The sequence below is a fragment of the Chitinophaga skermanii genome (assembly GCF_003259335.1).
Taxonomy (GTDB): Bacteria; Bacteroidota; Bacteroidia; order Chitinophagales; family Chitinophagaceae; genus Chitinophaga; species Chitinophaga skermanii.
In genome coordinates this window covers 229,073-274,428 of sequence record NZ_QLLL01000008.1, presented here as the reverse complement: position 1 = coordinate 274,428, position 45,356 = coordinate 229,073, and the positions used below count along the sequence as shown (strand labels likewise).

General features: G+C 39.4%; 50 protein-coding genes and 1 tRNA gene (1 of these 51 cut by a window edge). 25 read left to right on the top strand and 26 right to left on the bottom strand.

Annotated elements, in window-relative coordinates; genetic code table 11:
- The 10 genes from LX64_RS20805 to LX64_RS20765 all read left to right on the top strand — a co-directional run.
- Positions 1-3,912, top strand: a 3,912-nt coding sequence (locus tag LX64_RS20805; RefSeq protein ID WP_211324860.1) for a DUF6443 domain-containing protein, incomplete at its 5' end; no start/stop codon positions are given.
- Positions 3,913-3,916: 4 nt separating this feature from the next.
- Positions 3,917-4,384 carry a hypothetical protein gene (locus LX64_RS20800; protein WP_111599622.1) on the top strand — a complete coding sequence of 156 codons (468 nt, stop codon included), beginning with the start codon at positions 3,917-3,919 and terminating at the stop codon, positions 4,382-4,384.
- A 176-nt stretch (positions 4,385-4,560) separates the two neighbouring features.
- Complete coding sequence (locus LX64_RS20795) at positions 4,561-5,133, top strand: DUF4329 domain-containing protein (RefSeq protein WP_111599621.1); 573 nt, start codon at positions 4,561-4,563, stop codon at positions 5,131-5,133.
- Positions 5,134-5,166: 33 nt separating this feature from the next.
- Positions 5,167-5,496, top strand: coding sequence for an NTF2 fold immunity protein (locus LX64_RS20790; protein ID WP_111599620.1), 330 nt, complete (start codon positions 5,167-5,169; stop codon positions 5,494-5,496).
- 19 nt (positions 5,497-5,515) lie between these two features.
- Positions 5,516-5,878 carry a hypothetical protein gene (locus LX64_RS20785; protein ID WP_111599619.1) on the top strand — a complete coding sequence of 121 codons (363 nt, stop codon included), beginning with the start codon at positions 5,516-5,518 and terminating at the stop codon, positions 5,876-5,878.
- A complete protein-coding gene (locus LX64_RS20780) occupies positions 5,875-6,318 on the top strand; it encodes a hypothetical protein (RefSeq protein ID WP_111599618.1) in 444 nt (147 codons plus the stop codon). Before LX64_RS20785 ends, LX64_RS20780 begins: the two co-directional genes overlap by 4 nt.
- A 99-nt stretch (positions 6,319-6,417) precedes the next feature.
- Complete coding sequence (locus LX64_RS20775; RefSeq protein WP_111599617.1) at positions 6,418-6,843, top strand: DUF4265 domain-containing protein; 426 nt, start codon at positions 6,418-6,420, stop codon at positions 6,841-6,843.
- Positions 6,844-7,043: 200 nt separating this feature from the next.
- Positions 7,044-7,259 carry a hypothetical protein gene (locus LX64_RS25875; RefSeq protein ID WP_148707410.1) on the top strand — a complete coding sequence of 72 codons (216 nt, stop codon included), beginning with the start codon at positions 7,044-7,046 and terminating at the stop codon, positions 7,257-7,259.
- Between the two features lie 313 nt (positions 7,260-7,572).
- A complete protein-coding gene (locus LX64_RS20770) occupies positions 7,573-8,055 on the top strand; it encodes a hypothetical protein (RefSeq protein WP_148707409.1) in 483 nt (160 codons plus the stop codon).
- Positions 8,056-8,487: 432 nt separating this feature from the next.
- Positions 8,488-9,651, top strand: a complete 1,164-nt coding sequence (locus LX64_RS20765) for a hypothetical protein (protein WP_111599615.1) — start codon at positions 8,488-8,490, stop codon at positions 9,649-9,651.
- Between the two features lie 28 nt (positions 9,652-9,679).
- On the opposite strand, the gene LX64_RS20760 is transcribed toward LX64_RS20765, so the two are convergent.
- The 4 genes from LX64_RS20760 to LX64_RS20745 form a co-directional block, all read right to left on the bottom strand.
- Positions 9,680-10,312 (bottom strand): DUF4412 domain-containing protein, encoded by a 633-nt coding sequence (locus LX64_RS20760; protein ID WP_111599614.1) that lies wholly within the window; start codon positions 10,310-10,312, stop codon positions 9,680-9,682.
- Between the two features lie 37 nt (positions 10,313-10,349).
- On the bottom strand, positions 10,350-10,820 hold the full coding sequence (locus LX64_RS20755; RefSeq protein ID WP_111599613.1) for a hypothetical protein: 471 nt from the start codon (positions 10,818-10,820) through the stop codon (positions 10,350-10,352).
- Between the two features lie 161 nt (positions 10,821-10,981).
- A complete protein-coding gene (locus tag LX64_RS20750) occupies positions 10,982-11,422 on the bottom strand; it encodes a hypothetical protein (RefSeq protein WP_111599612.1) in 441 nt (146 codons plus the stop codon).
- 36 nt (positions 11,423-11,458) lie between these two features.
- Positions 11,459-12,061, bottom strand: coding sequence for an RNA polymerase sigma-70 factor (locus LX64_RS20745; protein WP_158538699.1), 603 nt, complete (start codon positions 12,059-12,061; stop codon positions 11,459-11,461).
- A gap of 162 nt (positions 12,062-12,223) precedes the next feature.
- On the opposite strand from LX64_RS20745, the gene LX64_RS20740 reads away from it, so the two are divergent.
- From LX64_RS20740 to LX64_RS20705, 8 genes are all read left to right on the top strand, one after another.
- The gene (locus LX64_RS20740; protein WP_111599610.1) at positions 12,224-13,186 is read left to right on the top strand and encodes a FecR family protein; all 963 of its coding nucleotides are present in this window, start codon (positions 12,224-12,226) and stop codon (positions 13,184-13,186) included.
- A 131-nt stretch (positions 13,187-13,317) separates the two neighbouring features.
- On the top strand, positions 13,318-16,692 hold the full coding sequence (locus tag LX64_RS20735) for a SusC/RagA family TonB-linked outer membrane protein (RefSeq protein ID WP_111599609.1): 3,375 nt from the start codon (positions 13,318-13,320) through the stop codon (positions 16,690-16,692).
- A 17-nt stretch (positions 16,693-16,709) separates the two neighbouring features.
- On the top strand, positions 16,710-18,152 hold the full coding sequence (locus tag LX64_RS20730) for a RagB/SusD family nutrient uptake outer membrane protein (protein ID WP_111599608.1): 1,443 nt from the start codon (positions 16,710-16,712) through the stop codon (positions 18,150-18,152).
- A 152-nt stretch (positions 18,153-18,304) separates the two neighbouring features.
- Positions 18,305-19,063 carry a hypothetical protein gene (locus LX64_RS20725; RefSeq protein ID WP_111599607.1) on the top strand — a complete coding sequence of 253 codons (759 nt, stop codon included), beginning with the start codon at positions 18,305-18,307 and terminating at the stop codon, positions 19,061-19,063.
- Between the two features lie 158 nt (positions 19,064-19,221).
- Positions 19,222-20,676, top strand: coding sequence for a TlpA family protein disulfide reductase (locus LX64_RS20720; protein ID WP_148707408.1), 1,455 nt, complete (start codon positions 19,222-19,224; stop codon positions 20,674-20,676).
- A 183-nt stretch (positions 20,677-20,859) separates the two neighbouring features.
- Complete coding sequence (locus tag LX64_RS20715; RefSeq protein ID WP_111599605.1) at positions 20,860-21,831, top strand: c-type cytochrome; 972 nt, start codon at positions 20,860-20,862, stop codon at positions 21,829-21,831.
- A 134-nt stretch (positions 21,832-21,965) separates the two neighbouring features.
- On the top strand, positions 21,966-22,838 hold the full coding sequence (locus tag LX64_RS20710; RefSeq protein WP_111599604.1) for a helix-turn-helix domain-containing protein: 873 nt from the start codon (positions 21,966-21,968) through the stop codon (positions 22,836-22,838).
- A 55-nt stretch (positions 22,839-22,893) separates the two neighbouring features.
- Positions 22,894-23,571 carry an ankyrin repeat domain-containing protein gene (locus LX64_RS20705; protein ID WP_245952759.1) on the top strand — a complete coding sequence of 226 codons (678 nt, stop codon included), beginning with the start codon at positions 22,894-22,896 and terminating at the stop codon, positions 23,569-23,571.
- A 43-nt stretch (positions 23,572-23,614) separates the two neighbouring features.
- Here LX64_RS20705 and LX64_RS20700 read toward each other — a convergent pair whose 3' ends face one another.
- Positions 23,615-24,274, bottom strand: coding sequence for a response regulator transcription factor (locus tag LX64_RS20700; protein WP_111599639.1), 660 nt, complete (start codon positions 24,272-24,274; stop codon positions 23,615-23,617).
- Between the two features lie 291 nt (positions 24,275-24,565).
- Here LX64_RS20700 and LX64_RS20695 point away from each other — a divergent pair.
- The 3 genes from LX64_RS20695 to LX64_RS20685 all read left to right on the top strand — a co-directional run bounded on the left by LX64_RS20695 (position 24,566) and on the right by LX64_RS20685 (position 26,522).
- Positions 24,566-24,650, top strand: a tRNA-Ser gene (locus LX64_RS20695).
- 104 nt (positions 24,651-24,754) lie between these two features.
- A complete protein-coding gene (locus LX64_RS20690) occupies positions 24,755-26,185 on the top strand; it encodes a tyrosine-type recombinase/integrase (RefSeq protein ID WP_111599603.1) in 1,431 nt (476 codons plus the stop codon).
- 136 nt (positions 26,186-26,321) lie between these two features.
- Positions 26,322-26,522 carry a hypothetical protein gene (locus LX64_RS20685; protein ID WP_111599602.1) on the top strand — a complete coding sequence of 67 codons (201 nt, stop codon included), beginning with the start codon at positions 26,322-26,324 and terminating at the stop codon, positions 26,520-26,522.
- A 15-nt stretch (positions 26,523-26,537) separates the two neighbouring features.
- Here the strand turns inward: LX64_RS20685 and LX64_RS20680 are convergent, their stop codons facing one another.
- From LX64_RS20680 to LX64_RS20635, 9 genes are all read right to left on the bottom strand, one after another.
- Complete coding sequence (locus tag LX64_RS20680) at positions 26,538-26,984, bottom strand: TIGR02594 family protein (protein ID WP_111599638.1); 447 nt, start codon at positions 26,982-26,984, stop codon at positions 26,538-26,540.
- 506 nt (positions 26,985-27,490) lie between these two features.
- The gene (locus tag LX64_RS20670; RefSeq protein ID WP_148707407.1) at positions 27,491-27,700 is read right to left on the bottom strand and encodes a hypothetical protein; all 210 of its coding nucleotides are present in this window, start codon (positions 27,698-27,700) and stop codon (positions 27,491-27,493) included.
- Positions 27,701-27,710: 10 nt separating this feature from the next.
- On the bottom strand, positions 27,711-27,935 hold the full coding sequence (locus LX64_RS20665; protein WP_111599599.1) for a hypothetical protein: 225 nt from the start codon (positions 27,933-27,935) through the stop codon (positions 27,711-27,713).
- Positions 27,936-27,989: 54 nt separating this feature from the next.
- Positions 27,990-28,478: a hypothetical protein gene (locus LX64_RS20660; protein WP_111599598.1), complete on the bottom strand. Its 489-nt coding sequence runs from the start codon at positions 28,476-28,478 to the stop codon at positions 27,990-27,992.
- 3 nt (positions 28,479-28,481) lie between these two features.
- A complete protein-coding gene (locus tag LX64_RS20655; RefSeq protein ID WP_148707406.1) occupies positions 28,482-29,492 on the bottom strand; it encodes a hypothetical protein in 1,011 nt (336 codons plus the stop codon).
- On the bottom strand, positions 29,471-29,905 hold the full coding sequence (locus LX64_RS20650) for a hypothetical protein (protein ID WP_111599596.1): 435 nt from the start codon (positions 29,903-29,905) through the stop codon (positions 29,471-29,473). Before LX64_RS20650 ends, LX64_RS20655 begins: the two co-directional genes overlap by 22 nt.
- Positions 29,898-30,545 carry a phage tail protein I gene (locus LX64_RS20645; protein ID WP_111599595.1) on the bottom strand — a complete coding sequence of 216 codons (648 nt, stop codon included), beginning with the start codon at positions 30,543-30,545 and terminating at the stop codon, positions 29,898-29,900. The genes LX64_RS20650 and LX64_RS20645 overlap by 8 nt, the downstream gene beginning before the upstream one ends.
- A complete protein-coding gene (locus LX64_RS20640; RefSeq protein ID WP_111599594.1) occupies positions 30,542-31,642 on the bottom strand; it encodes a baseplate assembly protein in 1,101 nt (366 codons plus the stop codon). Before LX64_RS20640 ends, LX64_RS20645 begins: the two co-directional genes overlap by 4 nt.
- Positions 31,635-32,564, bottom strand: coding sequence for a GPW/gp25 family protein (locus LX64_RS20635; protein ID WP_111599593.1), 930 nt, complete (start codon positions 32,562-32,564; stop codon positions 31,635-31,637). The genes LX64_RS20640 and LX64_RS20635 overlap by 8 nt, the downstream gene beginning before the upstream one ends.
- Before the next feature lie 176 nt (positions 32,565-32,740).
- On the opposite strand from LX64_RS20635, the gene LX64_RS20630 reads away from it, so the two are divergent.
- The 3 genes from LX64_RS20630 (at position 32,741) to LX64_RS20620 (ending at position 35,141) form a co-directional block, all read left to right on the top strand.
- A complete protein-coding gene (locus tag LX64_RS20630) occupies positions 32,741-33,658 on the top strand; it encodes a hypothetical protein (protein WP_111599592.1) in 918 nt (305 codons plus the stop codon).
- A 69-nt stretch (positions 33,659-33,727) separates the two neighbouring features.
- On the top strand, positions 33,728-34,840 hold the full coding sequence (locus tag LX64_RS20625; RefSeq protein ID WP_111599591.1) for a PIN domain-containing protein: 1,113 nt from the start codon (positions 33,728-33,730) through the stop codon (positions 34,838-34,840).
- A 64-nt stretch (positions 34,841-34,904) separates the two neighbouring features.
- Positions 34,905-35,141, top strand: a complete 237-nt coding sequence (locus LX64_RS20620) for an outer membrane protein assembly factor BamA (RefSeq protein WP_111599590.1) — start codon at positions 34,905-34,907, stop codon at positions 35,139-35,141.
- Positions 35,142-35,389: 248 nt separating this feature from the next.
- Here the strand turns inward: LX64_RS20620 and LX64_RS20615 are convergent, their stop codons facing one another.
- The 6 genes from LX64_RS20615 to LX64_RS20585 all read right to left on the bottom strand — a co-directional run bounded on the left by LX64_RS20615 (position 35,390) and on the right by LX64_RS20585 (position 41,687).
- Positions 35,390-35,875 carry a hypothetical protein gene (locus tag LX64_RS20615; protein WP_111599589.1) on the bottom strand — a complete coding sequence of 162 codons (486 nt, stop codon included), beginning with the start codon at positions 35,873-35,875 and terminating at the stop codon, positions 35,390-35,392.
- Between the two features lie 3 nt (positions 35,876-35,878).
- On the bottom strand, positions 35,879-37,084 hold the full coding sequence (locus tag LX64_RS20610; RefSeq protein WP_111599588.1) for a hypothetical protein: 1,206 nt from the start codon (positions 37,082-37,084) through the stop codon (positions 35,879-35,881).
- A gap of 222 nt (positions 37,085-37,306) precedes the next feature.
- Positions 37,307-37,858 (bottom strand): phage baseplate assembly protein V, encoded by a 552-nt coding sequence (locus LX64_RS20605; protein ID WP_111599587.1) that lies wholly within the window; start codon positions 37,856-37,858, stop codon positions 37,307-37,309.
- Position 37,859: 1 nt separating this feature from the next.
- Positions 37,860-38,834, bottom strand: a complete 975-nt coding sequence (locus LX64_RS20600; protein WP_111599586.1) for a phage late control D family protein — start codon at positions 38,832-38,834, stop codon at positions 37,860-37,862.
- A gap of 223 nt (positions 38,835-39,057) precedes the next feature.
- On the bottom strand, positions 39,058-39,900 hold the full coding sequence (locus LX64_RS20590; RefSeq protein ID WP_111599584.1) for a phage tail protein: 843 nt from the start codon (positions 39,898-39,900) through the stop codon (positions 39,058-39,060).
- On the bottom strand, positions 39,897-41,687 hold the full coding sequence (locus LX64_RS20585) for a phage tail tape measure protein (RefSeq protein WP_245952761.1): 1,791 nt from the start codon (positions 41,685-41,687) through the stop codon (positions 39,897-39,899). Before LX64_RS20585 ends, LX64_RS20590 begins: the two co-directional genes overlap by 4 nt.
- Here LX64_RS20585 and LX64_RS26090 point away from each other — a divergent pair.
- Positions 41,677-41,940, top strand: coding sequence for a hypothetical protein (locus LX64_RS26090; protein WP_158538697.1), 264 nt, complete (start codon positions 41,677-41,679; stop codon positions 41,938-41,940). The two genes, LX64_RS20585 and LX64_RS26090, sit on opposite strands and share 11 nt — an antisense overlap.
- 123 nt (positions 41,941-42,063) lie before the next feature.
- Here the strand turns inward: LX64_RS26090 and LX64_RS20580 are convergent, their stop codons facing one another.
- The 6 genes in view from LX64_RS20580 to LX64_RS20555 are tightly spaced (at most 56 nt apart) and all read right to left on the bottom strand, a layout consistent with a single transcriptional unit that may run on beyond the window.
- Entirely contained in the window at positions 42,064-42,363 is a 300-nt protein-coding gene (locus LX64_RS20580; RefSeq protein WP_111599582.1) for a hypothetical protein, read from the bottom strand.
- 23 nt (positions 42,364-42,386) lie between these two features.
- Positions 42,387-42,908, bottom strand: a complete 522-nt coding sequence (locus tag LX64_RS20575; protein ID WP_111599581.1) for a phage major tail tube protein — start codon at positions 42,906-42,908, stop codon at positions 42,387-42,389.
- 56 nt (positions 42,909-42,964) lie between these two features.
- The gene (locus LX64_RS20570) at positions 42,965-44,392 is read right to left on the bottom strand and encodes a phage tail sheath family protein (protein ID WP_111599580.1); all 1,428 of its coding nucleotides are present in this window, start codon (positions 44,390-44,392) and stop codon (positions 42,965-42,967) included.
- Positions 44,393-44,414: 22 nt separating this feature from the next.
- Entirely contained in the window at positions 44,415-44,867 is a 453-nt protein-coding gene (locus tag LX64_RS20565) for a Gp37 family protein (RefSeq protein ID WP_111599579.1), read from the bottom strand.
- Positions 44,864-45,199, bottom strand: coding sequence for a head-tail joining protein (locus LX64_RS20560; protein WP_111599578.1), 336 nt, complete (start codon positions 45,197-45,199; stop codon positions 44,864-44,866). The genes LX64_RS20565 and LX64_RS20560 overlap by 4 nt, the downstream gene beginning before the upstream one ends.
- A protein-coding gene (locus LX64_RS20555; protein WP_111599577.1) for a DUF2190 family protein crosses the window boundary here: on the bottom strand, positions 45,199-45,356 show its 3' end. It continues 166 nt past the right edge of the window; 158 of the gene's 324 nt are visible here — the last part of the coding sequence; its start codon lies off the right edge, out of view; the stop codon is at positions 45,199-45,201. Before LX64_RS20555 ends, LX64_RS20560 begins: the two co-directional genes overlap by 1 nt.

The following is a 45,356-nucleotide window of genomic DNA, read 5'->3' as shown; positions in this document are numbered from 1 at the left end:
CAAGGCGATATTGTTACGTTAAGTGTATACGACCAATACGGCCGTTCACCGCAACAATTTTTGCCTTATGTAGATTCGTTGGGCAATGGTTTGCCCAAGTTGAACGCTTCGACTAAGCAACCTGCTTTCTACAATCGTATTTTCTCTAACACGGAAGGCTTCTATTATAATAACACAGAACTCGAAGCTTCAACCCTCGACCGCCCATTAAAACAAATGGCCGCTGGTAAAAGCTGGGCGGGTAATAACAAAGGGGTAACTACTGAATACAGGTTTAACACCTTATCCGATAGTGTGCGTATTTGGAATATTAATTCCACCCAGTTAGCCACCCCAACAACAACAGGCATTTACCCTGCCGGTATGCTCAGTGTTGTTGAAACACGCGATGAAAACGACAACCGCGTAGTGGAATACAAAGACAAAGCAGGTACAGTGATCTTAAAGAAAGTACAAAGCATTGGCAATGGCGCCACTGCCCACGATGGTTGGTTATGTACTTACTATGTTTACGACGAATTGAACACCTTGCGTTTTGTACTACAACCCAAAGCCGTAGTTATCACGAGAAATAACAACTGGGTAATCCCAGCAGGCGTAAAAGATGAATTATGCTTCCAATACAGCTACGATGTACAAAACAGGATGATCTTGAAAAAAGTACCGGGTGCCGATGCCGTATATATGGTATACAACAAGCGCGATCAAATCGTACTTACCCAAGATGGTAACCAACGCTTATCAAGAACATGGCTAGCAAGCAAATACGATAGCTTAAACCGCGTTACACAAACAGGCACTTACATTGCAGCCAGCGTACAAACGCAAGCTCAAATGCAAACCAGCGTAGATGCCAACCAAGATTTCCCAGCGGTAGCTAATATTACGGCACTTACAAAAACCTTCTACGACGATTACTCGCAAGTAACCGTACCGGGGTATACCAGTGCAGATGTTGCCAAACTAACATCGTACACGAATAGCTACCCGGTTACCGTAACCAAAACAAATTCAACTATTGGTCTTACAACGGCAGCGCAAACAAGGGTATTAAACAGTACGCAATGGCTTACAACCGTAAGTTATTACGACGATCAATACCGCGTGATCCAAGCCATTGCCGATAACTACAGCGGCGGCAAAGACACCGTTACAAGCCTCTATGATTTTAGCGGTAAAATGCTGTCGTCCTATGCTCGACATGCTAATGCAACTGCCCGCTTACATGGCAAGCAAAAAGTATTGGTAAGCAACGAGTACAACCACGGCGGCGCGCTCCTTAACACCAAGATGCAATTAAATGACGACGGTGTCAATAAAACAGTTAGCACAGCTCTATACAACGAACTAGGTCAATTGATCACCAAAACACTCGGCAGCAACCTCGAAACACTCGAGTATACCTATAATATCCGTGGCTGGGTAGACGGCATCAATAAGAACTACGTTAATAACACCGCCACCCACTTCTTCGGGATGGAACTCAACTACGACCGTGGCTTTAACCAGCTACAGTTAAACGGTAACATCACCGGCACCAAGTGGCGTTCTGCTAACAACGGCATTGCCCGCTCATATGGTTTCGGTTACGATAGAACCAACCGCTTAACCTATGCCGATTTCAAACAAGATGCCAGCGGTGTGGGTACCAACTACGTCGACAATAGCACCATCCAGTTCGATGTACCAAAAATCAGCTACGATGAAAACGGTAACATCCTAACGATGAAACAATTCGGCCTTGTAGGAACCACTTCCTCCCTCGTCGATAACCTCGTATACACATACGCCGCTAACAGCAACAAACTATTAGCCGTTAAAGACTCCGTAGCACCCAACCCTACAGCCAAGCTCGGCGATTTCCTCGACAACAATCCAACCGGCAACGATTACGCCTACGATGTAAACGGCAGCATGAACAAGGATAACAACAAGGCCATTGACAGCATCCGCTACAATATCCTTAACCTCCCCGAGTTCATCCACATTAAAGGCAAAGGCAACATTTTGTATGTATACGATGCAGCGGGTACGAAACACCAGAAAATCGTCATCGATTCCACCGCGGGTGTAAAACGAGATACCACGACCTACATCGGCGGCTATATTTACAAGAACGACACCTTGCAGTTTGCCAGCCAATCCGAAGGCCGCATTCGCCCCGTTGTAAAAGCTGGCCAACCTGTTAGTTACGTGTATGATTACTTCGTGAAAGATCACCTCGGCAATACCCGCATGGTACTTACCGAGCAAACGGACCTCTCTTCATACGTAGCCACCATGGAAACGGAGAATGCCCCCGTAGAAACCCAACTCTTCAGTAACATAGAGGAAACAGGCGCTGCTGTACCGAGCGGGTTTAATGGTACGCAAAGAACCATGTCGACGGAGAATACAAACAAACGTGTTGCCCGTCTAAATGGTAACGACCCTAATTCGAAAGTAGGCCCCTCTTTAGTAATTAAAGTAATGGCCGGCGATACCGTTTCACTCGGTGCCCAAGCTTACTACAAAGAAGTAGCAGGAGAAACAAAATCCAATCCCAACGTTATCAACGATTTATTACCATCCTTGATCAACGCCTTGGGTGGTGCCACCACAGAAGTAGGCAAAGGTATCGCTGCCAACGCAGCAGGCCCCATCAACGCCGAGTTCTTTGCCAATGGTTACCAACGCCTCAAAGAACGAGACACAGATCCTTTACAAAATAACCGCCCGAAAGCCTATTTGAATTACACATTATTCGATGAAAACTTTATATTAGTAGAAGAAAACAGCGGTGTAAAACAAGTAGCTGCCACACCCGGTGAAGTACAAAACATAGGTGCTTCTAAGATGGTGGTACAAAAAAGCGGTTTCTTGTACCTGTACCCCACCAATGAAAGTTCTACAGATGTGTTCTTTGATAACGTTACCTTACTTGTTGCCAGTGGGCCTATTTTAGAGGAAACGCACTATTACCCGTTTGGATTGACGATGGCGGGGATTAGTTCCAATGCGTTGATGGGGACTAACTATGCGGAAAACCGCTTGAAATACAACGGAAAGGAACTTCAATCAAAAGAGTTCGGGGATGGTTCGGGGCTTGAGTTGTATGACTATGGAGCGAGAATGCAAGATCCGCAAATCGGGCGATGGTGGGTAATAGATCCATTAGCGGATAAAATGCGGAGATGGTCACCGTATACTTATGCCTTTGATAATCCGATAAGATTTATAGACGCGGATGGAATGATACCTGGTGATTATTACAACCTTGAAAATAAGAAAATAGGTTCGGATGGTATTAATGATAAAAAAATATATGCAGTCAGGACTATAAAAGATGAAGCTGCAATTTCAGTGAGTATGAGGGAAAACGGCAAAGTGAATAAAGAAGGATTAACATCAGCTGTTGAGTTACCTGGTGCGACTGTACGAGCTGCTATGCAGCAATCGCTTGCGGATGCAGGATCACCTTCTTTTCACGAAGAAGGCGGTTTTTTTGGAAAGAGAGAAGATGGGTCAGATTTTGTGGTAAGGGCAAAGGCTGGAGAAAATGCTGATCCATCAAAAGACCCATATGCTTCAATAAACACCATGCTGGCGGCAAATAAAAATGATTTGAACAATATTGGGCTTGAATTATCAGGAGAATGGCATACGCATCCTGATGGAGTTGTAGTAAACAAAGAAATAGTTGGTAATACAGAAATTACAAAGACATCTTCCTTTGGGAATCCTCCGTCGAATTTAATGCATAATGGAGAGAATATTGGAGATGTGCCGAATGCAAGAGCTAATGTAGAAGGATTTACAGGTAATCGTTATGTTTTGGCTCAAGGGAATAAGACGGTTTATATATACAATGGTGGTGGTACAGTAGCAACCTTTACATTTGATCAATTTTTTAGTATTGGCATAAAGAAATAGAATTATGGAAAAGTTATGGGGATTAATATTTTTTTTAGTTGTTACCCCTTGTTGGGCATTTGGGCAAAAAGCGGATAATACAGAGACGCTTGATAGTACAAATTTGTATTATCAAGCGTTTAGTAATTATTGTGCTCAACTTTCATCTGAAAATGTACAAACACTGTTATTGGAAGAAAATAATATAACTACAGAAAGTATTCCACGGCGAATAGGGGCTCATAATATAGAGGTGCTTGACGTTTTTGGCGTACAAAATAAGTTGAAAGAAAAGAAATCAATAATACTCTTCAGGATAGTTCCACTACGGATTAAAAATGGTAAATTTTTTATAAATATCATTCCGTTTAATGTAGTAAGCACATCGTCAGGAATTAATTATATTAATAGTGGAGGAAGTATAGTTGAGTTTTTCTATGATTGTTCAAGTAAGAAATTTAATATTTTAGGAGTTAAAACCAATGGTATATAATAATGGTAACCGCAGAGCAAGTCTCTGCGGCTTACTTTTATGAGTTAAAGGCTTTTTTAGCTTTGGTATTTTGAATAATATTATCAATAAGGAAATACACCTTCTCTTTAGTATCCTCATCCAGCTTCTCAATGTCCTGGATGCGCTGCAATGTTTTTTTATCAAAGTGAGCGTTAATGCCTTCACCCACCAGGCCTGGAGATTTGTTTAAAACGGTTCATGATGCTGCCAAGTACTTTGGTAGAACGTACAATCTTACTTCCATAGCAAAAAATAAGGAATTATCTTCCTATATATATTCAGTAAAGAAAAAAGGTGAAACTCTTTACTCATATACAAAAGCCAAGGAAGTAGATGGAAATAATGTCAAGAACACGCCATGGTATTACCAAACCCCACGGGGTGCATCACTAGAGGGAGATGCCCATACACATGGTGCGTACGATCCCAATTATTTAAATAATCAATTTTCTCCCGATGATATGATTGGCACAGACAATTCTGATTTTAAGGTAGCTTTCGTAGTTACCCCCAATGGTACTTTGCTTAAGTACACACCTGCTGAATCTAGAGAACATGATGAAGGAAGAATTGAGGTGGTAAATACAGATATGCCAAGTGATCCGAAAGACCCAACTAGCAAAAAAACAGTGCCGCAAGAGCCACCAGATGCTTCGACAGATAGTTCCAAAACTCCTCATCCGACACAAAGCAAACCTCCGGAAGGAATAAGAAGGAAATTGGATTAGGATAAAATTATCATTACTTAAAAAAATATTAATATGAAAATTCTTCTCTCTTCACTATTACTTGTAGGCATGATTGTATTTATAATGCATCCTGCAAAGAGTCTTCAAGGTAATACTCAAATAATTGGACCCAATGATGTTATTCCAAATTCGATTACAGCGGAGAAAATCGCGGAAACACTTTTTGTTACAAGATTTGGTAAAAAAGTTATCGAAAAGCAAAAACCATTCAAAGTTACTATGAAGGATTCAACAGTATGCATTGTTGAAGGAACTTTGCCAAAGGGTTATCGAGGAGGAACTGCATATATTGAATTACGGAAGCGGGATTGTTTGGTACTAAAATTATGGCATTCGAAATGATATAGGAGTAACTTATACAATGGCATTTCTCTTTAACACATTAAAAGGAGCATTAAAGGCAAAAGTTTACGGGATACTTGAAACTGATACCTGTCCGGTTTGTAATCATGATAACTTAAACAATGAGTATAATATTTATGTGGAAGACGATGTTATAAGATCAGTTTCCATAATGAAAGATATAGGAGATTACTTTGCTGATGAGGGGAATTTTAAAATACTTGAATATATTAAATATGTTTTTACTGCTGTTCTTAATGAAATTGTAAAGGTTAGAAGCAAGATAAATCTTGAAAATGATGCAAATAGTCGTGCTAAAAATAAGATAGGTAACATGGCATATACTGAAGGTAAAAAAAATAATTTTAAAGTAAATTCATGAAGACAAAAATAATCTCAACTGCGATAGTAGGCGCATTATTTCTTTTCTGTAATACGTCACATGCACAGGACATAAGTTTTGATAGCAAGGGTTTTAAAGAAAAAAATCTAAAAACATATATTGAAGCTAATATTGAAATATATGTTGACTCTATTAATAATGCATTTTATAAAAGTGAAATTCCAGCTTTTTTATTAGATACACAATTAGATTATAAATTTAGAAGTTTATGGATTTCGCCTCATTTAGCACTATCTATTAGAAAACAAATTATAAATAGAGTGAGTAATTGCCACCCATTAAGGCTCATATTAGAAAGCAAAGAACCGCTTTATAAAAAGCAACCTTTAAGGGAAGATGTCACATTACCTTATGGAAATAAATCAATATATGATTTTGTAAAGGAAAGACTTTACCAACTTGATTGTTTGAGCAAGTAATTAATATAGCTAATTTCAATACCACATGATCCGAACTAGAAAAGGTAGTTATATAGCTACCTTTTCTAGTTTAATTTGTAAAGGCACCAAAATCCTCGTATGAATGAAGAATTAGATAAAATCCTATTCACCTATAAAGGATTCGATGATAATTATTATATTGAAAGTGTATGGGCTGAAAAACATGGAAACTACTATAGAATAGTCAACATTCCCTTTTTTGCCACCAGTATTGCATATGGAGATATAGTTAGTGTTGAAAATGACAATGGTGAATTACATTACCTAGATATAATTGCGGCATCTGGACATAGCACAATAAATATAAGTTTCTTTATCGAAGAAGAAATTGACAATACTACTAAAAAGCTTACCGAATTAGGGTGTGATTGGGAAGGAAGTCATATCAAAACTTATATTTCAGTAGATATACCCCAAACAGTTAATTATAAAAACGTAAAAGATTTTTTAAATACTGGCGCTACAAAAGGATATTTTGATTTCCGAGAAGCTTGTATTGGATGATAGATAATTAGATTGTATGAAAAAAGAAATAATCGAACTAACAAAAAACATCACTGGAAATTCTCCGCAACCTGTTGATGTAATTACTGATGTTGTAAGTAAAATCGGCCTCAAAATGGACAGATTACTTAGCATACATTACAATTTATAATGGAGGTGAAGGAGAGATTGGAGAAGAAGGATATATTAGATTGTGGGGAATGGAAGAATTATTTGAAGCTAATGATGATTATATGGTCTCTACGTTTGCTCCAAGTTTATTCCTTATTGGAAGCAATGGAGGCGATACTGCGTATGGCTTATATAAAAATAGTGGTGAATTTATAGAAGTGCCATTTATTGGATTATCAAATGACACATTCACAGTGATAAGTAAAGATTTTTATAATTTCTTAGTTCATATATCTAGAGAATAATGATGTAGGATTAAACAGTAATTCTTTTTCTTTATCATCTTTTACTTATCATAACACTTTAAAATATAAAACAGTAATGGGAAGCAATCAGCATCAACAATTAGTCCAAATCCATTACGATCATATTGTTGCATACACAGTATCATAACTAATACAGGGACAAAATGGCCCTATTTTGGAGGAAACGCATTACTATCCATTTGGGTTGACGATGGCGGGGATAAGTTCAAATGCCTTGAAGGGAAGTAAGCTTGGTGAAAGAGTGGCGTACAATTTAGCTGTATTTTTTCTTAATAAATAAAAAATCAATACATTGTCAAAATTATTATTCCTATTATTACTCCCTATTATAACTCTTCCAAGTTGTGCAATAAAGAGATCCGCAGTTAAAAACTATTCATTTCTAATTGAATGTCCCAATAATACTTCTTATTACATAATTAATTTAGACAATGAAGGAATGGGTGTAGTTAGATTTTGTCATGAGAAGTCAGACACTATAAATTATCTAGTAAATAAGAATGATAAAATGGAAGAAATAGCTTCATTTAGTCTTCAAATAAAAGATAAAAATCTTATAGATAGTCTACTTACACACATTTCCCCATTTCAAATATCAGAAAGACATTTATCTCATGATTTGTTCTATTATATTTTAAAAATAGATGGAATAACTATAAGAGAAGGAAACTCTTCAGATAAAGAATTAAATAATGTATTTAGAATAATAAGCACCAATATTCCCAGGGAAATTGAAAACAAAGATTATTGCGGTGTATTTACCAACAAATCCTAATATTATCATTAAGGTACTACAAGCTAAATTCTAATTTCATGATTTAAAGTAGATAGCTTTAATCAAACTCAATTAGTAACTCTTATAAGGGATGATGGCGAAGATTTCCTTGTAGAATTTAGCAAAAAGTACAGTATAAATATTAATAACTTTTATTTTACGAAATTCTTATATTCTGAATCATCGACGGCACCATGTGATTTTAATGTAAATCCCATGTGATTCCATGTGATTTCGATGTAATTCAAAGCTCCCTCCTCCCAATCCTGTCATCCCCCGTACTACATACACTTAAAACGTACCCATCGATAAGATGAACCCGGTATAAATAACAACATAAAATATACATGTAAATGCCACAAAACTGCGCTACTAGGTACCATATTTGAGTAGTATATAGTACTGTTTATTAACCAAATAAAAATCGCATCCATGAGTAACGCTATGTATCTCAACCCAAAACAACTGCACAAAGTGGCAGTATACCCTACGGCCAATGGCTTCATTACCCTTACGAAACAAAGAAAACCCACTAATTGGAATAATGAATGCTATGAAAAAATTCGTTCGCATAGAACCGAGTTTGGCAGGGCTGCACAAACAGCATCGGCTATTCGTTTAACTTTTAAAGAGATGATAGAGCTGGCACCCGATCCTAGTATGTACAAAAGGCTGTCATCCACACTATTAGCCATCATCAAAAAAGATACCCAGCACATTCGCGGCGAACGCACCGTGGAAGCGGGCGATATCATGGGCTTGGCCGATTTCCAATTCAACCAAGCTGCTAACTTCTACCGGGTATGTAGATCAAAACCTACCATTCATATGGATAGGGAAAACGGTACTGCACAGGTTAACATGGAAGCCTTCAACCCTCAACACGAATTACGCCTTCCCAACCACACTACGCACTTTACATTCGTAGCTGCTGTACATGCTATTAACTTCGATACCATGGAGGCGCATACTACCTACGTTAAGTCGGCTGTATTACCCGTAGATCAACCCCTTACAGAAGCTTTACAACTTCACTTGGATTTCACGCCCAATGATCCACGACATTTGTTTGTATCTATTGGATTCGAATTCATTGAAATCCTAAACGACCAAGCATACAACATAGTTGCAGGATATAAAAACCCAATGTGCATTGCCCGCGTATACCCAAAACAAGCTGTGAACAATGTAAGCAAAATACCTGCGGAGGAAACAACCCCGGAGGCAGACTTATGCGTGCAAACCGCCCCTGGCATACCCACCATATTGGAAATAGAAAACACAAGTACGCAACACACTTACATGGACATACAAAACACTGCAACAACAGCTAGTTCATCCTACCCCATCAACAATATGGCCGCTTTCCTAAAGTACATGGAAACAAAGGAGGAAGTAAAAACACCCATGGAAGTACACAGCACAACACAACTTGAAACAGGCAAACTACCTAGTACAATTACTTTCAAAGCACAGCCTAAAAAAGGCAACGCATTCAATAAAAACATCCGTATCAAATCTGCGATACACAGTAAACAAATAACACGCAGGGTAAACACAAACGCAAGCGAAAGGAATATGCGCAGTTCGGAGTAAATAAAAGAGAAAGTGATGGATGTAATACCTACGGCATCACGCTCTGCAACATCGTACGCGCAGGTATTTGGAAGAACGTTTCTTGTAAACTCAAAGGCATTACTTGCGTGGCCGTAGTTTCTACTTTATAATCGTTTACCTCCTGTACTATCTTCAGGGGCACAGCACCAGATTGCTCGCAATAAGCTGCCCAGTTGTTGCTGGTATGACCGGCAAATTTCGACGCATCGAGCTTTAGTTGTGCGCTGTAGTAATACGTGGTAGCACCATGGCGTGTACGGAAAGTAAGGGCATCACAATTATAACCTAGTATAGTGGCAGCGCCGGGAATACGGGTTACCTGCTCGATGGTGTCTGTCATGCGCGAGGCATCTACGTAGAAAAGGGTATCAGGCTTGGAAGTGAGGAAATACAAACGGTTTTCTTGTCCACGGTAAAGTTGCATGCGGCGAGAAATCCCGTTGTAACTGTATTTATAATTGCCGTCTTTGATGTAGAACTGTTGCAAAGTACCGTACAATGTGCCGAATTGTGCATCCGTTACGCCGTCTACTTTGCTGGTGTACTTACTCACGTAAGCAATTTTACCTTCAAAGTATTGCGCTTGGCTGCGCGTTGCACACACCAATACGAAAACAAATAGGAAAAGTATTCTTTGCATAGGCCATCGTTCTACCCTTGCAACCTACAAAAAATATTTAGGTTTTCCCCAGCTTGTTGATATAATACTGCTTATAAAAATAAACATGCAAGTACACGGTGGTCTTAAATGTTTTCCGAACACCATCGGTATAATTGAAAGCCGCGTTCCAGCGGGGCATTTGCCGGATGAGACGCTTTACCTCGTTAATAAAAGGCTTGTTCTCTTTATTCTCGAGCATCGGGATTTGAAAACGCTGGATAGTACCCAACTTGCCAATCTTTAAGGCTACAGGTATAAACTTCTGGTTACGCAAACTCTTCTTACCCGTTTTGAAATCTAAGTTGGAAAGAATAAAGGCATACAAATCGTCGGGACATTGCCCAAACGTAGGCCATGTAATCGACGAGTCCATCGCCACTGTAATCCACGTGGGTTGATCAGTAGTATCAATTACAACTTGCGCTTTACTTTCTTGTACTATACACAATAACAGTAAGCTTGCTAACACGATGAACAATGCTTTCATGGTAATAAGGATGATCGTTGTTACAACAACCGGTTTTCAATAGGTATTGGTATGGTTTCTCGCTTCGTTTGCTTCTACATCAATCCATTAAAGGTAGTTATATTATAATATAATTCCATATTTCTGGGCATAGAATTTTAGATCATCTTATGAAAAACAACTTACTCCGTACTTTCTTTCGTGTATTGTTGAGGGTTGAAGGTGAGGGTACCAATCTTGCCATCCTTCCCAGGATCGAAGAGCATACTTACTTCGTAGAGGATAATGTTGGTATTACTTTTATCTTGGTATTGACATACCACCAACACGCGCATATCTTCACCAATAGGGGTTACATTGAAGAACAAACCCGCGCCTGTTTTCTTCGCCGCCTTCATTTCTTTAGCAGCTTGTTGTACACGGCTTTTTAACCCCGCTTGGCGATCGAGTGTATCGGCATTCACCAAGCGCAAAGCTTTCCGTACTTTTTGATCTTCGAGCAAATACACGAACTTACCGGCCGTAGATACTTTCGCTTGCATGTCTTCCATTTGTGCAGAAGCCTTGTGAAAACTACCGGCTACCATGCCTAGGAGGACTATATATTTGAAGATCAATTTCATATAATGAAGGTAAAACGAATGCGTGGTAAGTAAATGTTAATTATTGTATAGCATGAAGATGAATGCCACCATGCCTAGTTCTTGGCTGCTTAATTCCTTCCTTAATATAGCCAAGGCTTTACTGATATGTTTCTCTACCGTGTTCACCGAAATACCCAATCGCTCGGCGATCGACTTATTCGGCAAGGCCTCGAAACGACTCAATTCAAACACTTCCCTACATTTCACCGGCATCTGTTCTAACACTTGGCGAAATTTCATTTCCAAGGTTTTCCCATCAATCCCTAGTTGTAAGTAGTTGTGTTGCGCTTGCGTAGCCGCAATGTTGGCGTGGTGTTGTTCGTGGATGAGGTGATTGCGGAATTCGTTCAAGATCCTATTCCGCAAGCTGGCAAATAAGTAAGCTTTCACATGCTGGTCGGCCGCCAATTGGTGCCGCTTCTCGTAAAAATTAACAAATACTTCTTGTACCACGTCGTCGGCTGCTGCTTTCGATTGTAAACGTTTGAACGCGGTACGGTACATCATATCCACGTAACGTTGATACAACGTTTCGAAAGCCAGCGGGTTGTTATGCTTCATTTCAGCCAATAACAGGTCGTCGGCTAAGGCAGCGTATATTTTGGTTGATTGCAACATTCTTATTAGCTCGCGTATTACTTGTTCACCGTGGTGTAAATTATAATAATCCGGCGACATTCAAAATACAGCCTTCCAAATAACCCTTCAGAAAAATATTTTCAAAAGGAATGGCGGTAGGGGTTTGTTAGTGTGTCTTATATCAAAGCACATCCCACGTCAATGAATAAAGAAACAATCGCGGCCCTATTATTAAAATACCAAAACGGCGAATGCTCCGAGGAAGAAAAGCAGCTCGTAGAGCAGTTCTACCAAGGTTTCGACGCCGAGGAAGACACCCTTCCTACGCAAGAAGCGATGCAACCGCATTATCATACATTGTACACCAATATCATGGCCAAGGTGCAAACCACCCATCCTACACCAAAACGCCTATTCACCATCCAGCGCCTTGCTATGGCGGCAGCTATTTTGGCCCTGTGCGTGGTAAGTGTATGGCTATTGATGCCCACCAAACGTACACCTACCCTCGCCCAGAACCAGCCCGCGAAAGAGCAAGGTAAACGCTTTATTAAGCTGGCAGATGGTAGCTCGGTATTACTCAAAGCAGGCAGCCAATTGCAATACCCGCATACATTCAACGGCGCAACCCGCGATGTATACCTTACCGGCGAAGCGTATTTCAACATTGCACCCCATGCTACGCAGCCTTTTGTAGTGCACACGGGCGATGTAACAACTACCGTACTGGGTACCGCCTTTAATGTAAAAGCGATGGAAGGGGAAGCCCAAGTAACCGTAACGGTACAAACAGGCAAGGTGAAGGTAGATGCCAGCGGGAAAGCGTTAGGTGTGCTTACATCGAACGAGCAATTATTGGTGTCGCAAAAAGACGAGAAAGTAGAACGGAATACTGCGGTAAACATGGCACCTGTAATGAACTGGGCGCAAGAAGATATATCCTTTAATAATGCCACCTATGCAGAAGCAGCGAGCGTGTTAAGTGAGAAATACGGGGTGCAGATCATTTTTGAAAGGAAAGAAACACAGCATTGCAGGTTTACGACTTCTTTCTTGAACCAAAGCTCCTTGGAAGATATTCTAACGGTTTTGTGTGCCTTCAACCAATCGACTTACCAAATTCAAAATAGCATCGTCACCATTTACGGCGGCCAGTGCAATTAACGCTTTAAAATAGTTATCAATTCATGCCACCATAAACTAGATAATACCTAAAAAAAGTAACCCGGGCTGCCACCCAGGTTACTGAAACGGTCTTAAATACTTTGTTTGACAATTAAAACCACTTGCAATTTATGCAAAAAACTAGTCTTTTGCCAGTTGCGAACGCGCCTTTCTATGCCCGGTGTCGTCGCTTGCTGGAAAACAACCAAACCACCCTTCGCTTTATTATGAAAGTCAATGTTATTCTTGCTATCATCATCGCGCTCAGCGGGCAGCTATTGCTGGCGAGCACCATGAAAGGGCAAGGCAAAACCAACCTGGCTATTACATTCGGCGCACAAGAAGAGTCGCTCAAATCTGCCCTCAGTAGAATGGAGCGCTTAGCTAATATTCGATTTATCTACCGCCAGGAACAAGTGGCAAACTATAAAAACATTAGTATCCCCAAAGCATCGCGCAGCCTCGGCGAACAGCTCGAGTTGGTGTTCGAAAACACGCCTTTGCGCTACCGCGTGGTGAACGATCATTTCATTATATACAACGCGCAAACCGAAGCCACTGATCATCTCCCTGTTCCAACCGAACAGCGTACAGCGGCCGATAATGGCGCCATTCATGGTAAAGTAGTCGACAGTAAAGGCGATGTTATCATTGGTGCTACTATTCACATTGCAGGAACCAGCTTCGGTACTTCCTCCAATGCCAACGGCGAATTCAGTATCAAAAACTTGAAAGCCGGCGAATATACCATCGTGGTATCGTTCATTGGTTTCGAGAAAGTAACGAAACAAGTAAAGGTAGACAACAACGATGTACAACTATCTATTGTGCTGCCAGAAGCGGTAAACCCGTTAAACGAAGTGGTAGTAGTAGCGTACGACAACCAGAAGCGTTCTAGCTTTACAGGTTCTGCCGCTACGGTGAAAACCGCTGCCTTTGCCCGCTCGCCCCGCGCTACTTTACAAGAGAACTTACAAGGTAACGTAGCGGGTGTAATTGCTTCTAACGGTTCGGGACAGCCAGGTGCTACACCGAATATTAGGATTCGTGGTATTGGCTCTATCAACGCAGGTAGCGCCCCGCTCTACGTAGTAGATGGTGTGCCTTTAGCTGCTACAAGCGTAAGTAGTTTAAACTCACAAGATATCGAAAGCTTTACCGTGTTGAAAGATGCTTCTGCCGCTTCCCTCTACGGTTCAAGAGCTGCCAACGGTGTTATTCTAATTACAACCAAGAAAGGCAACGCAGGCAAAACAGTGTTCAATGCCTCTTCTCAATTCGGCTTTAATAAAGTAACCCTTACCGATAAACACTACCCTTTAAATACGCGTGAAATGTTAGAGTTACTGCGTGAAGGTTGGGTGAATAGCGGCCAGCCTGAAAGCACTTTCAAAGACGAAATCGCCAGCGTTGGCATCGATACAACGGTAGATACCGATTGGTTTGATGTACTAACCCGTAACGGTGCTTACCAACAATACGACTTATCGGCCAGCGGCGGTACCGATAAAACAAAGTTCTATGTTTCTGGTAGCTATTACACCAGTAAAGCAGCTCTCGAAGGCAGTGATTGGAAACGTTATACGGGTACTTTCCGCTTAACCAACCAAGCCACGAAGAACCTTTCTTTCAATATCGGCTTACAATTAAGCTACCGTTCTATGCACACGCAACCGGATGAAGGTTCGAACGGTAACCCCGTGCGTATGTACAAACGCTACCAACCTTGGTTGCGCGTGTTCAAAGAAGATGGTACTTACGATTTAAGCTATGCCAACAATTACAACCCGTTAGCGATCGTTCGCGAGAACTTCAACTTAACGTCCGATTATGGTGCTGTGGGTAAAGCAGGTGCGAAGTATACGTTAACAGATTGGTTATCGCTCGAAAACCAAACGAGCTTCGACTTCAATTACAACGATCAAAAAATATTCTATAAAGCAGGCATCGGTACGGCTCGTAGCAATGGTGGTGAAGCGTATTACAATACCTACCGCGTATTGAACTGGGTAAGTACCAGTATTCTTCGTGCTAACAAGCAATTTGGTCAACATGGTGTAGGTGCATTTATTGGTTATGAAGCACAAAAAGTAACAGGTTCTGGTAACAGCGCCGGGGTACAAAACTTCTTACCTAACACCACTACTTTGGACAACGCTTCTATTGCTACCGGTGCAGGATCTAATGAAACCATGAGTGCTTTGAACTCGATGTTTGCCAGCGCTAACTACAACTATAAATCGCGCTATTATGTAAGTGCTTCGGTACGTAGAGATGGTTCTTCTCGCTTTGGTAACATGCGTAGATTTGGTACGTTCTGGTCGGTAGGTGCTAGTTGGAATGTGGGTGAAGAAACCTTCATGAAAGCACAGTCAACAATCTCTGAACTCCGCTTAAGAACAAGCTACGGTGTGAATGGTAACCAGGACATCGACAACTTCGCATCACGTGCTTTATACGCCGGTTCTGATTATGATCAAAAACCGGGTTATGTATTCTCTCGTTACGGTAACAACTTGCTTACTTGGGAAAAGAATAAACCTTTCAACGTAGGTGTTGATTATGGTTTATGGAATAACCGCGTAACGGGTACAGTAGAATACTACATACGTAAAACATCCGACTTATTATTGGATATGCCTATTTCCGCTACTAACGGTGCTACCAGCATATTCACCAACGTAGGTGCCATGGAAAACAGTGGCTTCGAATTCGAGATCACTACGCAAAACATCCTCGCACAAGAAAACGGTTTCGGATGGAATACCAGCTTGAACTTCTCTACTTTAAAAAACCGCATTACGGCATTAAGCAGCCCTTATAGCGGCGATTCTTACAACCGTTATGTAGGGGGCGACTTCTACCAATATTACCTCCGTGGTTATGCCGGTGTTGACCAAACCAATGGTGATGCATTGTGGTATACAGATGCTACAAAAACGAAAACTACGAACGACTATGGTAAAGCTACACAGTTCAACCAAGGTAGTGCCTTACCGAAATTCTTCGGTGGTTTAACCAACACCTTTACTTACAAAGGCATTGGTTTCAGCTTCTTGCTCTTCTACAACTACGGTAACAAAGTGTACGACAACTGGGGTTCTAACAGCAACTCCGATGGTAACAAAGGCTTCAATGCAACCGATAAAATTCCACGTTACGTATACGATCACCGTTGGAGAACAGCAGGCAACCAAACCGATGTACCGAAAATGGTATACGGTGGTTCACAATCTGGCTCTTCCAACTACAGCTCTACCCGTTTCATGTACGATGGTGACTATATCCGTTTAAGGGATGTATCGTTGACTTACGATTTACCGAACTACATTGTAAAACAAGCACGTATGGGCGGTATCCGCGTATATGCGAGGGCGAGCAACTTGTTCACTTACATGAAAGATAGTAGAATGAACTTCGACCCTGAAGTAGGTATCGAAGGCAAAACCGATCAGAATGCACCTATGTACAAAACATTGTTATTCGGTATCGACATTAAGTTCTAACCATCAACCACAACATCATGAAAAAATTACTATACATATGCACATTGAGCGGGCTGTTCCTAACAACCGCTTGTTCCAAAGATTTCTTGGATACCAACCCGCAACAGAATACCGATGCTGATATGGTCATCAAAGATATTGCCAGCACCCGTGCTGCCATTAACGGTATCTATTCGCTCATGCAAAACTTGAACAACTACGGTAGAACTACCATCCTGTTGCCCGATATTATGAGTGATAATGCGTTCATTAGTAAAAAGAACCAAAACCGCTATCTCTCCTACGATCAATACATTACCACTGAAAGCGAATCGTACGCTGCCGGTCAATGGAACCAATTATATAGGGTGATTGCAAATACCAACTTGCTTATTGCAAAAGCAGAAGCTAACACTTACCCTTCCAGCGATTCTGCCGAAGTACAACATATCATCGGTGAAGCCTATGCACTACGTGCATTAGCACACTTCAACCTGGTACGCTTCTACGCATTGCCGTATAATGCAACGCCAACAGCCGATCATTTAGGTGTACCTGTAGTAACCAAAAATGCAACGAGCAAAGAAGGTATTATTTCGCCGAAACGTAACACGGTAAAAGAAGTATATACCCAAATTATCAGTGATTTCAACACAGCCATGCAACGCATGCCTAGAACACCTGTAGGCTTTAAAGCCAGCATGCGCGGTAAAATGGGTTACTACGGCACCAAGGCATTATTGGCCCGTGTACAACTCTACCGTGAAGATTATGTAGCGGCAGATTCTTTGGCGAATGATGTGATTACAAAAGGAGGCTTCGCCTTAATTACCCGCGATAAACTCATCGACGATTCCAAGAAACAAAACAGTACAGAGTCGATCTTCGAGATTCAATTCAATACCCTCGATAACCTCGGTAGCGATGCCTTGGTAAATATCTATTGGCAATCGGGTAGCTATGGCGATGCTTTATCTACGGAAGATTTATTCAATGCGTATACTGCTACCGATATTCGTAAAACCTTTATCACGAAAGGTAAACGCAGCGGTGGTGAAAACCCGGCTTGGTTGGTAACGAAATACACGAACAATACCAACTTCGAAGAACCGTCAAGAGTAATTCGCTTAGCAGAAGTTTACTTGATCCGTGCTGAAGCACGTGCCCATACCGGTAAAGAAGCCCTAGCATTGGCCGATCTAAACACCATTGCAGCTAGAGGCGACGACAAGCTAGTACCATACGACGTAGTAGGTACTGCCTTAACAGATGCGATCTTGAATGAAAGAAGGAAAGAATTAGCATTTGAAGGTCACCGCTTATTCGACTTAACCCGTACGAAGAAGAGCTTCACCAAGTATAGAAGTGCTACTACCATAGCCATTAATTACCCGAACGGCCGTACTATTTTGCCTATTCCACAAGCAGAGATGAAGGCGAATACGAACATGGAACAAAACGACGCTTACAAACCGAACTAATATACAACGGGACCATCCTATGAATCACCCCCAGGCCTCTTGGATATTCCAAGGGGCCTTTTTGTTACGTGTAAATTTCAGTACAAGTACGGAGAAATTGATGATTGGATTGTTTGAATTTTGTGTGCAATTAAACGCCCCATTCTACAACCATGAAACAAGTAATTTTTCTCCTCTCCCTGCTCACCCTCGTGGCTTGCCGCAAGGAAAAAGAGCAGCCCAACAACAATGCTGCTAAGAAACTAGTAGGCTTAATTAGCATTGGTAGCGACAATACCAATATCAACATTACACGCTACCAATACCATGAAAGCAAATTAGTGCGCGCCACCCATTTAAATCCACAAGGCGACACGCTTTCGTACCGCACCTATGCCTACAACAATGGCGTATTAATCAATGCCTCCTATTTCCAAAACAACCAGCGCATAGCCGCGGAAGTATTCAATTATGATGGCAACAAGCTATATAGCTCGTATTACATCGAGTACCCCGGGCAGGATACTATTTATTGGAAAACGTATACAGTAGAAGGTTCGCTGGTAACGAACTTCGTAACCCATTACCCCGGTTTCGAAGATGAAGAACATGTACGCTATACCTATACGAATGGCAACATGACGGAATCTGAAACACACGATACCAAAAGCAATACTACCATTCGTTCCAACTATGAATACGATACGAACCCTAATCCATTCTATGAAGTACAAGGAGCGCAACTCGTATTACCCAATGCTATTTCAAAGAATAACATCGTTAAAATCCATCGACACATGCAAGACAATAACGATGGTAAATACAATATTGTATCGAAATACGTGTACCGTGGCAATGGTTATCCCGGCAAAGTGGAGAATTATTACCAAATGGGAACAAAATTAAATGCCATTGAATTTTTGTACGAGTAATATATTGCTTTGAAGGAGAAGCTGCATAAACATCAACAAAAATAATAATTTCTACAAAAGCCTTATGCGTGGCCTATTTTAGGCAACGAAAGACTTGACAATGCAATAAACTTTTTACTATTTTTATCGCGAAAGAATGCCCCAAAATTAATTCCGGCGTGATAAAAAGATCCCTAACAACTGTTGAGAAAGCAGCACTCACTGCTATTGTAGTATTATTGATGATGAGTTCGAAAAGCATGGCGCAACGCACGGTGGCGACCAAAGCTTTTAGTGACACCATCATGCTGATAGTTAAAACTCCTTACCAAAAAATTCAATTATTCTACCAGGATGCTTTCGGCGATCCTAAGATGCTGATCGTAAACCCAGCTTTTAAAGCAACGGATACATTCTACTTACGATCGCCCAAGCCCTTTATAATAAAACAAGCCGACGTAACGCAAATCCCGTATTTGCTATGCCCCGGCGATACAGTTAGCTTCCAATTCAACCAAGATAAATACCCCCTTGTACGGCACCTCACAAGGTATGCCCGTACTTGTGAACTTAACTTCTTCCGCTCGCTATACCAATACCGCCTTCCCCAATCGACCCCGGCAGCATATACCAACCAAGCCGAAAAGGAAGTGGCCTTAGCGAAAGATAACATGGATGCCTACCAACAATACTTGAACGACCAGCTATCGGCCGATAGTTCGTTCTTTGTGCAGTATGTAAAAGCCAGGCCTGTAACACCTTACTTCCACAGTTTTTTGCGGTGGTATATGCTAAGTAATTTATTGGAGAAGAAAATTCGTAGTTACTTCTCCATTATCCGCCAGCGTTCTACGTACAATGTTGCGGCTTTGGATAGTGAAATTGTAGCAAGGTACCAAGAAGTAAAGGCTTTCCCCTACATGGTGCCTAACACCATGATGTTGCCTTACGAAACGTTGATGAACCAATTCCTCACCTACAAACGGTTCAGAACAGAAAACAACTTCCAACACTTATACGAAGTATCGAATAACATTACGCCCGCGGCAGCTAAGAGCTACGTGCAGTTTATGCTGCTTAAACAATATTTCAGCACCTTAGACGAAGGCAATATTAAATCCAAAATCGGCGGTATTGCCAATACTCCTTCCCTTTACCGTAGTTATTTGCAAGACTTATCGGCTAATGGCGATATTGGTAAGAAAGAGGAAAACATGTTTAGAACAACAACCGGGGATGTGATTTCTTTGGATAGTTTATTACGTCGCTTCCCAGGTAAAATGCTATATGTGAACTTCTATACAAGCGATTGTAGTGCATGTATATCGGAACTTATTACATCAAGGAATAACAAAAAGCAAGTAGACACCAGTAAAATTGTTTTCCTACAAGTATCGATGGATAAAGACAAAGCCACTTGGCAACAGAAATACAACGAGAATAAAAACTATTTCACAGCGAAGAATACCTTTTTGCTGATAGGGAACGTGAATGCGCCGTTGGCGGTGAAGAATAAGATTATTACTACACCACGCGCAATATTGATTAATAAAGATGGTGTCATTATTGATAATGATGCCCCGGCGTCGAATAATAGTCGCTTCGTAGCATACATTCAAAAAGCCAGGGGTTAATACCTGTTTTGGTACGTAGTACTACGTAATTATGGGTGAAGTCGTTGGAATCCTGGAAGTATCGGGATATTTTTGTGTTGTCCAACTCGTACCGTTGCAAGTACTGGCAACAACACGAATGATTACAACACTAATTCACCCCGTACCGCTACCTCTCCTATAGCGGCAAAACATTTACGTATCATGAAAAAAGCATTGAAAGTATTAGGATATATTTTCCTTGTGATTATTATTCTTGTAACTGGCTCGATCACTTATGCAAAGTTTGTATTACCCAGTGTGGGTGATGCCCCCAATTTAAAAGTAGACATTACCCCGGAACGTGTAGAACGGGGTAAATATTTAGCAAATGCAGTAGCCGTATGTATGGATTGCCATTCTACCCGCGACTGGAGCAAGTTTGCCGGCCCCATGGCACCAGGCAGCTTGGGGAAAGGTGGCGACCGGTTTGGCAGCGAAATGGGCATACCCGGAACTGTTCACATTAAGAACATTACCCCGTACAACCTAGCAACATGGACCGACGGCGAAATTTACCGGGCTATTACTACGGGCGTAACAAAATCCGGCGATGTTATCTTCCCCATTATGCCGTACAAATCCTACGCGCAAATGGACCCGGAAGATGTATACGACATCATCGCCTACTTACGCAGCTTACCGGCTGTACCGAATGAAGTACCTACAAGCACACTCGATTTCCCGGTGAACTTCATTATTCGTACAGTACCATCGGCCGCCAATCCAATGTCTAAACCCAGTCAACAAGATACCGTGGCTTGGGGTAAATATTTAACCACGATTAGTGCGTGCAATGATTGTCATAACACCATGAAAGGTAACGACCCTATACCCGGTATGGCATTCGCGGGTGGCAGAACCTTCCCCATGCCTTGTGGAAATGTACAAGCATCGAATATTACGCCTGCCAATAGTGGTATTAAAAATTGGACGAGGGAGATGTTTATTGCACGGTTCAAAGCTTATGCAGATAGTAGTTACCAATCGCCGACATTAACGCCGCAAGACTTTAATACACCCATGCCTTGGATGATGTTGAGCAAAATGAGTGAAGAAGATTTGGGTGCCATTTATACTTACTTACAAACCGTTCCAGCGGTAGAAAATAAAGTAACTAAACTCGCAACCAGGTAAAGCGAAAGCGCTGCCTTTATTGCTGAAACCCCTCGTATAATTCATTTTGTGCGAGGGGTTTTGCATGTACTTTCAAAAAGTACTATCGTGTAAATAGGTGTATATTTGTAGAGAAACCTACGAAAATAGCGAGCATGCACCGTCATTCGTCATTACCTACCATTAGCATATCCGATATCTGCCGTCCTTTAAAAGATGGGCAGTTTAGCATCTTCCAGCAGGAAGTGGAAGGCAAACCTCAATTACTCCAGCCACATAAGCATAACTTTTATTTACTGTTAGTGGTAGAGAAAGGTAGCGGTGTACACACCATTGATTTCGAGCAATACAAGGTGAAGCATAAACAGGTATACTTTTTAGCACCGGGGCAAGCGCATACTTGGGATTTACATCCAAAAACAACGGGCTACCAAGTGCTATATACGCCAGGATTCTCTTCTTTTAGCCCGCAACAATGGCCTTTCTTTAGCTTTTCGGCACAGCCTTACTTGCAATTAAAGGGCGAGGCGTTTGATGATATACTTATTGAATTACAACACATACAGCAAGAGTACAACCGGGCAGATGGCTTTTCTACAAGGATTATTATGCACAGGCTGTGGGTATTGCTCAGTATGTTGGAAAGGGAATACGAAGCACAACACCCAAGCCAGAATTTACCACCTGTGCGCTTGGTGGTGAATAAGTTCCTGCAATTGCTTGAATTACATTACAAGGAACATAACCAGCTTACATACTACGCAACGTCGTTATTCATTACGCCCCAGTATCTCAATACCATTTGTAAGAAAGAAACAGGTATTACGGCAGGCGACCATATTAGGCAGCGCTTATTGTTGGAGGCGAAGCGGATGTTAACTTTAACCCAGCAGGATGTAAAAGAGATTGCTTTTGCACTTGGCTTTTCGGATACTTCCTATTTTTCAAGATTCTTTAAGCGGTATACTGGGTTTACGCCCGTGGTGTTCAGGGAAGAGTTTCAAAAAGTACCATCAAGTCATTCATAAGCACCTTTCATAACGGGGTAAAAAGTCGTTCTTTGGGAAGAACAAACATGATCGCATGAAGTACGTTTTTCTACTGGTTGGGATATGCTTTTGCATGAATGCTTGCGCACAAAAAAAGAAGGAGATGATGATGGAACAACCCACAACGCAATTATTTACAGCAGCCAACAACAACGACACGGTAGCTATTAAAGCCACGCTACAAGCCGGTGCCGATCTTGAAGCCAAAGACGCTGAAGGTCGTACCCCTTTAATGGTGGCAACTTACAAGCATCATTTCGATGCAGCCAATACCCTTGTACAAGCAAACGCGAATGTAAATGCACAAGATAAAATCTTGAATTCGCCGTTTTTATACGCCGGTGCCAGCGGCTTTGCCGACTTGGTACAACTCTACATGCAGCACGGTGCCCGGTACGATGTATTTAACCGTTATGGTGGTACAGCCCTCATCCCGGCCTGCGAACGAGCCCATTTACCTGTTATAGAACTATTACTAGCCGATAAAAATTTCCCCGTCAACCATGTGAATAACTTGGGATGGACCGCCCTCATGGAGGCCGTCATATTAGGCAATGGTGGTAGCCAGCATACACAAGTGGTAAAACGCTTATTAGACGCAGGTGTAGCAGTAAACATCCCGGATAAAGAAGGTATTACACCGTATCGCCATGCAATGGCAAAGGGATATACGAAGATGGCCGAGTTATTGAAAGCGGCTGGCGGTAAATAAGTGCATAGCGACATGCCATGCACTCATGCACAATTAAGTTTTGCTAAATTAAATTGAATGCTTGCGCAAACTGTGTGAGTTCGTACGTGGTGTTGATGTTCAGTTTGCGCTTGATATTTTTACGGTGCGTTTCCACGGTAGTTTCTGCAATAAACAGCTCTTCCGCAATGGTAACGGCACTTTTCCCTAGTGCCAGCAAGCGTAACACTTCTTTTTCGCGGTTGCCGAGGCTGGCGAACAGCGGGCTATGTTTGCGGTAGAATACATTTTCTTCCATAATCCGCGAAATTTTACTGTTTACATGCATAGCGGGATCTACGGGATAGGCCATCGTCATAATTAACAACGGCTTCCCGGTATCATCGCGCATTAATACGCGCATAGCACTAAAGTGCCATTCCCAATTTTGGTTGGGACCACTTCTTACCTGTTGAAAGAAACTTACGATGGCGTCGGGTTGTTCGGTATTATGCAGAAGATCCCAGATTTTTGGGATGTATTCATTGATATCTTCCGGGTTAAAAAATCGTTGGTGATAATCGGCCCCCAAAGATTTCAACTCTTCCATACTTGTACCCAGTGCGGCTAAGCCACGGTTCGACATATAAGCAACATGTAAATCAGCATTCAAAATAATAATCACTCCGGGCAGCTCATCGGCCACAGCGGCAATTTCCGCGATCTTTCGCTGGGTTTTATCCATATGTTCGTACAGTATAGGTTGCTCTATTTCGTTATACACGCATGCGCTAAAGTGGCATGCAATTTTAGTTGAAGTACTTTGCTCAAACTACTAGGTAACGCTTTCTATTTCGGATGAAACTGGGTTGACTGCTCCCACTCTATTGTATTATGCTACATGTCGTTATGTACGCAAAAGTAATATAAAAAAAATCTGCGAACGAATCCCCTCATTTAATTTTAGTGTTATCTATTTTTTGATGAGAGGGAAAATATTTTTTGGAAAATAAATTCTGTTTTATACTTTTGCCGCGGAGGAATGGCAGAGCGGTCGATTGCGGCAGTCTTGAAAACTGTTGACTGTAACAGGTCCGGGGGTTCGAATCCCTCTTCCTCCGCTAATTTTAGTTAAACCCTTGATGTTTCAATGTTTTGTCAAACCGCTTAGGTCAAAGTCGAAGTAAAAGTCGAAGTTCCTAAGCGTGGCAATTGATAAAACTAAATGAAGAACAAACTTCTAACTGGCCTCAACGTAGAATCTCCCACCGAAAAATTCAAAAACATTCGCCTTACCCATCACGGTTGGGATGTAGATAAGGATTGGTACATTTATCTTGAATACAATTACAACGGAACTTGGAAACCAAGGAAATTTCAAGTTGCGAATAAATTCAAGGATGTTTCAGTAAGAAAAAAACACGCTGAAGCCATTTTAGCCGCCCGTATTAAATGGATTTCTATGGGTTGGAACCCAATCGATGACCCTAAGTTCAAACAGAAAAACAAAGCCTCTTTACGTGAAAAAATAGAAAACGATCTAATTTCCGAATCTACTCCCCTACTTAAGGCGCTTGATAAAGCACTAGAAGCCTTGCCTATTAAAAAAAGTACCCGGCGCACATACAAATCAGCTTACAACCAAATAAAACCGACAATTATCGAATTAGGATACGACATTTTGCCTATTTCGGAATTTAAGCGCAAAGACTTCAAGCTGGTTTTAAAGCGGCTAGAAGATAGTCGTAGATGCGAAAACAACCCTCTTAGTAATAGATACTACAATAAAATAGTTGAAACAATGAGGCTTTTGTTTGGGTATATAGAAAAAGAGGAAGTTATTGAGTACAACCCAGCCGCTAAAATGTCATTCAGAAATGTAGGTGAATCTGCAATGTATGAAACTTTGACAGCGAAAGAAAAAATAAAAGTAGCGCACCAACTATCAATTTATCACCCAAACTTTTGGCTTTATTCACTGTGTATTTACCATGCAGGTCTAAGACCCGATGAAGTTTGTGCATTAAGGGTAAGCGATCTAATCTTTGACGAGGATTACATCAAAATCATACCGGATGAAGAAAGAAGAAATAGTAAAACCAATAAAATTGGGCGTGTACCGATGTGTATTGAACTGAAGGAAATGTTATATGCACATACAATAGATGCGGACCCCAATGCCTTTGTTTTCGGGGCTTTAACAAAAAGAAAAGGAATAGGCAACCGCGGTATGGGGAGTATTCTAATAATGGAAGAAGATGGTACCGTAAAACGTTTAACAGGAGCTAAAAGACCGGGTTATTTTGCGCCCTCATTTGTTAGAATAAAGCGCGACACGGCAACTAACTTATGGCGCGACCTAGTAATGAAGCAACTTAAAATTCATAAAAAATTGTATAGTTTAAAGGCTTTAGGAGCTGATGACAAACTACGTGCTGGCATAGATATTGATACAATCCGCTTCGTCTTTAGACATACCAAGGTTTCACAAACAAAAACGTATGCGCGTGAAATAACTGAATTCTATAAAAAAGAAATCATCGCTAAAGCTGTTCCTTTTATAACTAAATTAGCATCGTCACAAACAGTAGCAAACCCAGTACAGCTGCAAAAAGTAACACCGATGCGTTGTATAATAAAATACAATATTGCGTAGTATTGAACAGAATATCTAGGTTATACAATTTTAACAATTGATTAGCCGTTAAATTTCTAAGATTGCAACGCACACGGTTTATAACTGTGGGCGTTCATTACTAGTAATTGCAGCGACTAAATTAACCTTGACTACTATGACAGCGATTGAAGATTTTTTGACCAGAATTTCAGCAAATGAATGCGCAAAAGTATTAGCAACCTCGATTAATAACATGATTTTAGCCAACATGGGAGCTGATCCCAAAATATTGGCCAACGATGTTAATTTATTGGTGGAACTTATGAACGTGTTACACGAATCCGAAAAAGAACATTCAACAAAAAAAGGGGGTTGATACCCCCTTTATGATTTATAAAACATTAACTATTCGTACGTTTGTTGGCTGCACCTTGTAAATGGGCCTCCGAATGGCTTTACAATTTTTCTTTTCAAAAGGCATAATGCAAACTTTGTTGCCTTGGTTTCCTCCTAATACATAATAATGGGTCTTATTCTCAGCAACGTAAATCCCAACATGATTTCCTCCATTACGTGGGAAAATTAACACGTCGCCAAGCATCGCGGTTTTTACTGGTGTCCCGAAGTTTTTCCAATTAAGCGCCCATAGTGGGTTTTCAACGATAGTTTTGCCTGCTCTTTTGGCTACGATGGCCATGAATAAGCCACACCAAGGGATTGAATCGTTAATGTAGGATTTCCTTACACCGATTTCGTCGGCCCAAGACATTATAAGGCCGTTAGAAGATTCTCCCGGCATCTCTGCTACGCCATACAATTTGATTGCTTCTAAAAGCATTTTAGGGCTTTGTTCGCGGGTGAGAAACTCGAATTTTTGGGGTAACAATTTAATGGTAGATTATTTTAAATAAATAGAGAACTATTGCTATAATGCCAACAACTACTACAAATACAAACCAAGTAGGTGACCTGCTCTTTTCTGTTTTTTCAAGGGTGCTTTTACTGGTATTACTTACTTTGGTTTGCGATTGGGTTAACGAATCACGGTAATTTGTTTGGAAACTGTTTTGGCTTTGGCTCTCACGTTTTCGACCTATTTCTATTACAGTGGTTCTCTGGTAGGGCGGCGCCGAATCTTGTGGAATTACTTCAAAAATTGTTTTCTTGTAGTATAAACAGTCCAGTAGTGCTGTGCTTAAATTGACGGTGCGTGTTGAATCGGAAGTTTTGCCGATTTTCTTATCTACATATCTGTTGACTGTTTCGGCAACCTGTTTCGATTTGGTAGTTTTGCACGCAAACTGAATAGAAATAATAATCGATAAGAATACTGCAGTAAAATGGTTACAATGGGGCCTCATCTTCGGTAATAAAAATTTCAATCACTTTTAATAGGTTACTAATACCAATCCGTAGTAAAAGCATAATGAAGGAACTTTCTGAAAACCCCCTAGCAAGTAAAAAAACTATAACCGTATCGGATATAATAGCAAAGGCAAGTTTTGTTTTTGCAAACCATTTTGGTGGAGGTTTTGAATAATTGGTTAGTTTCATTCTTACCATTTCAAGAATGTTTTATTACTTGGATTAACGTATTTATTGTTTCTTGCAGCTTAGTATAGGCAGCTGTGTTGTCTTTAATCACTTGGAATAGTTCTTCACGCTCTTTAATACCTTGTTTCCAAGCAAGGAAAATAAAGGAAACCAATGCAACATTTAAAGACATTAATACAAAAATTGCAATGCCGTATTGCGATGCTGTACTTAGCATAGATTTTACTAATTCCATAGGACAAAATTACTGGTAGGGTTCTCCCTTATTTAAACAAAGGCTAAACCATATTTATACATCTGTACCACGGAACAAAACGAACCATTCCACGCCGTTGCTAACTAATGCTAAGGATGATGCACCAGAGAGGGAATATGCTTGCGTGGATTTGTTGATCTTTTCACCACTAAACTGTTGAATCGTAACATTGGCATAAGGGTTCCCGCCTGTTTTAAAATAGTAGATTTTGTTTTTACTGTCGCTGGCTTTTGGAAGAGAAATTGTAATGCTATTACTAGTTAATACTAGACAATCATCCAATGTAAGCGTGATGCTGGTAGTTGCTTCAACTACATTAAAGTCACCACCGTTTGTAGTAGATGGAGTAATAAGGGAGGCAATGCCCAATAGACTAGTACTAAGTTGGGTGGCAGTAATTTTGTCCGGTCGTTTATCGCGAATATTTTCGCGAATGTATTTTTTCGCTTCGCTGGTATCGCGAAATTGAGCATTGGAAATTAGGGCAAACAACAAGAATAGGGCTGTTAAAAATTGTTTCATGGTTTAATATTTGATTAAGAAAAATTTACCTATGTTTTTTACCGTGGTTTCTAAACCACCGTATTTAGTACTTGAAATTTCAGTGGCAGCATTGGGGTCACGTTCAGCATGCATCCAATATTGATTGGGTGAACGATCACCTGAGCTTTTGGGCCAACCAGTTCGTGCAACTTTTTCCAAAATGTGGCCGTGGGAAATAATATCATCCATTTCGAAACCACCTGCATAATTATGCACCCGGCCGTATGAAAGCCCCCGGCCTAAATCCAACATCCTTTCAACGGTCGATCTTTCATCGGGTAAACGAAAATTTGATACTCCATCACCAATTGAGAATAGACCTCGATAAAGCGTAAGATGTGATAACCATTTTTTATCATCGACAACCTCTTGGCCAAAGGTTAAGGACTGCACAAACTCCCACAAGCGAGGATAGTTAGCACGTGGAATAAGTTGCCCCCTTTTAGGCAAGGTGTTACTCAAAACTGTACGGGCGGTGATTTCTTCACCAACATTATTAAAGTTTCCATTTACATAAACTACTTTCCAATAGTCACTAAAGGCATATAGAATGATGTACTCCGAATTATGTAAGTGTATTTGTTTTCGTGCATTTCGTGGGTCGGCGAATAGATTGGTTAAATCACTTGCAATAGTTACTACACCTTCGTTACTACAGAAAGCGCAAATTTTTATAAAGGTACCAGCTTCAAAAATGGAAGGTATTGGTAATGACACATTCGTAATGCCTGATGTTATTACAGTAACAATACCGCCTGCATGATCTGTGCTTAAACTACTACTTCCAGTTATAATGTATTCACCAACAATTCTATTAGCTTCGCCGAGGTTATCACGTAACCAAATGGTACGGTTAGATAATTGCTTTATAGGTAAATTATCGATGCCATCTTCTCCACCTTGTAATAAATCTGTTTCCTCAAATGTATATATGCTTTCGTCAAAAGAGTTTTGACCAATGTATGACCCCATTAGTTTATTGTTATAGTCCATGAACCAACAAGGCGCACAGCACTGGTTTTCATGATTGGAGTTGTTCGCACTTTTCTTGCGAAGAGTTCGTTTGTATCTGTAAATAGACCGAATTCGTTTATTTGCATACCATTCCCAGCATCATTTGGCAACTCGTAATCAAATTGAATAGAATTGTTCGTAGGAAATGTTACGTTCATAATTGGAACTAGGGTAATGTCTGTAAGTTCAACGTCTGATAACTCGGCCGGCTTAGAGTTTGATCCAAAACCTATTGAAGAAATTTTGGCATTTGTTTGGCCTGTTAATAGTTTAGCTATTATAGTACGCCCATTGGTCACAACAAGGTTTTTTTCTTCGAAAAACTCCTTTGCACCATTGTTGTGATAGACAGTTAATGAAAAATATCCAGTCGGTGTTATTGTATTAATCATCTGTAATAATATTTATGGTAAGTTTATCACTATCCCTGCTATAATTTGAAGTTCCATTTCGCCTTATAAGTCCGTTATGTAGAGTATTCCCTCCAATGGTGAATACTTCACGGTCGTTGATACCCTCCGCGGCATTTAGCACATCAATTAGCGAAATTTCACTTTCCCCAATGTCAACGGTATAGGATACATCAAGAAGGTGACTTCGAATATTCTTATAGGCGTTAACTGTTTCGATAATGTTTTGTATTTCATCTAGCCCCAAGGTTTTACCTTGTAGGTTCAACGTAATACGGAACGTTGCCCAGTGAGTTACATTCTCTGTTATTATACAATCACCATAACCTAGACTTCTCAATGCTTCCTTTATCGCCCATGGTGTGCCTTTGTAGCGTTGGAGTAACAGGGCATTTTTAATTAATTCACGTTTTTCATTATCTGTTTGTGCAAGTAAAAATCCATTATACCCTAGCACGTTAAAATTTTCAGCGAGTAAGGGTAAATAACTTGCTGGTGCCGTATTGACTATATAAACAAGCAAATCACTTAAATCAAATTCTGTAATTCGTCGTTCTATTGCAGCATGGATGGCTTTGATTTGCGGCAAATGAGAAATACTATCAGCAATTGGAATCATCATCCATGGATACTAGTTGTTGTAACTGATATGCCAATGCATTTAGCATAACAATTGTGTGGAGTAATAATGTCAACAACCGGGTTAATAATTTGCGCATTATATACGCCGCTATCGCTCATTGCAAGCGACAAAATTTTATTTTTCAGTATATCGACGCCCAGCTTATCTTCATTAGCTTTTACGAATTGTAGTAGAGTATTATAAACAAATATATCCAAGTCTGTATTAGCGGCATGTTGATGAATACTTAATGTAATATTGATTTCGTATTCAAGTATTGTTGGAGCTTCTACTATTACATTATCGGTTAACGGCCTTACTTTCTCACCGCTACAAACGTCGGCAATGGAATTTATTAGGGCAATACTAGGTGGCAAGCCACCTTTCAATAGTGGTGTGATAACTACCGTGCCGGGAGTTGGACTAGATACTGATACATCGGAAATTGTTGAAGATACTCCAAGCGCATAAAATTGATAGCTTTGTTTACTTCCTGCAACACTAAATTGTGCCGTTGAAATAATAAATCTTTCCCTTAATGCTTCATCATCTTCCATATTTCCTCCCCCGGTAGTAATATCTACATTGGTAGCGCTTGAAATATATGGTAGTGGATCAAGAATAACAGCTATATTTCCAACATCGTAATTATTTCCTTCTACACCTTCCATGGCACTTATTGCATCGACCAATATAGAGGTTTCGCCTTTAGGAAGTTGAACTGTTTTCGATGTTCTAAAAGTCGCCTTCCCATCAATCGATTGTACCCTTGTGCCGGCTGGTATTAAAATACCTCCATGACCTGTTACAGCTATAAATTTCAATGTACATACAGCCTTTGAAGCTGGCAACCTCGATACATTTAAGTAAGCAACAAGTTCGTCTAATGCAGCACCACGGGAATACCGGATGAAGTTTTGACGAACTGCATCATTAATGGCTATTCGTAGTAATAATTCTCGGTATGCAAATGAATTAATAATAAGCATTTCCATATCTCCCGGCGCTAATGTCCGTTTATAAAGCTCTTGTAAATGCTCACGAATTTCATCGATAATCTGGTTGGGGTTTTCATGGAGTATTTGATATTCAGGCATTAATTTCCGTTACTTGTATCTCAATGTTTTCAATGTCAAAATTTATTGCACCTACTAAATAGGTTTGAACTTGTACTTCGTTCGTAGAAAACTCTTCCGAAAACTCTTTGTCTGAAAATGAAGCAGTATTGATTTCCGCGCTTTCCAGTAACCATGTACCTAAATCGTGCATAGTATTGTTTAGCCAATTCAATAGTGCTGAATAAGTGGAGAATCTGTAATTGTACTCATGTTCTGTTTTAATAGAAATTTGCAGCACAGTATTACTATCGGAAATTTCTGGTAACTTAATCTTAAATACCTTTTTCAATAATGGAGAGATACTAAATCGTATATCAGCATGGTATTCAGAGATATGTAACAATATGCGATCACTTAATAAATGCCATTGACCTAAATAGTAGAAACTTTCTTTTAAGTAAGTAAATAGCTCAGTTGAAGAACTAAAGCCACTTGCAGAAGGTACTGGACTAGTGATTTTGCCATCAATTTCTAGTTCAAATGTTAACCTGTCAGCATTTTCTGGTATAATAGAATAGATAATATATGTTAGTGAATTTTTACCGCTAAGTGAAAAAACGATTGTATCTACTATTGATAAATCATTAACACAATAGGTGATTGAGAACTCGAGCTTGCTAAAATCTCTAATTACGTGGGTAATTCGTTGGACTGAAATACGATTTTCCCAAATAGTTAATGATTCGAGAATTGCATTTTTCATTTTGGGCACAGCTTCTACTACTGGTAAATCGAGGTAGTTTTTTGCATCACATCCAAATTGTGGTCGAAATGGATCACTACGCTTTGAAGTAGTAAGAATTAAATAAATGCATTGGCGAATAGTATTAATACCGTCTACTAGAGTACCAGGTCCTTTAGTTGACAAGCCCAAAAGTGGAGAAATAAATTCGCTTCGCATATGCAAAGTGACTAAATAAATAATTTATAAGTTAATCAATCATTAATCCAAATTCTATCTAACTATAACCTTCGATTTTGCATGATAATTCCACTTTTATTAATTGAAACTTTTATTTAAGTTTACATAATACACAACATATTTTACAGATCATAAACATCTAAAAATTCAATCGAATGAATGTACTTTCTGATTGGAAAGAAGCTGAATATTTCGTAACACAAATTGAACAAGCTTATGCCCCAGATGCAGTCGTAAAGCATAATGTTATGCTTCCTGTAATTGGAGAACAACGATATCGGCAATGTGATGTTGTGATATATATTGGGAAAGAGCCTCGCGCTACTATCTTTATTGTTGAGGTGCAAAAAAGAGGATCAAAACCCGATATTAATACATTTAATGGTTGGGTCGAGAAGATGAATGAAGTAGGGGCAAATGGACTAATCTGCGTTTCTCATGTTGGGTTTCCGGAATCTATAACAAGCAAGGTTTTGAATAAAATCGGACCTAAAGTAAAACTTGTTACTTTAAGAGAAAATGCACCGAATGACATATGGGCTGATCTACACTTAGTACCGGAAATAGTTGAAACATCTTTCGAAATCGATATAAAAAAGTTCAATCGTCCTGTTTATTTTGATGATAGTTTTAAGGGGCCAATTACAATTAAATGGAATGAGCCTATTTTATCTAATACTGGTAAGGCCGAAGATGCTCAACCAATCGGTGTTGCTATCAATAATTCTTTAAATGCAAATGATCCACATCAAAATCTTCCACCTGATGCAATAGGGCAACTAATCGAAGTCAATTTGAACTTAGAAGCATCAGATAGCACCCCACTCTATATTCATGCAAATGAAGGTATTATTAAAATTATGAGTTGGCTATTAACTTTGAATGTTAGAAGAATAGACAAAGTAAAGCCAATTACATATTCCAAATGGGAATACAAACAGGAATTCTATGAAGGTGCATTGGCATGGATTGCGACAACTGAAATCTATTTAGGTGACATTAGAAATAATGTAAGGTTGATCTTTATTCCAGAAGATGATCACTTTCGTACTATAATGCAAATCAATCAATGATTTAATGAGTTAGTAAAAATATGGAAGTCATATTTATTTAAACTAATCCTCAAATTAATTTAAGCGTTAATGGTAAATTTAATTCTCGATACAAATATATGGCTATATCTAGCGAATGGTTTTGACTCTCGCAGCAACAAACTTGGCAATCTTCATTTTGAATTACTGAATGAAATTAGTACGCTTGTTGATCAAGGTAAAATTCGCGTGTTTACAAATGATATAATCATCAAAGAATGGAAGCGTAATAAATTCGCAACTTTAGAAAAAGTTAAGAATTTGGAGAATTTCTTAGATAATTCTAAGATGCAAATGAAAATCATGAGAGAGAAATTGGGAGAGGAGGGAAAAAGTAAAGCTGATGATATAATTAAGGAGTTAGAAAAATCAATTGAAGACGAAATTAAAGAGAATAAAAGTCACATTGATGCCGTGGAAAATTTTCTATTGAACAACACGACTAATATTCCAATCAAGGAAAGTACAAGAGCGAAGGTTACGCATATTGCAGAAGAAAAAAAGGCTCCATTTCATAATAAGTCAAATAGTTTCGCCGACGCAGTTATTTTTATGAGTGCTTGCGAGCATTTTCAGTGGCAAATAGAGATGCAGGATGAGTATGATATGGTACCATATTTTGGTATGGAAAGAACAATTTTTGTAACTAATAATTCTGATGATTTTTGCGAGAAAAAGGGCACTAGTAAAATACATCCAGATTTAGCGCAGTATTGTGTTCCTGCTAAAATTGAAGTTGAGTTGAATTTAGCGAAAGCTTTAAATTTGAGTCAAAGTACTATTTTGAAAATAGAAGAAGAAATGAAGTTGCAAAATAGTAAAGAGCCATGTCTTGCGGAATGCGCATTTAGTGAATACGGTGCATATGTTATTTATAACAGGAAATTTATTATAGAGAATGAAGGATATGAAAAACACCATTTCAACCCCAGTCAAACCCAACTAGAATTTGGGAATGATTACATCTTGGATCAGCAAAAAATAGAAGAAGCTTATTATCGCGGAAATTCAGTATTCGAGTTTGGTTATTGTAGCCATTGTAGCAGTATGCATGTAAGATGTTGTTGCGGCGACGAACATATAGTTGATAACTATAATATTGAATGTAAATGTGGAAATGTAATACTTGTTGAAAATGATAAAATTATTGGAATACTGAACTAGCAATTTTCATTTGTTAAAGTGATGTTTAATTGTATTCTTTAATAAACAAACAAATTGTTTATGAATGGTAAAAGAGCGAAAGAATAAAGAAAGGTTGAAGTATATGGGATCACGAGTTCGCGAAGAAAGATTGAAACAGGAATTGGAGCTAGCGGATGTTGCGTATAGTTCGGAATTAGAAATTCCACAATTGAGTAATTTTGAAAGGGGGAAATCTGAAATTTATGGAACATCATTAGTTTTGGTTTTGGCATTCTTAAATATTGACCCAAGAACTTTGGTGCCTAAAAATGACCATTAGATTTTAATAATTCACTTTGTATATAAAATTAAACCCAGTTTAGCATTTATCTTCGGCTTTCCATGTAACATTTTACTATTAATATTGTATTTATATGCTTCTGTAATTATTAACATAGGCTTAAAATTCTACCTTTCTAATAATTTTTTACCGCTATTAGACGCCTCATAATTGTAGCGTTTAATAGCGGTAATTACTAAAACAAATACATTAAGTATCAATAAATACTGATTTGTATAAGATACTTTTTACTTGAAAATTAATGGTTCATATTGTACTACATCGCCGATCCGCTTTTGATGCTCTACTACTTTGAATCGGATACTTCTCCCATTACAATTTATTACTGCACTATCATTTACTTCGCGATCAAGGATAACAGGATTAGGTTCAAATGTAAGTTGCCCATATTGTATGTTCGCATCATTAAAATTTAGCAGACTACAATTTATATTACCAACAATTACTTTTCCATTTTCTAAAGTAGATATTATTCCCGGCTGTAGCCACTTTATATTCTGAAAGTATGAGAAGTATGCAACAAAATCATTTTGTTGCAAAGCTGTTTCAACACTCTCAGCGTCTAGTGTTAGTAGCGTATCGCTTCTAACTGGAATGAAAACAATACATTCAGGAACTTCCGTTTCATCTTTAGGAAAAATAACAAATCCCGTGATCTTGGTAGTTTGGTTAATATATAGCATAGCTATTTGAATAATTAAATTTGCTATCATAAACTAAGGGCAAATAAATCTACGTTCGTACGTCTTAACTGGTATCGGCTGTATTGCCTTTATAGAACCTGTTGTACCAACCCTTGCGGTGTTGTTAGTATATAAAGATAACAGTTCTTTTGTTTTGTCAAACCAAATCTTGGATAGTTGCCCAGGTGTTAGACCAATGTTTTCCCTGTATTGTGCAAACATTGCAGATTGTCCTTGTGATAGTGCCCTATCTGCTAATTCCATTGCTTTAGCATGTGAATATTTGACAGTGCCATATTCATCTTTAAACGGCATTCCAACAAACATACTTTCAATTTCTATAGTAAATGATCCATATGATGAATAGACTGTACATTTGATATTCTTAACACCACATTCTTGCCATGAACCATCTCCTGTTACTTGCGTAAATAGGAAATCCTCTGGACACATGCCAAAATCAACATCAAATTGGTTGCTATCATAGTGATCATCTGGTTGAATTCCCCCGGAAACTCCACCTTCTTGACAAGAGGTAATATTTTCAACTCTATCTAATGTCCACGGTGTACAAATTTCTGTTCCATCGCTATAAGTGTAGCAATCGCGGCTATAGTAAGCCAATTCTACCGTTCTACATTCAGTTTCACCCGGAAGTTTGGCATAATTGTTTCCAACAATAGGTTTGCAAACCCTCGAAATAATACCTTCATTGTATTCGTAGCCCTTAAGAAACTTCCCCCCAATTGTTGTGTAAATTATGCTCCCAGTAAAGTTTTGAGGGATTGTATCGTATGCACTAGCAAGTGAATTATTACTTGCATTAATGTGCATTAAAATAGGTACAATATTGTCGCTACCATTCTTTTTAAATAATAGTAATACAGCTTTGCTATTTGAATCGTCGACCGCTACTTTTAGCGATACATTATCATTTAGCCGGATTTTATTACCGACCTCACCATTTAATGAAACGGAAAGGATGTTATAGGTGCCATCACTTTTTGCAAAAGTGGTATTCCAGTTTGGTATAATTTTACTTTTAGGCTGTACTAACCTACCATTTATATCGAATGGGGCATGCTTGATTGGCTGAATACTCTTCCACCAACTTTTGGCTTCTGAAACGGAAAGCTCATAATTTTGAATAGTAGGGCTTTGGAGTACATTTATATCTTTTGAGCAACTAATTAGAACTAGTACAGTTAACCAAGTAATGGTGAATTTAATTTTGAACATTTACAGTAAGGGTTAAAGGATTAAAAGATTTTGGGTTGTTAGCTAACTACTCACAAGATAAGTATATATTCAAATAATAAAAATAAATAAAGTTGAATCCATCAATATTGTAACATAAAAATCTTGTTTCGATTCTCATTTCTTACTGTAACTTGCTCCAACATAGATTTCTTATACAATATCAAAATGCATACTAGTGGCTTTTGCACAGACGTTTGTTTGTTATTGTGGAATTCCAGAAATTCCTGTACCGGGTTGTACTCCAATATGTGTATGCGTTAATAAAGATATTTGGTTAGCTACTACGTCACCTTCGGAAGCAATTTTTTGAGCATTTATTTGGCCTGCTACTTCCAAATCTCCATCAACTTTAAGTTTTGTTGCAGATATATTCACCGTACCTTCCCCTACTATTTCGATAGAAACCGATTTTAGTTTAATATTCTGTGTAATTAATACACTTAAATTCCCGGTATTCGAATCGTATTCCAAAATAGCGCCATCGCTGTAAATATTTCGCGAAATACCGCGTTCCTCGTTCGGATCGGGCAAATCACGGTTGTTATGAATTGCACCCATAATCAAGCCGTTCGAACAATGTTCATCCAGTAAACACGCTACTTGTTCGTTAATCTCAAATTGTGAACTTTTGATACAATGAATCGTACTTGTTTTTAAGATAGGCAACCAAGGTGTTGTAATACCATAAGTTGATAGGTTTACCCGCGCAAATCCCGGCTTTACATCGCATATCATCCCAAAGTATACTTGCATTTTAGATTCTGTTTATCAGTTTAATTTCCGCACTTGTTGTGTAACTGCTAGCATTAACGGTGTGGGTACTTTCTGTTATATACCATTTCCCGCTATTGTAGCCTATTTTATCTAGTATAAAGGAACTCCCAGCAATAATCGTAGGGTTACCAATTGATTCGATACTACCTGTGGTTGCATTGCTATTACTGTCATATAATGCAGCGCTACCAACTCTTTCAGCTTGTCCAAAACTTTCTACTGGGGTGTCAATATTTAATGTTTCTATCGAGTTACTTGCACTTGGTAAAGTATATGTAAGATCTTCTTTGCTTGTTTGAACGTGATGCCTAATTGAAGCACTACCATAAGATTTAGTAATAGTATCTTGGATACTAATAGCAATTAACGTATTACCGTCAATAGTAAAGGAGTGTTGCTGCTGTTCTAATGTTTGGCGATCCGTAAAAATAAGTAGATCATCACGAACGGAAAATGTAAAACCATATTTACTACCTAGAGCATTAAGAAAGGCTAAATCAGTAGTATTAAACTGGGTTAAGCTATTTATACGGATGGTTGGAATATCACCGTATAACCTTAGCTGATGAGTATCGGCAACAGCGGTAACAATTTCTTTGAGTGTTTTACTTTCATGTACTACATTCCTTTTGGTGCGCAAGGCTTTGGTTATACCCGCTGAAATGGCTTGAATTGAAACTATAGTACTATTATTAGAAATTCTAATGTTTATATTATCTACACGGAACTTTCCACAATTCAATACAGCATCATAAACAGTGATTTTAGCTTCGATTAAATCCCCATGTTTAGGGTAATTTTTACCAATCCAATCACCATTTATATCAATAATTTCAAGTTCGATTTCATCTGCTTCACTATTGGTTTTGTCCTTATACGAAAATGAAATTACTTGGTCGGTAATTTCATTCGTAATGTTTTTGGAGTTGTATTTTATTTCGATGATAGCTTTCATTAGCTAATTAATTGCTTCCACGCTGGCAGGCTTGCCGTATTTGTGTTTGTAGTTAAGCTGTCAAGTATAGGTATTTTTATAGCTATTCCCGCGGGAATGATAACATAGAATGGAAGTAGTTCGTTAGCGGCGACCAATTTACCTACCAATGTCTCATCGCCGTACATTTCAAGGGCTAATAAGTCCCAACGGGTTGCCGATGTTGTTATATGAATGAAATTATCTATTTCCGTAAGATTGAAGCGTTAATCAAAGGCTGGCAAGCAGTACGTAGTTTACGCATAGCCATGTTAAGTTTGTTTTGATCGGTGGTTAGGCTCGTCGTGTTGCTACGAAAATTTCGCATATACTGCATAACGACTGCCTTTATTTCGTTGCAGCTACTTTTTACCTGCGGGTAACTACTTGTACAATGATTCCCGCTATCATAAAGCCTAATTAAATTTGCCGCATCTTGGTCTATATCTTCTAGCCTAGATTGGATAGTAGGATGATTGGCAATAATGTAAATACCTCCATTGTAAGTAACTATTTTGTCTAACTCGTTGCAATTCGCATGCATGCTTGAAACGGTTGAATTTACATCGCTTGCACATGATGGATTGTTAGCTTTTCTTTTGTTGGAGAGTGGGGTTTTCCCTGGTACCGCTTTAGCCTGTTGCTTGCTCTTGGCTTTTTCTTGTTCCATGGGTTCTCTTTGGAATTCCTTGAGGCTAATAGTAACGGTGCATGAAAGCAATTCACCTCTTGGTGTTAGTGCCTCAACTTGGTTTGTAATATCAGTGATAATATATGTACCTAAATTATCTCCATGCCCATTTAGTAATGAAAGAATTCTAACCGTATTCTTATACTGTATTAGTGTATCAAGAATTTGTTTAGGTGTGCAAAAACTTGCATGTAACCTAATAGTGAAATTCTTTTCATCTAATACTCCTTCGCCGGCTTGAACTTTAGGTTTGCCTTTTAATACCGCATGTTCCGTGATGCTGGCTTTAAAGTTTTCGGAATAATCTTGTATTGTAAAGGCATTTGAAAACTCCAGCTCTCCTAGTTGTAATATCATCGTAAAGCTATTCTATCTTGTTGAAATGCTTGTTCTTTAAGGATTTTTCCAATTTCCCGGCGCATAACATCTTTTATCTTATCTACATCGCTACTATTATTAATTCCATTTACGTTTATCGTAATGTTTACACTACTATTAGCGGTAGTCGGTATCGAATGGGTAGAAGTTTTGGGAAACAAGAAATTACTTACCGTATTTAAGGTATTCTTAAATGCGGTTAATAACGGCGACGGTTTAATACTGCCCGCGATCGTTTCAACTAATTTAATTTTATGAATATCCTTTAAGGGACCAATTTTCGCAGGGGAAAATGGTAAGTGATCACGAATTGTCTTAACCATATTTTTGATAAGATCAACAGGCATATGAGCTACTGATTTGATGCCTTCCCATATTGCCATAACGATATTCTTCCCTCCATTGCGAAAAGTGTTGTAAACTGTGCGGAAAAACTTAATAGCAGCCAATAAAGGCCATGCTAGCCACGAAAATATGAACTTCGCGACCGCTATAAATATTGACTTAAAGCCATCCCAATAGGCTTTGATACGGTTTAGTATTAGTTTAAAAAAATCTACAATATTTCTCCAATACTTTATCACAAAAAAGACAGCGACGCCAATAGCAGTAATCCATCCGACGATGGGAAAGGCCATAAAAATAATCCGCAACAGTAAAAGCGCACCACGTATAAAGTTGAAAACACGCACAAGGCCGCTAAAAATAGTGATACCTACACTAACGACTTTCATAACTCCACCAAACACCATTGCTAAATACCCACCTGCCAGTGCAACGCCTGAAATAAGAGCAGCCGCTTTAGCTAAGAAGGAAACTAGGCGCGGGTTTTGTTCAATAAATCCACTTACTTTATCTGTCCACTTGCTAAAGGCCGTTAAGACTGTATTTAGTGTAGGTAACAATGCATTGCCAAATTTGACGATAACTTCGTTAAGCCTGTTTTTAAATAATTGCATTTTTGCTGCACTAGCTTCCACACGTTTTGCATATTCTGCGGTCATGGAATCCTTGTACTTCCCGTTCATCATTTCCAGTGCCTCGCGGAGTTTGTCGGTATTGTTTGCAAGTTTCATCAATTTAGGCCCATGTTCAGAACCAAACAGGCGTGTAAGTGCTTCCGTTTGCTTTTCTGGTCGTAATTTCCCAATGCGATCAAATACATCTAGTATCGTGTTGTTCGCGGTAGCCTTGCTGGACATTGATTTTTGTACGTTTTCCGCCGATAACCCCAGTTGAATAAGACCTTCTTTAAATGTACCGCTTTGCATCGTAGAACTACCCAGCCTATTTAACATGGCCGATAATCCACTGCCGGCCGTTTCTGCCGATTCTCCCAAACTTAAAACCGTGGCAGAAAGTGCAGCAGCTTGTTTAGGGTCAAGTGATTTAGCAGAACCGCCGATGCGTTGCAATACATTAATTAAATCCGATCCTTTTGCCATTGTATTATCATCCAAGTAGTTGATAGCATCGGCAAAATCACCAATATCCGAAAGCGGGATTTTAAAGATATTTGAAATCTTACCCATACTATCAGATATTTCACCCGCACTAACGTCGAAGGCAATGGACATTTTCGCTACATCCTTCGTGTACTGTATGATCTGTTGTTGCGGAATTCCCATACGTAAACCAGATGCGATCATTTCTTGTATTTCCCCGGTTGCAAGTGGAATCGTCCGTGCAAGCTGGTGAATGTCTTTGGTCATTGCCTTTACATTTTCTGGCGTGTCCTCCGACATTTGCTTGCGTATGTCAATCATTTTCGTTTCAAACTCGGATGCTGCCATAACTGCTTTGTATAGCGGTTCGCCGATAGTTTTACCAGCTTCTACAAGCTTCTTACCCGATTCGATAGATTTTTCAGCAAGGGTATTGGCTTTTTGTGATAAAGCACCTAAACGCGTTGTGGCCGATTGCGTAGCAGCGTTGATAACAGACGACATTCTATCGTATGCAGAAAGTACTACGGCTATTTTAAGTTGGGCATCCAATGTTATTCGCTTGGCTTATTAATTTGATTGTAGAGTTTTACGGCACTATCCCGCCATAATTGTAGCATCCTAGTTGTCCAACATCGTAAGGAATCTACCGGGGTATGTAAGACGTGGGCGATTAGTGAAAGGTCATCGACGGAAATTAAAAATTTAGATTGCTGAACGCGACGGTTAATGCCATGTAGTCGCGCATTTTCAATGCTGCTAGATCATCCATGAACAAAGGGGTGTTATCAATTTCAATCGTGCAAGACATGAGCGCACTAAAATATTTGCTTTGATTACCATTTGACAATAGCGTAGCTTTTTCAACATCTGCTCCAGTGCCTTCTCGAACGGCAGCGATCCGATTATTTTCTAATAAAACATAAGTCGTTTTGATGTTGCCTTCTACTTTGTCAACTTGGTTGTTTCCGTTAAAATCTTCAATTTTTGGGTACATATAATTTGATAATGTGGTTTAGGTTAAATGCCAAGGTTTTCGCGGTATAGCGCGTTTTGGTCAATTCCATTAATACGGTGCTTATTGGTTAACACATCAATATTGACAATTTCTTCGTTGTCGATTTCAAGACGGTACGAGGTAACCGAAATTTCGGTTTCTAATTCCACGTTATCTTGGGGTTTAAATGTTAAACCACCCGTCTTTTTCCATGTACCAACTATTACGATAACACAAGGACGTTGGGCAACCCTGCTACCTCCCTCCCAAGTTTCTATGGAAGTGCGCACCATTATTCGGCATGCAGTGTAGAAATTGTAAGATTTAAGCATCACGGAATCATAGATAGCATTCCATTTAATTTTGGCGGACATTTTTTGTATGCCACCTGCTGGCAATTCAATTTCACCAATAAAGCCTAAGCCTTTATGGTCAACTAACTTAGGTTGTACATCCGGCAACGAAATTTCTTCGGCGTTACCGATGTAGCCTACGCCATCTAAGAAAATATTAGCGTTGGTAACTTTGTTTACAGTTATGTTCAATGGTCAAATATTTAGGTCGGAAATGTGCGACGCATGGTAATTATCGAAGTGATCTTTTAAAGCTGGTCGTACAAACTGGTATTAAGTTCACTTAGGTATACAATTGTTTGAGCTGGTGTTGGCCCCATAATTTGGAAGCGAAATTTCACGATGCCTTTAGCTAGCTCCGTAGCTGGATTATCGTCGGCTGAATAAACAATTTTAGATCCTTCTAAGAGGGCATTTCGACCAATTAGAACATTAATAAAGTCGTTCCCGGAATGGCGCATGTCATCGATTACAGCCTTTGTTAATGGTTGATCTATGTAGGGGATTGATGCGTATACAAGTGATTCGTGTACAACATCTGCAATTCGCCTAATTGAGATAAAATTGTTAGGAACTTGGTTACTTGGATATGAAGAGTTATGGTTGCCCCATGTTCGGTAACCACTGCCGTAGAAATTAAATATAGTGGTAATCCCGGCGGCGTTTAACATGTTACTATCCGCATTTTCATCGTTAATGCTCATCGTAATGTCTTGGGCAATACCAGTTACACCGTTGATCGCTTTATTACTTGGAGAATACCAGTAACCTAATTTATTATCCGTAGCTGCAATAACCCCGGCGAAGTACGCTGAATATGGAAACGATGTATTTGTATCAGTAGTTTCTATGCCGTCGTCTTTACTTTCGTCGTAAGAAAGCAAGTAAGGATATAATAAAACCACTCTTTGGCTGGCAGTAGAAAAGGCGTTAGTAGGATCACCCCTGCTCTCCAAAATTTCATTGACAGTTTTACCCGGTTCACAGTCGATTAAAGCGATTGCTTTTAAACGATCGGCTACAAGTGTCATTTCATCGCAAACGCTTTTCTGGTGGCTGTAAGCCGGGGCAATAATGATCTTCGGATTAAACCCAAATTTTTGAAAGGCAAGGTCGAATATTTTCATTCCAGTTCGTGTACCGTTCGCAGACACGCTACCTATAATAGTTGATTGTGTAATACTTTGGCTGTCTAAATATTTGTATTTAAACTTAACCGCGGTGCTTTCGGGAATGCGACCACCCAAGACCCTAAAACGTCCTAGGTTATCAATAACAAAATCTTTTCCTTCAACGTACGGAAGCGGTGCATCTTCTGCGTCGACAACTTGTACACTTGAAATAGGGTATTCGCTTAACGGGGTATATTCGGATAGTATCGTAGCTGGTTCGATCTTTTCTTTACTATGCGTCGTTGGATCAAACACATTAATAACTAAGACGGTTCCTGCCCCTTGGGCTTGAATATTTTTGAGTGCTTGGGGGATTGAAAACCCCGGTATTGTATTACCAAATTGCGCTGCGTCTTGGGCATTTTTAACTAAAGTTAGTTTTTGTAAGGGGCCAGCGGGTGCAATACCAACCAGCCCGATAATCCCGGTTTTGACTTCGCGTACATTAACAAGATTGTTAGCAACTTCTATTACTTCAATACCATGCAAAAAGTTTGTAGGCATGTTTATTTATTGGGTGTTGGGGTTAAACTATTCGGGGTGAAAAATTTTGAATCAAATAGAACTGGCATTCAAATTCTAAATAAGGTTGGAATACATTTTGTTGCACCTCCAGCATATCGTAACGTACGGGAACCATCGGTGCTACGTCATTTAAGGGGTAACCAGTTACTTTCTTTTTTACAAATTCAATAAGGTTATAAATCCCTCCATCGCCACGTAATTTGCGACCTTCAAAAATGAAACGAAATTTCACCTTTTCAACCACGGAAATTACATCTACGGACGTGGACGATAAATAAGTACTGCCTACGTACTGTATTGCAACTTTGGATAAGTTGATTTGTTGATAAAAGCGGTTCGCTTCTGTTTCATTATCGGGTATGGGGCAACAAACAAAGAATTGTTTTAGGTTTTCATTTTCGAAACAAGTTGTTAGGTAAAAGGCAAGTTCGTTTTCACAATTCCCATAATTCATGTAGTAATTAAGTTAAGCGTAGCATATATCGTACTTCCATCAAATTTTCGAGTACATGACCGTACATAAAACCGTGTTCCCTCGATGGTAACTTCTTGCAATTCCCCTTTCATCACTAAATCCATCATACTTGGAAAATCATCCTCGTTATACTCCATCGTGTACGATTCAATATTGTAGTCAATCTCACCAATTTCATGCGTTTTTGAGGGCGATTTAAATAGCACCGTTGCAAGTGCCGAAGTATTATTCTCCTTGTGCCAAGTAGCAACGGTGCCGAAGTTTTTTTGAATGATCTTTAAAGCCGTATGGAAGAGTTTCTTACTGCTCATTACTTTAATAAAAGGTGTACCGTATTTTCACCAGCAAGTGCAGGGGTATAAGCATACCCTGCAAACAAGTTCCCTTCTGGTACACTGGTGACAAAATCTTCTCCATCTTTTTTGAATAATTTCTTACCTAGTTCGTATACTTCACTTGGTACTTTGT

Bases quoted from the DNA above. Each gene is read 5' to 3' on its own strand.
- LX64_RS20800 (WP_111599622.1), top strand. From the start codon at position 3,917: ATGGAAAAGTTATGGGGATTAATATTTTTTTTAGTTGTTACCCCTTGT.
- LX64_RS20795 (WP_111599621.1), top strand. From the start codon at position 4,561: ATGCCTTCACCCACCAGGCCTGGAGATTTGTTTAAAACGGTTCATGAT.
- LX64_RS20790 (WP_111599620.1), top strand. From the start codon at position 5,167: ATGAAAATTCTTCTCTCTTCACTATTACTTGTAGGCATGATTGTATTT.
- LX64_RS20785 (WP_111599619.1), top strand. From the start codon at position 5,516: ATGGCATTTCTCTTTAACACATTAAAAGGAGCATTAAAGGCAAAAGTT.
- LX64_RS20780 (WP_111599618.1), top strand. From the start codon at position 5,875: ATGAAGACAAAAATAATCTCAACTGCGATAGTAGGCGCATTATTTCTT.
- LX64_RS20775 (WP_111599617.1), top strand. From the start codon at position 6,418: ATGAATGAAGAATTAGATAAAATCCTATTCACCTATAAAGGATTCGAT.
- LX64_RS25875 (WP_148707410.1), top strand. From the start codon at position 7,044: ATGGAAGAATTATTTGAAGCTAATGATGATTATATGGTCTCTACGTTT.
- LX64_RS20765 (WP_111599615.1), top strand. From the start codon at position 8,488: ATGAGTAACGCTATGTATCTCAACCCAAAACAACTGCACAAAGTGGCA.
- LX64_RS20760 (WP_111599614.1), bottom strand. From the start codon at position 10,312: ATGCAAAGAATACTTTTCCTATTTGTTTTCGTATTGGTGTGTGCAACG.
- LX64_RS20755 (WP_111599613.1), bottom strand. From the start codon at position 10,820: ATGAAAGCATTGTTCATCGTGTTAGCAAGCTTACTGTTATTGTGTATA.
- LX64_RS20750 (WP_111599612.1), bottom strand. From the start codon at position 11,422: ATGAAATTGATCTTCAAATATATAGTCCTCCTAGGCATGGTAGCCGGT.
- LX64_RS20745 (WP_158538699.1), bottom strand. From the start codon at position 12,061: ATGTTGCAATCAACCAAAATATACGCTGCCTTAGCCGACGACCTGTTA.
- LX64_RS20740 (WP_111599610.1), top strand. From the start codon at position 12,224: ATGAATAAAGAAACAATCGCGGCCCTATTATTAAAATACCAAAACGGC.
- LX64_RS20735 (WP_111599609.1), top strand. From the start codon at position 13,318: ATGCAAAAAACTAGTCTTTTGCCAGTTGCGAACGCGCCTTTCTATGCC.
- LX64_RS20730 (WP_111599608.1), top strand. From the start codon at position 16,710: ATGAAAAAATTACTATACATATGCACATTGAGCGGGCTGTTCCTAACA.
- LX64_RS20725 (WP_111599607.1), top strand. From the start codon at position 18,305: ATGAAACAAGTAATTTTTCTCCTCTCCCTGCTCACCCTCGTGGCTTGC.
- LX64_RS20715 (WP_111599605.1), top strand. From the start codon at position 20,860: ATGAAAAAAGCATTGAAAGTATTAGGATATATTTTCCTTGTGATTATT.
- LX64_RS20710 (WP_111599604.1), top strand. From the start codon at position 21,966: ATGCACCGTCATTCGTCATTACCTACCATTAGCATATCCGATATCTGC.
- LX64_RS20705 (WP_245952759.1), top strand. From the start codon at position 22,894: ATGAAGTACGTTTTTCTACTGGTTGGGATATGCTTTTGCATGAATGCT.
- LX64_RS20700 (WP_111599639.1), bottom strand. From the start codon at position 24,274: ATGGATAAAACCCAGCGAAAGATCGCGGAAATTGCCGCTGTGGCCGAT.
- LX64_RS20690 (WP_111599603.1), top strand. From the start codon at position 24,755: ATGAAGAACAAACTTCTAACTGGCCTCAACGTAGAATCTCCCACCGAA.
- LX64_RS20685 (WP_111599602.1), top strand. From the start codon at position 26,322: ATGACAGCGATTGAAGATTTTTTGACCAGAATTTCAGCAAATGAATGC.
- LX64_RS20680 (WP_111599638.1), bottom strand. From the start codon at position 26,984: ATGCTTTTAGAAGCAATCAAATTGTATGGCGTAGCAGAGATGCCGGGA.
- LX64_RS20670 (WP_148707407.1), bottom strand. From the start codon at position 27,700: ATGAAACTAACCAATTATTCAAAACCTCCACCAAAATGGTTTGCAAAA.
- LX64_RS20665 (WP_111599599.1), bottom strand. From the start codon at position 27,935: ATGGAATTAGTAAAATCTATGCTAAGTACAGCATCGCAATACGGCATT.
- LX64_RS20660 (WP_111599598.1), bottom strand. From the start codon at position 28,478: ATGAAACAATTTTTAACAGCCCTATTCTTGTTGTTTGCCCTAATTTCC.
- LX64_RS20655 (WP_148707406.1), bottom strand. From the start codon at position 29,492: ATGGACTATAACAATAAACTAATGGGGTCATACATTGGTCAAAACTCT.
- LX64_RS20650 (WP_111599596.1), bottom strand. From the start codon at position 29,905: ATGATTAATACAATAACACCGACTGGATATTTTTCATTAACTGTCTAT.
- LX64_RS20645 (WP_111599595.1), bottom strand. From the start codon at position 30,545: ATGATGATTCCAATTGCTGATAGTATTTCTCATTTGCCGCAAATCAAA.
- LX64_RS20640 (WP_111599594.1), bottom strand. From the start codon at position 31,642: ATGCCTGAATATCAAATACTCCATGAAAACCCCAACCAGATTATCGAT.
- LX64_RS20635 (WP_111599593.1), bottom strand. From the start codon at position 32,564: ATGCGAAGCGAATTTATTTCTCCACTTTTGGGCTTGTCAACTAAAGGA.
- LX64_RS20630 (WP_111599592.1), top strand. From the start codon at position 32,741: ATGAATGTACTTTCTGATTGGAAAGAAGCTGAATATTTCGTAACACAA.
- LX64_RS20625 (WP_111599591.1), top strand. From the start codon at position 33,728: ATGGTAAATTTAATTCTCGATACAAATATATGGCTATATCTAGCGAAT.
- LX64_RS20620 (WP_111599590.1), top strand. From the start codon at position 34,905: ATGGTAAAAGAGCGAAAGAATAAAGAAAGGTTGAAGTATATGGGATCA.
- LX64_RS20615 (WP_111599589.1), bottom strand. From the start codon at position 35,875: ATGATAGCAAATTTAATTATTCAAATAGCTATGCTATATATTAACCAA.
- LX64_RS20610 (WP_111599588.1), bottom strand. From the start codon at position 37,084: ATGTTCAAAATTAAATTCACCATTACTTGGTTAACTGTACTAGTTCTA.
- LX64_RS20605 (WP_111599587.1), bottom strand. From the start codon at position 37,858: ATGCAAGTATACTTTGGGATGATATGCGATGTAAAGCCGGGATTTGCG.
- LX64_RS20600 (WP_111599586.1), bottom strand. From the start codon at position 38,834: ATGAAAGCTATCATCGAAATAAAATACAACTCCAAAAACATTACGAAT.
- LX64_RS20590 (WP_111599584.1), bottom strand. From the start codon at position 39,900: ATGATATTACAACTAGGAGAGCTGGAGTTTTCAAATGCCTTTACAATA.
- LX64_RS26090 (WP_158538697.1), top strand. From the start codon at position 41,677: ATGTCAATCATTTTCGTTTCAAACTCGGATGCTGCCATAACTGCTTTG.
- LX64_RS20585 (WP_245952761.1), bottom strand. From the start codon at position 41,687: ATGATTGACATACGCAAGCAAATGTCGGAGGACACGCCAGAAAATGTA.
- LX64_RS20580 (WP_111599582.1), bottom strand. From the start codon at position 42,363: ATGTACCCAAAAATTGAAGATTTTAACGGAAACAACCAAGTTGACAAA.
- LX64_RS20570 (WP_111599580.1), bottom strand. From the start codon at position 44,392: ATGCCTACAAACTTTTTGCATGGTATTGAAGTAATAGAAGTTGCTAAC.
- LX64_RS20565 (WP_111599579.1), bottom strand. From the start codon at position 44,867: ATGAATTATGGGAATTGTGAAAACGAACTTGCCTTTTACCTAACAACT.
- LX64_RS20560 (WP_111599578.1), bottom strand. From the start codon at position 45,199: ATGAGCAGTAAGAAACTCTTCCATACGGCTTTAAAGATCATTCAAAAA.